This window comes from Streptomyces sp. NPDC054883 (assembly GCF_053610645.1).
This window is the reverse complement of the sequence record NZ_JBSGYT010000010.1, coordinates 111,408-161,600: the sequence shown is the minus strand read 5'-3', so window position 1 is coordinate 161,600 and position 50,193 is coordinate 111,408. Positions and strand designations below refer to the sequence as shown.

45 protein-coding genes (1 of these 45 cut by a window edge) are annotated in these 50,193 nt (G+C 73.0%); 16 read left to right on the top strand and 29 right to left on the bottom strand.

Annotated elements, in window-relative coordinates; genetic code table 11:
• The first annotated feature begins 219 nt into the window (after positions 1–219).
• Positions 220–1,002, top strand: coding sequence for a 6-phosphogluconolactonase (pgl, locus tag ACWGH1_RS10855; RefSeq protein ID WP_453408625.1), 783 nt, complete (start codon positions 220–222; stop codon positions 1,000–1,002).
• Positions 1,003–1,058: 56 nt separating this feature from the next.
• Here pgl and pgi read toward each other — a convergent pair whose 3' ends face one another.
• The 13 genes from pgi to ACWGH1_RS10790 form a co-directional block, all read right to left on the bottom strand.
• Complete coding sequence (pgi, locus tag ACWGH1_RS10850; RefSeq protein WP_453408628.1) at positions 1,059–2,717, bottom strand: glucose-6-phosphate isomerase; 1,659 nt, start codon at positions 2,715–2,717, stop codon at positions 1,059–1,061.
• Between the two features lie 164 nt (positions 2,718–2,881).
• Positions 2,882–3,217 carry an RNA polymerase-binding protein RbpA gene (locus tag ACWGH1_RS10845; protein ID WP_007263454.1) on the bottom strand — a complete coding sequence of 112 codons (336 nt, stop codon included), beginning with the start codon at positions 3,215–3,217 and terminating at the stop codon, positions 2,882–2,884.
• Positions 3,218–3,398: 181 nt separating this feature from the next.
• Complete coding sequence (gene secG / locus ACWGH1_RS10840; RefSeq protein WP_453355027.1) at positions 3,399–3,620, bottom strand: preprotein translocase subunit SecG; 222 nt, start codon at positions 3,618–3,620, stop codon at positions 3,399–3,401.
• 152 nt (positions 3,621–3,772) lie between these two features.
• A complete protein-coding gene (gene tpiA / locus ACWGH1_RS10835; RefSeq protein WP_453408624.1) occupies positions 3,773–4,549 on the bottom strand; it encodes a triose-phosphate isomerase in 777 nt (258 codons plus the stop codon).
• 6 nt (positions 4,550–4,555) lie between these two features.
• On the bottom strand, positions 4,556–5,767 hold the full coding sequence (locus ACWGH1_RS10830; protein ID WP_453355024.1) for a phosphoglycerate kinase: 1,212 nt from the start codon (positions 5,765–5,767) through the stop codon (positions 4,556–4,558).
• A gap of 139 nt (positions 5,768–5,906) precedes the next feature.
• Complete coding sequence (gene gap / locus ACWGH1_RS10825; protein WP_453355025.1) at positions 5,907–6,914, bottom strand: type I glyceraldehyde-3-phosphate dehydrogenase; 1,008 nt, start codon at positions 6,912–6,914, stop codon at positions 5,907–5,909.
• A 232-nt stretch (positions 6,915–7,146) separates the two neighbouring features.
• Entirely contained in the window at positions 7,147–10,107 is a 2,961-nt protein-coding gene (locus tag ACWGH1_RS10820) for a M14 family zinc carboxypeptidase (protein WP_453408623.1), read from the bottom strand.
• Between the two features lie 178 nt (positions 10,108–10,285).
• On the bottom strand, positions 10,286–11,281 hold the full coding sequence (gene whiA, locus ACWGH1_RS10815) for a DNA-binding protein WhiA (protein WP_030237199.1): 996 nt from the start codon (positions 11,279–11,281) through the stop codon (positions 10,286–10,288).
• Positions 11,272–12,336, bottom strand: coding sequence for a gluconeogenesis factor YvcK family protein (locus ACWGH1_RS10810; protein WP_453355673.1), 1,065 nt, complete (start codon positions 12,334–12,336; stop codon positions 11,272–11,274). The genes whiA and ACWGH1_RS10810 overlap by 10 nt, the downstream gene beginning before the upstream one ends.
• Positions 12,333–13,322, bottom strand: a complete 990-nt coding sequence (gene rapZ / locus ACWGH1_RS10805) for an RNase adapter RapZ (protein ID WP_453355672.1) — start codon at positions 13,320–13,322, stop codon at positions 12,333–12,335. Before rapZ ends, ACWGH1_RS10810 begins: the two co-directional genes overlap by 4 nt.
• Complete coding sequence (uvrC, locus tag ACWGH1_RS10800; RefSeq protein ID WP_453355671.1) at positions 13,319–15,328, bottom strand: excinuclease ABC subunit UvrC; 2,010 nt, start codon at positions 15,326–15,328, stop codon at positions 13,319–13,321. Before uvrC ends, rapZ begins: the two co-directional genes overlap by 4 nt.
• An 830-nt stretch (positions 15,329–16,158) precedes the next feature.
• Complete coding sequence (locus ACWGH1_RS10795; protein WP_453356025.1) at positions 16,159–16,932, bottom strand: hypothetical protein; 774 nt, start codon at positions 16,930–16,932, stop codon at positions 16,159–16,161.
• A gap of 4 nt (positions 16,933–16,936) precedes the next feature.
• Positions 16,937–17,527 carry a papain-like cysteine protease family protein gene (locus tag ACWGH1_RS10790; protein ID WP_453356026.1) on the bottom strand — a complete coding sequence of 197 codons (591 nt, stop codon included), beginning with the start codon at positions 17,525–17,527 and terminating at the stop codon, positions 16,937–16,939.
• 228 nt (positions 17,528–17,755) lie between these two features.
• Between ACWGH1_RS10790 and ACWGH1_RS10785 the strand changes: the two genes are divergently transcribed.
• Positions 17,756–18,694 carry a hypothetical protein gene (locus ACWGH1_RS10785; RefSeq protein WP_453356027.1) on the top strand — a complete coding sequence of 313 codons (939 nt, stop codon included), beginning with the start codon at positions 17,756–17,758 and terminating at the stop codon, positions 18,692–18,694.
• A 22-nt stretch (positions 18,695–18,716) separates the two neighbouring features.
• Here ACWGH1_RS10785 and ACWGH1_RS10780 read toward each other — a convergent pair whose 3' ends face one another.
• Positions 18,717–19,148 (bottom strand): Rieske (2Fe-2S) protein, encoded by a 432-nt coding sequence (locus ACWGH1_RS10780; protein ID WP_453356028.1) that lies wholly within the window; start codon positions 19,146–19,148, stop codon positions 18,717–18,719.
• Between the two features lie 81 nt (positions 19,149–19,229).
• On the opposite strand from ACWGH1_RS10780, the gene ACWGH1_RS10775 reads away from it, so the two are divergent.
• Positions 19,230–20,105 (top strand): carbohydrate kinase family protein, encoded by an 876-nt coding sequence (locus ACWGH1_RS10775; protein WP_453356031.1) that lies wholly within the window; start codon positions 19,230–19,232, stop codon positions 20,103–20,105.
• Here the strand turns inward: ACWGH1_RS10775 and ACWGH1_RS10770 are convergent.
• A complete protein-coding gene (locus tag ACWGH1_RS10770) occupies positions 20,095–20,700 on the bottom strand; it encodes a TetR/AcrR family transcriptional regulator (RefSeq protein WP_453356029.1) in 606 nt (201 codons plus the stop codon). The two genes, ACWGH1_RS10775 and ACWGH1_RS10770, sit on opposite strands and share 11 nt — an antisense overlap.
• A 69-nt stretch (positions 20,701–20,769) precedes the next feature.
• On the opposite strand from ACWGH1_RS10770, the gene ACWGH1_RS10765 reads away from it, so the two are divergent.
• Positions 20,770–21,420 (top strand): NAD(P)-dependent oxidoreductase, encoded by a 651-nt coding sequence (locus tag ACWGH1_RS10765; RefSeq protein ID WP_453408622.1) that lies wholly within the window; start codon positions 20,770–20,772, stop codon positions 21,418–21,420.
• Between the two features lie 88 nt (positions 21,421–21,508).
• Here the strand turns inward: ACWGH1_RS10765 and uvrA are convergent, their stop codons facing one another.
• Complete coding sequence (gene uvrA, locus ACWGH1_RS10760; protein WP_453356149.1) at positions 21,509–24,484, bottom strand: excinuclease ABC subunit UvrA; 2,976 nt, start codon at positions 24,482–24,484, stop codon at positions 21,509–21,511.
• Positions 24,485–24,671: 187 nt separating this feature from the next.
• Between uvrA and ACWGH1_RS10755 the strand changes: the two genes are divergently transcribed.
• The 3 genes from ACWGH1_RS10755 (at position 24,672) to ACWGH1_RS10745 (ending at position 27,472) form a co-directional block, all read left to right on the top strand.
• A complete protein-coding gene (locus tag ACWGH1_RS10755) occupies positions 24,672–25,364 on the top strand; it encodes a maleylpyruvate isomerase family mycothiol-dependent enzyme (RefSeq protein ID WP_453408621.1) in 693 nt (230 codons plus the stop codon).
• A gap of 9 nt (positions 25,365–25,373) precedes the next feature.
• Positions 25,374–26,030: an MBL fold metallo-hydrolase gene (locus ACWGH1_RS10750; protein WP_453356151.1), complete on the top strand. Its 657-nt coding sequence runs from the start codon at positions 25,374–25,376 to the stop codon at positions 26,028–26,030.
• A gap of 137 nt (positions 26,031–26,167) precedes the next feature.
• Entirely contained in the window at positions 26,168–27,472 is a 1,305-nt protein-coding gene (locus ACWGH1_RS10745; RefSeq protein WP_453408627.1) for an MFS transporter, read from the top strand.
• A gap of 9 nt (positions 27,473–27,481) precedes the next feature.
• On the opposite strand, the gene ACWGH1_RS10740 is transcribed toward ACWGH1_RS10745, so the two are convergent.
• The 4 genes from ACWGH1_RS10740 to uvrB all read right to left on the bottom strand — a co-directional run bounded on the left by ACWGH1_RS10740 (position 27,482) and on the right by uvrB (position 33,527).
• On the bottom strand, positions 27,482–28,465 hold the full coding sequence (locus ACWGH1_RS10740; RefSeq protein WP_453353529.1) for a TerC/Alx family metal homeostasis membrane protein: 984 nt from the start codon (positions 28,463–28,465) through the stop codon (positions 27,482–27,484).
• A gap of 292 nt (positions 28,466–28,757) precedes the next feature.
• A complete protein-coding gene (locus ACWGH1_RS10735) occupies positions 28,758–30,644 on the bottom strand; it encodes a TerD family protein (protein WP_453353530.1) in 1,887 nt (628 codons plus the stop codon).
• Positions 30,645–30,704: 60 nt separating this feature from the next.
• A complete protein-coding gene (locus ACWGH1_RS10730) occupies positions 30,705–31,283 on the bottom strand; it encodes a TerD family protein (RefSeq protein WP_453353531.1) in 579 nt (192 codons plus the stop codon).
• A gap of 90 nt (positions 31,284–31,373) precedes the next feature.
• Positions 31,374–33,527, bottom strand: coding sequence for an excinuclease ABC subunit UvrB (gene uvrB, locus ACWGH1_RS10725; RefSeq protein WP_453353532.1), 2,154 nt, complete (start codon positions 33,525–33,527; stop codon positions 31,374–31,376).
• 302 nt (positions 33,528–33,829) lie between these two features.
• Between uvrB and ACWGH1_RS10720 the strand changes: the two genes are divergently transcribed.
• The 3 genes from ACWGH1_RS10720 (at position 33,830) to ACWGH1_RS10710 (ending at position 36,843) form a co-directional block, all read left to right on the top strand.
• Positions 33,830–34,747, top strand: coding sequence for a glycerophosphodiester phosphodiesterase (locus tag ACWGH1_RS10720; RefSeq protein ID WP_453353533.1), 918 nt, complete (start codon positions 33,830–33,832; stop codon positions 34,745–34,747).
• A 60-nt stretch (positions 34,748–34,807) separates the two neighbouring features.
• Positions 34,808–35,371, top strand: a complete 564-nt coding sequence (locus tag ACWGH1_RS10715; protein WP_453353534.1) for a methylated-DNA--[protein]-cysteine S-methyltransferase — start codon at positions 34,808–34,810, stop codon at positions 35,369–35,371.
• 158 nt (positions 35,372–35,529) lie between these two features.
• On the top strand, positions 35,530–36,843 hold the full coding sequence (locus tag ACWGH1_RS10710; protein WP_453353535.1) for an MFS transporter: 1,314 nt from the start codon (positions 35,530–35,532) through the stop codon (positions 36,841–36,843).
• A 9-nt stretch (positions 36,844–36,852) separates the two neighbouring features.
• Here ACWGH1_RS10710 and ACWGH1_RS10705 read toward each other — a convergent pair whose 3' ends face one another.
• Positions 36,853–37,230, bottom strand: coding sequence for a cupin domain-containing protein (locus ACWGH1_RS10705; protein ID WP_453353536.1), 378 nt, complete (start codon positions 37,228–37,230; stop codon positions 36,853–36,855).
• Between the two features lie 149 nt (positions 37,231–37,379).
• On the opposite strand from ACWGH1_RS10705, the gene ACWGH1_RS10700 reads away from it, so the two are divergent.
• Both ACWGH1_RS10700 and ACWGH1_RS10695 read left to right on the top strand, forming a co-directional pair.
• Entirely contained in the window at positions 37,380–38,324 is a 945-nt protein-coding gene (locus ACWGH1_RS10700; protein ID WP_453353537.1) for a pseudouridine-5'-phosphate glycosidase, read from the top strand.
• A complete protein-coding gene (locus tag ACWGH1_RS10695) occupies positions 38,321–39,241 on the top strand; it encodes a carbohydrate kinase family protein (RefSeq protein ID WP_453408620.1) in 921 nt (306 codons plus the stop codon). Before ACWGH1_RS10700 ends, ACWGH1_RS10695 begins: the two co-directional genes overlap by 4 nt.
• Before the next feature lie 3 nt (positions 39,242–39,244).
• Here the strand turns inward: ACWGH1_RS10695 and ACWGH1_RS10690 are convergent, their stop codons facing one another.
• Positions 39,245–39,850, bottom strand: a complete 606-nt coding sequence (locus ACWGH1_RS10690; RefSeq protein ID WP_453354182.1) for a hypothetical protein — start codon at positions 39,848–39,850, stop codon at positions 39,245–39,247.
• Between the two features lie 181 nt (positions 39,851–40,031).
• Positions 40,032–40,685, bottom strand: a complete 654-nt coding sequence (locus tag ACWGH1_RS10685; protein WP_453354183.1) for a uridine kinase — start codon at positions 40,683–40,685, stop codon at positions 40,032–40,034.
• 93 nt (positions 40,686–40,778) lie between these two features.
• Between ACWGH1_RS10685 and ACWGH1_RS10680 the strand changes: the two genes are divergently transcribed.
• Complete coding sequence (locus ACWGH1_RS10680) at positions 40,779–42,224, top strand: WGR domain-containing protein (RefSeq protein ID WP_453354184.1); 1,446 nt, start codon at positions 40,779–40,781, stop codon at positions 42,222–42,224.
• Between the two features lie 30 nt (positions 42,225–42,254).
• Here ACWGH1_RS10680 and ACWGH1_RS10675 read toward each other — a convergent pair whose 3' ends face one another.
• Entirely contained in the window at positions 42,255–42,623 is a 369-nt protein-coding gene (locus tag ACWGH1_RS10675; RefSeq protein ID WP_453354185.1) for a cupin domain-containing protein, read from the bottom strand.
• A gap of 140 nt (positions 42,624–42,763) precedes the next feature.
• Between ACWGH1_RS10675 and ACWGH1_RS10670 the strand changes: the two genes are divergently transcribed.
• The gene (locus ACWGH1_RS10670; protein ID WP_453354186.1) at positions 42,764–43,456 is read left to right on the top strand and encodes a DUF2293 domain-containing protein; all 693 of its coding nucleotides are present in this window, start codon (positions 42,764–42,766) and stop codon (positions 43,454–43,456) included.
• Positions 43,457–43,498: 42 nt separating this feature from the next.
• Here ACWGH1_RS10670 and ACWGH1_RS10665 read toward each other — a convergent pair whose 3' ends face one another.
• The 3 genes from ACWGH1_RS10665 to ACWGH1_RS10655 form a co-directional block, all read right to left on the bottom strand.
• Complete coding sequence (locus ACWGH1_RS10665) at positions 43,499–44,194, bottom strand: chaplin family protein (protein ID WP_453354187.1); 696 nt, start codon at positions 44,192–44,194, stop codon at positions 43,499–43,501.
• 167 nt (positions 44,195–44,361) lie between these two features.
• A complete protein-coding gene (locus tag ACWGH1_RS10660; protein WP_453354188.1) occupies positions 44,362–45,567 on the bottom strand; it encodes an SWIM zinc finger family protein in 1,206 nt (401 codons plus the stop codon).
• Positions 45,564–48,431, bottom strand: coding sequence for an SNF2-related protein (locus ACWGH1_RS10655; RefSeq protein WP_453354190.1), 2,868 nt, complete (start codon positions 48,429–48,431; stop codon positions 45,564–45,566). Before ACWGH1_RS10655 ends, ACWGH1_RS10660 begins: the two co-directional genes overlap by 4 nt.
• A 449-nt stretch (positions 48,432–48,880) precedes the next feature.
• Between ACWGH1_RS10655 and ACWGH1_RS10650 the strand changes: the two genes are divergently transcribed.
• Positions 48,881–49,330 (top strand): hypothetical protein, encoded by a 450-nt coding sequence (locus ACWGH1_RS10650; protein WP_453357848.1) that lies wholly within the window; start codon positions 48,881–48,883, stop codon positions 49,328–49,330.
• Between the two features lie 76 nt (positions 49,331–49,406).
• A complete protein-coding gene (locus ACWGH1_RS10645) occupies positions 49,407–49,667 on the top strand; it encodes a DUF6343 family protein (RefSeq protein ID WP_453408619.1) in 261 nt (86 codons plus the stop codon).
• 17 nt (positions 49,668–49,684) lie between these two features.
• Here ACWGH1_RS10645 and ACWGH1_RS10640 read toward each other — a convergent pair whose 3' ends face one another.
• Both ACWGH1_RS10640 and coaE read right to left on the bottom strand, forming a co-directional pair.
• Complete coding sequence (locus ACWGH1_RS10640; RefSeq protein ID WP_453408618.1) at positions 49,685–50,113, bottom strand: tetratricopeptide repeat protein; 429 nt, start codon at positions 50,111–50,113, stop codon at positions 49,685–49,687.
• A 29-nt stretch (positions 50,114–50,142) separates the two neighbouring features.
• Positions 50,143–50,193: the 3' end of a dephospho-CoA kinase gene (gene coaE / locus ACWGH1_RS10635; protein ID WP_453355487.1), read on the bottom strand. Its footprint extends 591 nt past the window's final position; the window shows 51 of its 642 coding nt (coding positions 592–642); its start codon lies off the right edge, out of view; its stop codon occupies positions 50,143–50,145.

Sequence of the window (50,193 nt, the reverse complement as noted above, 5' to 3'; positions counted from 1 at the left end):
GGTGCGCAGCCAGTCGACGCCGGACCCGATCGCGTAGAGCGGGCTGCCGTTCGTGGGCAGGTGCCCGCCGGCCGGGTGGGGGGCGGGGGGCTCGGGGCCGGCGGCGGCGGGGGGCGCGTGGGGGGGGGGGCCCGCCGGCGGCCGCTCCCTTTCCGTCCGGCGCCGGGTACGTCCGGCACGTACGCCAGGCACGAGCAAGAAGGCGGCACACACATGGGTATGACGACTCCCCAGGTCGTCGTCCACCGGGACAAGGAGCTGATGGCGCAGGCCACCGCGGCCCGGCTCATCACGAAGGTCGTGGACGCGCAGGCGGCCCGCGGCAGCGCCTCGGTGGTGCTGACCGGAGGCCGCAACGGCAACGGGCTGCTCGCGGCGCTCGCCGCGGCCCCGGCCCGGGACGCGATCGACTGGTCCCGGCTGGACCTGTGGTGGGGCGACGAGCGCTACGTCCCCGCCGACGACCCCGAGCGCAATCACGTCCAGGCCCGCGAGGCGCTCCTGGACTCCGTCCCCGTCGACCCGGCGCGCGTCCACGTGATGCCGGCCTCGGACGGCCCGTACGGGGCGGACGTGGACGCGGCGGCGGCGGCCTACGCCGAGGAGCTCCGAAAGGCCGCGGGGCCCGAGGACCACGGGCCGGTCCCCCGCTTCGACGTGCTGATGCTGGGCGTGGGCCCGGACACGCACGTGGCGTCCCTCTTCCCCGAGCACCCGGCGGCGCGCGAGGCCGACCGTACGGTGGTCGGGGTGCACGGGGCGCCCAAGCCGCCGCCGACCCGGGTCTCGCTGACCCTCCCGGCGATCCGCGCGGCGCGCGAGGTCTGGCTGCTGGCGGCGGGCGAGGACAAGGCGGGCGCGGTGGCCCTCGCGCTCGGCGGCGCCGGCGAGGCGCAGGCCCCGGCCGCGGCGGCGTACGGGCGCAGCCGCACCCTGTGGCTGCTGGACCGCGCGGCGGCGGCGAAGCTGCCTCCGGCGCTCTACCCGCCGGCCTCGGCCTGACAAACGGCCCCGGACGCGGGGTGCGGGGGCCCGGCGCCCCCGCACCCGCTTCCGGATCAGGCCCGGCCGCGCAGCTCGCGGTAGGTGGACACCAGCGCCCGGGTGGACGGGTCGAGGCCCTCCATGTGGGAGCCGTCGACCAGGGCCGGCTCGACCTGCTTGGCCAGCACCTTCCCCAGTTCCACACCCCACTGGTCGAAGGAGTCGATGTTCCACACCGCGCCCTGTACGAACACCTTGTGCTCGTACAGGGCGATCAGCTGGCCGAGTACCGCCGGCGTCAGCTCGTTCGCCAGGATCGTCGTCGTCGGGTGGTTGCCCCGGAACGTCCTGTGCGGGACCAGCGCTTCGGCAACGCCCTCCGCCCGCACCTCCTCCGCCGTCTTGCCGAAGGCCAGCGCCTGGGTCTGCGCGAAGAAGTTCGCCATCAGCAGGTCGTGCTGGGCCGCCGGCTCCGGCTCCAGTTCCGCCACCGGGCGGGCGAAGCCGATGAAGTCGGCCGGGATCATCCGGGTGCCCTGGTGGATCAACTGGTAGTACGCGTGCTGTCCGTTGGTGCCCGGCGTGCCCCAGACCACCGGACCGGTGTCCCAGTCCACCGGCTCGCCGTCCCGGTCCACGGACTTGCCGTTGGACTCCATGTCCAACTGCTGCAAGTACGCCGTGAACCGCGAGAGGTAGTGGCTGTAGGGCAGCACCGCGTGCGACTGCGCGTCGAAGAAGCCCACGTACCAGACGCCCAGCAGGCCCATCAGCAGGGGCGCGTTCCGCTCCGGCGGGGCCGTACGGAAGTGCTGGTCCATGGCGTGGAAACCGCCCAGCATCTCCCGGAAGGCGTCCGGGCCGATCGCGATCATCAGCGAGAGGCCGATGGCCGAGTCGAAGGAGTAGCGGCCGCCGACCCAGTCCCAGAACTCGAACATGTTGTCCGGGTCGATGCCGAACTCCTGGACCTTCTCGGCGTTGGTCGACAGCGCCACGAAGTGCCGTGCCACCGCGGCGTCTTCGGCGCCCAGTCCGGCCAGCAGCCAGCTGCGCGCAGAGGTGGCGTTGGTGATGGTCTCGATCGTCGTGAACGTCTTGGAGGCGATGATGAACAGCGTCTCGGCGGGATCCAGTTCCCGTACCGCCTCGTGCAGGTCGGCGCCGTCCACGTTGGACACGAACCGCAGGGTCAGCCCGCGGTCGCTGAAGGCGCGCAGCGCCTCGTAGGCCATGGCCGGACCGAGGTCGGAGCCGCCGATGCCGATGTTGACGACGTTCTTGATGCGCTTGCCGGTGAACCCGGTCCACTCCCCCGACCTGACCTGCTCCGAGAAGGCGGCCATCTTGTCGAGGACGGCGTGCACGGCGGGCACGACGTTCTCGCCGTCCACCTCGACCACCGCGTCCCGGGGCGCGCGCAGGGCGGTGTGCAGGACCGCCCGGTCCTCCGTCGTGTTGATCTTCTCGCCGCGGAACATCGCGTCGCGCAGCTCGGCCACGCCGGTCGCCGACGCCAGTTCGCGCAGCAGCGTGAGCGTCTCGTCGGTGACGAGGTGCTTCGAATAGTCGATGTACAGGTCCCCGACCCGCAGCGTGTAGCCGGTGCCCCGGCCCGGATTCGTCTCGAACAGCTCCCGCAGATGCGTCTGCCCCAGCGCTTCCCGGTGCTTTCCGAGTGCCAGCCACTCGGGCGTCCGGTTGAGCCTCGTCCTACGGCTGTCTGCGTTCATCTCGGACATCAACCCACTTCTTCCGTCCTGTTGTGCCCCGCCACGCCCCAACCTAAGGGATCCGAAGGGGGACAACGCGCACAAAGGGGCCCGGCCCGCGGGATTGTCTCTCCCACGGGCCGGGCCCCAAGTCGCTTTCGAGTGCGACCGGCGAGGGCCGACTCTCAGATCTCGCCCCGGAGTTTGGCGAGCGCCTCGGCGAGGATCGCCTCGCCGTCGGCGTCGGTGCGCCGTTCCCGCACGTACGCCAGGTGCGTCTTGTACGGTTCGGTGCGCGGCGGCGCCGGCGGGTTGTCCCGGTCCTGGCCTGCCGGGAACCCGCAGCGCGGGCAGTCCCAGGTGTCCGGCACCTGCGCGTCGCTGGCGAAGCTCGGCTGCGTCTCGTGCCCGTTCGAGCACCAGAAGGAGATGCGCAGGCGGGGCGCGGATTCGCCGCGCTCGGCCTCGCCCATCGGCCCCGCTCCGACCCGACTTCCACGGATCGCGTTGCCACTTGCCACGGTCGTAACTCCCTGCCTGATGGTGCCGCGGAGCGTGAGGGGTATTCCGCTGCGGGCGCCCAAGTCTACGTAAGGCCGGGCGGCCGTCCAGCAACTGGAGGGGGCGCCCCCGCAGAAGCCCATGATAGGCCGGAGGGGGCGGGCCGGACCGGCACAATGGCCGGAACGGTCGGCTTCCGGATTACTTCCGCAGCAGGCCCAGCGCGACGATGCAGGCGAACCAGAGCAGACCGACCACGACGGTGATGCGGTCCAGGTTGCGCTCGGCGACCGAGGAGCCGCCGACCGACGACTGCATGCCGCCGCCGAACATGTCGGAAAGGCCACCGCCCTTGCCCTTGTGCATCAGCACGAGCAGCATCAGCAGGGCGCTGAAGACGATCAGGGCGATCGAGAACCCCAAAATCACGGCTGATTCCTACTTTCTGGCTTTTCTGGCTTTCCGGCTCTGCTGGGACGTGCGCGGGGGCCAGTGGCTGGTGGTGCAGCCCCCTGGCCCCCGCAAGGGTACGACGGATCCGTCCCGCCGCATACTCGCGGCGGGACGGCCGGGCTCTACTGGTCCCGGAACCTGACGATCTTGACGAACTCGTCCACGTCCAGCGCCGCGCCGCCGATCAGGGCGCCGTCGACGTCGGGCTGGGCCATGATCGCGGCGATGTTGCCGGCCTTGACGGATCCGCCGTACTGGATGCGGACCTTGTCGGCCAGCTCCTGCGAGTACAGCTCGGCCAGGCGGCCGCGGATCGCCCCGCAGACCTCCTGGGCGTCCTCGGGGGTGGCGACCTCGCCGGTCCCGATGGCCCAGACGGGCTCGTACGCGATCACGATGGACTCGACCTGCTCGGCCGGTACGTCCTTGAGGCCGCCGTCGACCTGGGCGAGCGTGTGCTCGACCTGGCGGCCGGCCTTGCGGACGTCCAGACCCTCGCCGACGCACAGGATCGGGGTGATCCCGTGCCGGTAGGCGGCCTTGACCTTGGCGTTGCAGAGCTCGTCGCTCTCGCCGTGGTACTGGCGGCGCTCGCTGTGGCCCACGGCCACGAAGGTGCAGGACAGCTTGGCCAGCATCGGGCCGGAGACCTCACCGGTGTAGGCACCGGAGTCGTGCGCCGAGATGTCCTGGGCGCCGTACTTGATCTTCAGCTTGTCGCTGTCGACCAGGGTCTGGACGGACCGCAGGTCGACGAAGGGCGGCAGGACCGCCACCTCGACGGCGTCGAAGTCCTTGTCGGCGAGCGCGAAGGCGAGCTTCTGGACATGCGCGATGGCCTCGAGGTGGTTGAGGTTCATCTTCCAGTTGCCCGCCATGAGCGGGGTGCGCGTGGTCATTGAGGGTCAGACCTCCAGTGCGGCGAGGCCGGGGAGCGCCTTGCCCTCGAGGTATTCGAGGGAGGCGCCGCCACCGGTCGAGATGTGGCCGAAAGCGTTCTCGTCGAAGCCGAGCGTGCGCACGGCGGCGGCGGAGTCGCCACCGCCGACGACGGTGAACGCGTCGCTGTCGACGAGGGCCTGCGCGATCGCGCGGGTGCCTCCGGCGTAGTCGGGGTGCTCGAAGACGCCCACGGGACCGTTCCAGAAGACGGTCTCCGCGTCGGCGATCTTCGACGCGTACAGCTCACGGGTCTTGGGACCGATGTCCAGACCCTCCTTGTCGGCGGGGATCTTGTCCGCGTCGACGGTGATGTAGTCGGCCGGGGTCTTGCCCTTGAGGTCGGGGAAGTCCGTCGAGGCGAGGATGTCGACCGGCAGGACCAGCTCGACGCCGTTCTTCTCGGCGCGGGCCATGTACTCCTTGACGACGTCCACCTGGTCCTTCTGGAGCAGGGAGATGCCGACCTCGTAGCCCTTGGCGTGGAGGAAGGTGTACGCCATGCCGCCGCCGATGAGGATGCGGTCGGCCTTGCCGAGCAGCTGGTCGATGACGGCGAGCTTGTCGGACACCTTGGCGCCGCCCAGTACGACCACGTACGGGCGCTTGACCTCGGCGGTCAGCTTCTTGAGGACGCCGACCTCGGTGGCGATGAGGTAGCCGGCCGCGTGGGGCAGGCGCGCCGGGAGGTCGAAGACCGAGGCGTGCTTGCGGTGGACGGCGCCGAAGCCGTCGCCGACGTAGAGGTCGGCGAGCTCGGCGAGCCGGTCCGCGAAGGCGCCGCGCTCGGCGTCGTCCGCCGAGGTCTCGCCCGCGTTGAAGCGCAGGTTCTCGATGACGGCGACCTGGCCGTCGGCGAGGGCCGCGACGGTCTCCTTCGCGGAGGATCCGACGGTGTCGGTGGCGAACGCGACGTCGGTGCCGAGCAGCTCACCGAGCCGCTTGGCCGCGGGGGCCAGCGAGAAGGCCGGGTCCGGGGCGCCCTTGGGGCGGCCCAGGTGCGAGGCGACGATCACGCGGGCGCCGGCTTCGGCGAGCTTCGCGATGGTCGGCTGGACGGCACGGATGCGTCCGTCGTCGGTGATCTCGGTGCCGGCGAGCGGCACGTTGAGGTCCGCGCGGACGAACACCCGCTTGCCGGAGACGCCCTCGGCGAGAAGTTCGTCGATCGTCTTCATGTGTTTCTACTCCTTATCCCCACGTGGGGTTTCCGTCCCGACCTGGGTGAGAGGGTACGAGACAAGCCACAGGGCCCGTGCGGCGCCTCGTTGCGCCACCCGGACCCTGTGCCTCACATCGTGCTGCCTGCCGTGACGATCAGAGCTGACCGCCGACGAAGACGGTCAGGTCGACGAGGCGGTTGGAGTAGCCCCACTCGTTGTCGTACCAGCCGATGACCTTGACCTGCGTACCTTCCTGAACCATCGTCAGGGACGCGTCGAAGGTGCAGGACGCGGGCCAGTTCACGATGTCGGACGAGACGATCGCGTCCTCGGTGTAGTCGAGGATGCCCTTGAGCTGACCCTCGGCGGCCTTCTGGAACGCCGCGTTGATCTCTTCCTTGGTGGTCTCGCGGGAGAGCTCCAGGACGAGGTCGGTGACCGAGCCGGTCGGGACCGGGACGCGCATGGCCATGCCGTCCAGCTTGCCCTTGAGCTGCGGGAGGACCAGCGCGGTGGCCTTGGCGGCACCGGTCGACGTCGGGATGATGTTCTCGGCGGCGGCGCGGGCGCGGCGCAGGTCCGAGTGCGGGAAGTCGAGGATGCGCTGGTCGTTGGTGTAAGCGTGGACCGTCGTCATCATGCCCTTGACGATGCCGAAGTTCTCGTCGAGGACCTTGGCCATCGGCGCCACGCAGTTGGTGGTGCAGGAGGCGTTGGAGATGACGTGGTGGTTGGCCGCGTCGTACTTGTCCTGGTTGACGCCCATCACGATCGTGATGTCCTCGTCCTTGGCCGGAGCCGAGATGAGGACCTTCTTCGCGCCGGCCGCGATGTGCTTGGCGGCGTCGGCCTTCTTTGTGAAGATGCCGGTCGACTCGATGACGATGTCGGCGCCCAGCTCGCCCCAGGGCAGGTTGGCGGGGTCGCGCTCGGCGAACGTCTTGAAGGTGTTGCCGTTGACGGTGATGGTGTCGTCGGTGTGCGAGACCTCGGCCTTGAGGCGGCCGAGGATCGTGTCGTACTTGAGCAGGTGCACCAGAGTGGCGTTGTCAGTCAGGTCGTTGACACCGACGATCTCGATGTCCGCTCCCTGCTCAAGGAGCGCCCGGAAGTAGTTGCGGCCAATGCGGCCAAAACCATTGATGCCTACGCGGATCGTCACGAACCGATCTCCTCGTTGGTGCGCCGGTAAAAGTCCCCCGGCGAGCTGTATGGGATGTCCCCGACCGCTTACGACCCTACCTCTCCGTGAGCTTCCGAGTGACATCGGCCGACGGCTGACACTCCCCTGCTTCCCAGGAATGACACCGTGAGGCCCCGTACCGGACGTACCGGTACGGGACCTCTGGGACCTTGTCCCCGTTACCCGGAGTGAGGGCCGGTTAAGCCTCGGATCAGTGATTCAGCGAACGGATCGCCTTACCGACGAGTACGGCTCGGTCCGCCGCAGCCGGTACGTGCTCCAGGCCGAAGCCGAGGAGGACGGTGTTACGCGTAGTGACCGCCGCATAGGACTTGAAGAGCTCTCCGGACCTGTACCAGTCCCCCGGGATGACGGGGCTTCCGGCAGGTGCGCCCTGGGCGGCCCAGGCCCCCAGCGAGGTCTCGAAGCCCTCGACGGCCTGGTCCGCCCCGCCGACCGCGAGCCGGGCCTCGTCCGCGAAGACGCCCCGGCCGCCCGCCCCGCCGTCGGTGATGTACGACAGCGAGAGCTCGACGGACTTGCCGGCGTAGCCGCTCAGGTCGAAGGAGACCTGCTTCCAGCCGTCCGAGGAGCCGGTGAAACTGTTCCAGGCCCCGCTGCTGCCGTGCGGCGTGCAGCCGCCGGCGGTCAGGTCGAGGTAGTGGCGCAGGAAGGGGTGCCCGTTGACGAAGAACCCTGCCTCGCACTCGGCGGGGACGGCCGTGCTGCTTTGGCCGCCGGCCTCGGACAGCGTGGTCCAGTCTTCCGCCCCGGTGGTGTGCGCCTCCAGGACGGCGTGGTCGTACCCCGGCTCGGTGTTCCAGTTGAGGGCCATCTTGAGCTGCGGCTTGTCCGCGGCCGAGACCTTGGTGAGGTCGATGGTGCGGGTCAGCCGCTTCCACTCGTTGTCCTCGTGGGTGGCCGAGGCCATCCCGCTGCCCGCGTAGGGGGCGTACGGGTTCACGACCCCGGCGTACTCGCCCGCCTGCGCGCTCTTGAACTGCGGGAACTGCGCCGGTGGCAGGGTCTCCGAGGTCACCGAGTAGGAACCGGGGGCGTCCAGGGGGTTGTCCGCCGCGTTCCCGAGGCCGCCCCTGGCGCCGGCGAGGGCCCCGGCTCCGGTGAAGGCGGTGGGCCCGCTGACCCCGGCCCGGCCGTAGGCGCCGAGGTAGTACTGGCTGAAGTCGTCGGTGGCGGCGCGGCCGACCTGGGCGTCGCCGCCCGCCAGCTCACCGGCCTCGATCAGCTTGCCGCCCTCGTTGAGGAAGTCGCGCAGCGCGAGCTGGGTGTCGCCGCCGGGAGCCTTGGCGCCGGTGTAGTGGACGGCGGTGCGGAAGTGGGACAGCACCCCGAGGTGGTGCGGCACGCCCTGGGCGGCGACGTCCCAGACGGCGGCCTTCTTGCCGTTGGCGCGCAGGGCGTCGACGTACTCCTGGGCGTGGGTGGCCTTGGCGCCTTCCTCGGCGATCACGAGGACGTCGGCGTCGCGGGGCCGCTCGGCCACCGTGTAGGTGAAGTGCTCGCTGGCGAGTTCCCTGCCGCGGTCGCGGCCGGTGAACCAGACCTCGACCCGGTCGCCCGGCTCGGCGCCGTCCACCTTGGCCCGGTACTCGTCGAACCAGTTGTTGTCGTCGCCGCCGTAGACCTCGCCGCCCTTCCAGGCCTTCAGCCCGTCGTCGTGCGTACGGCCGCCGTTGATGCGGAACTTGAGCTGCTTGTCCCGGAGCGCCTTGCGGGCGGTGACGGCGACGGTCTGGTCCTCGCCGCGCTGGACGTAGGAGGTGGTGAAGGGGTCCGAGGTGAAGTCGGCGGCGCTCAGGCCGACGGAGGACACCGGCCGGTCCGGGTGCGCGGCGCTCTCGGCGACCGACAGCGCGAAGGGGACGTTCTTGGCGAACTCGGCCTGGATGAGCTTCTCGTCGTCCGGGAAGTTGAAGACGGACGGGCAGTCCTCGGGCTTCCAGCGGTCACCGGGGTCGACGGCGGAGGCCGTCTGGCAGGTGCTCATCTCGGGTGTGAACATCATGACGCCGTTGACGTTGGCCGCGTGGCCGTCGGCCTCGCCGTTGGTGGTGTAGAGCTCGGAGGACACCTGCGGGTAGTAGCCGGGGACGGCCGAGTGGCCGGGGGTGCCGGCGAGCGCCTTGTAGGCCACGTCGTCGGGGGTGGGGGTGGCGACCTGCCAGCCCACTCCGTAGAGCAGCAGCTCGGCGGCCGAGTGGTAGTTGATCGCGTACCTGAAGCCGACGCGCTTCTCGAACGCGTCGAGGGCGACCGTCTCGGGTTCGGAGTTCGCCTTCGGGCCGCGGTAGGTCTCGCTCGACGGGCTCTCGGAGGAGCCCTCGTCGTCGTAGCCCCACCGGTAGGCGAAGTTCCGGTTGGGGTCGACCCCGTCGACGGCGGTGATCTTGCCGTCGCCGTCGTTGTCGCGCAGGTTCTTGCGCCACAGCCGCCGACCGTCCGGGGCGTGCGTGTAGTCGTAGCCGTCCGGGTTGGCGGAGAGCAGGAACCACAGCTCGGTGGAGTCCACCAGCTTGGTGACGCGCTGGTCCTTGCCGTAGGTGTCCAGCGTCTGGTGCATCAGCCGCCGGGTCATCTCGGGGGTGATCCACTCGCGGGCGTGCTGGTTGGACATGTAGAGCACCGACGGCTTGGCGCCGTCCTTGGTCTTCTTGGCGTCCTTGGTGACCTTCAGGGCGAGGATGTCCTTGCCCCGGCCGGTCTTGCCGATGGAGACGACCTTGGTGAGCGACGGGTTGTCCCGGGCGGTCTTGAGGATCTCCTCCTGGAGGCCGCCCTTGCCGCTGTAGGGACGGAAGACGCCGCCACCGGGGGTTTGCGCCCGGGCGGACGGGGCGGTCTTCCGTTCGGCGAGCCGGACGCCTTGCGCGGCCAGTTTCCCGGCCTGGCCCTCGGTGAGGAACAGTTCGACCTTCGCCGTCCCGGTCTCCGGCGGGTGCTCGGCCAGCTCGTGGGCGTCCTGGCCGGCGGCGAGGACGAGCGGGACCTGCTCCTTGGTGATGTCGGCGTCGTAGACCCGGACCTCGTCGGAGGCCGGTCCGGGCCCGCTGTCCGCCGCGGGCCGGGCGTGTGCCGCTACGGGTGCTGCGGCGAGTGTGGTTCCGATGACGAGTGCGCTTGCGGCGAGGATCGATCTCGCGCGGTGCCTCATGTGCCCCCCTGGGCGTCGTCTGCCACGAAAGCGTTGGCAGCCAGGCTCACGACACCCCATGCCCATGTCAATGGGGCATACGGCGAAGGACCCGCACGATCACTCGTACGGGTCCCTGTCGCCTGCTCCGTGAGGAGGCCGGCGCTGCTCCGCGGCGCGTCCGGCCGGCGGAGGGAAATCAGCCGGCCATGTTGTCGGCCAGTTCCTCGCTGAGGTCGAGGTTCGACTCGGTGCCCGGGATGCCCAGGTCCTGCGCCCGCTTGTCGGCCATCGCCAGCAGCCGGCGGATCCGGCCCGCGACCGCGTCCTTGGTCAGCGGCGGGTCGGCGAGCGCGCCCAGCTCCTCCAGGGAGGCCTGCTTGTGCTCCATGCGCAGCCGGCCGGCCGCGGCGAGGTGCTCGGGGACCTCCTCGCCCAGGATCTCCAGGGCGCGCTGCACCCGGGCGCCGGCGGCCACCGCGGCCCGCGCCGACCGGCGCAGGTTGGCGTCGTCGAAGTTGGCGAGGCGGTTGGCCGTGGCCCGTACCTCGCGCCGCATCCGGCGCTCCTCCCAGGCCAGCACCGACTCGTGCGCACCCAGCCGGGTCAGCAGCGCGCCGATCGCGTCTCCGTCGCGGACCACGACCCGGTCCACCCCGCGCACCTCGCGCGCCTTGGCGGCGATCGAGAGCCTGCGGGCGGCGCCCACCAGGGCCAGGGCGGCCTCCGGACCCGGGCAGGTGACCTCCAGGGAGGAGGACCGGCCCGGCTCGGTGAGCGAGCCGTGGGCCAGGAAGGCGCCGCGCCAGGCCGCCTCGGCGTCACAGGTGGCCCCGGACACGACCTGCGGGGGCAGCCCTCGGATGGGCCGGCCGCGGCCGTCCACGAGGCCGGTCTGGCGGGCCAGCTGGTCCCCGCCGGCCACGACGCGGACGACGAACCGGCTGCCGCGGCGCAGCCCGCCCGGGGCCATCACCACGAGGTCCGAGGAGTGCCCGAAGATCTCCAGGATGTCCTTGCGCAGGCGCCGGGCGGCGATGCCGGTGTCCAGCTCCGCCTCGATGACGATGCGGCCGCTCACCAGGTGCAGCCCGCCCGCGAACCGAAGGATCGCCGAGACCTCCGCCTTCCTGCAGCAGGTCCGGGTGACCGGGAGGCGGGAGATCTCATCCTTCACCGCGGGCGTCATCGCCATGGGCCGATCCTTCCATGCATCCGAAAAATACGGTCGTACGCGGCGGCCAGCAGCTCCGGATCGTGCTTCGGAGCCCCGTCCGGCCTGGCCACGGGCGCCAGCTCGACCGCGGCGCCGAACCGTTTTGCGGCATCGGCCAGGGACTCGCGATCGGGCACGGCGGCCTCGTCGGCCAGCACCACGTCCAGGGCGAGTTTAGGGGCGTGTCGGGCCAAAACCTCCAAATGACGCTGCGGAGAGAAGCCCTCTGTTTCACCGGGCTGCGGCGCGAGGTTCAGCGAGAGCACCCTGCGGGCCTTCGTCGCGATGAGCGCGTCGAGCAGTTCCGGCACCAGCAGGTGCGGGATCACCGAGGAGAACCAGGATCCGGGGCCGAGCACCACCCAGTCGGCGTCGAGCACCGCCGCGACGGCCTCCGGCACGGCCGGCGGATCGCGGGGGACGACTTGCACGGACAGCACCTCGCCGGGCGTCAGGGCAACCGTGGCCTGCCCCCGTACGGTGTCCACGTCCTCCGGGCGCGCCGGGTCGTGGCCCTTGACCAGCGCCTGGAGCTCGAGCGGGACCGCCGACATCGGCAGCACCCGGCCCTGCGCGCCGAGCAGCTTGCCGACCAGGTCGAGCGCCTGCACGGGGTCGCCGAGTTGCTCCCACAGGGCGACGATCAGCAGGTTGCCGACCGCGTGCTCGTGCAGGGCGCCCGCGGACTGGAAGCGGTGCTGGATGACGCGGGACCAGGTCTGGCCCCACTCGTCGTCGCCGCACAGCGCGGCGAGCGCCTTGCGCAGGTCCCCGGGGGGCAGTACGCCGAGCTCCTCGCGGAGCCGGCCGCTGGAGCCGCCGTCGTCGGCGACGGTGACGACGGCGGTGAGCTCGCCGGTGATCCGGCGCAGCGCGGCGAGGGAGGCCGACAGGCCCATGCCCCCGCCGAGGGCGACGACCTTGGGCGCGACCACCTTGGCGGCTGCGCGGCGTCCGGTGCGGCCCGCGCCGTCCTCGCCCCGGCCGGGGGCGAGCCGGCGCAGACGGCGCAGGCGCAGGGAGCGTCCGGTCACTCGCGCCCCATGTCCCGGTGGACGACGACGGTCTCTACTCCCTCTGAGGCGAGGCGGGCCGCGAGCTTCTCGGACATGGCCACGCTGCGGTGCTTGCCGCCCGTACAGCCGACCGCGATGGTCACGTACCGCTTGCCCTCACGGCGGTAGCCGGTGGCGATGAGCTGGAGCAGCTCGGTGTACCGGTCGAGGAACTCCTTGGCGCCCGGCTGGCTGAAGACGTACCCCGACACCTCCGCGTTGAGCCCGGTGAAGGGGCGCAGCTCCGGGACCCAGTGCGGGTTGGGGATGAAACGGCAGTCGACGACGAGGTCGGCGTCGACGGGGAGGCCGTACTTGTAGCCGAAGGACATGACGGTGGCCCGCAGCTCGGGCTCCTCGTCGCCCGCGAACTGGGCGTCCATCTTGGCGCGCAGCTCGTGCACGTTCAGGCTGGAGGTGTCGATGACCAGGTCGGCGTCACCGCGCAGCTCGCGGAGCAGGTCGCGCTCGGCGGCGATGCCGTCGACGATGCGCCCGTCGCCCTGGAGCGGGTGCGGGCGGCGGACCGACTCGAAGCGGCGGACCAGCGCGTCGTCGGAGGACTCCAGGAAGACGATGCGGCGGGTGACCCCGCGGGCCTCCAGGTCGGCGAGGGACTCGCGCAGGGCGTCGAAGAACTGGCGGCCGCGGACGTCGACGACGACGGCGATGCGCGCCACGTTGCCCTGCGAGCGGGCGCCGAGCTCCACCATGGTGGGGATCAGCGCCGGCGGGAGGTTGTCCACGACGAACCAGCCGAGGTCCTCCAGACACTTGGCCGCGGTGCTGCGGCCGGCCCCGGACATCCCGGAGATGATCACCAGCTCGGGGATGACCGCCTCGGCGTTGTCGCCGGGCTCCACTGTCGTGCCCGTACTCACCTGTGCTCCGTCTCGGTCGTGCTCGGTCTCGGTCTCGGTCTCGGTCTGGTCCACTGCGTGCTCGTTCGCTGGGCGCTCGGTCATGGCGTTGTCCCCCGTTCGGACGCTCCCGCCGGTGCGGGAGTCTCATCCTCAATGATCTCTCCTGTCGCCATGTTGACGGCAGGACGGGCGGGGACGGCCCGGGCGAGCGCGGCGGCCACGGTCTCGGCCGTCTTGCGGCCTATGCCCGGAACCTCGCAGATCTGGTCGATTGTCGCCGCTCTCAGCTTCTTCACCGAACCGAAGTGCTTGATCAGGGCCTGCTTGCGGCTCTCGCCGAGGCCCGGCACCTCGTCCAGCGGGCCCGCCTTGAACCGCTTGCCGCGCTTGTTGCGCTGGTACTGGATGGCGAAGCGGTGGGCTTCGTCACGTACCCGCTGGAGCAGGTAGAGGCCCTCGCTGGTGCGGGGCAGCACCACCGGGTCGTCCTCGCCCGGCAGCCACACCTCCTCCAGCCGCTTCGCGAGGCCGCACACGGCCACGTCGTCGATGCCCAGCTCCTCCAAGGCCCGCTTGGCGGCCGTGACCTGCGGACGGCCGCCGTCGACCACGACGAGCTGCGGCGGGTACGCGAAACGCTTGGGCCGCCCGTCGTCCTCGGGCACCCCGTCCGCCTCCGCGTCCTCGGGGGACCACTCGCCGGTCTTCAGCTTCTCCTGGAGGTAGCGCCGGAAGCGCCGGGAGACCACCTCGTGCATGGACCGGACGTCGTCCTGCCCCTCGAACGTCTTGATCTGGAAGCGCCGGTACTCGCTCTTGCGGGCCAGCCCGTCCTCGAAGACGACCATCGAGGCCACCACGTCGTCGCCCTGGAGGTGCGAGATGTCGAAGCACTCGATGCGCAGCGGCGCGCCGTCCAGCTCCAGTGCCTCGGCGATCTCCTCCAGGGCCCGGGAGCGGGTGGTGAGGTCGGCGGCCCGCTTGGTCTTGTGCAGGGCGAGGGACTGCTGCGCGTTGCGGTGGACGGTCTCCATGAGGGCCTTTTTGTCACCGCGCTGCGGGATGCGCAGGCTGACCTGGGCGCCGCGCCGCTCGGCGAGCCACTGGCTCAGTACGGGGGTGTCCTCGGGCAGGGCGGGGACCAGCACCTCCTTGGGGACGGCCTCGCCCTTCTCCTCCCCGTACAGCTGCTGGAGCGCGTGCTCGACGAGCCCGGCGGTGTCGACGGCCTCCACCTTGTCGGTGACCCATCCGCGCTGGCCGCGGACCCGGCCGCCGCGTACGTGGAAGATCTGCACGGCGGCTTCGAGCTCGTCCTCGGCGACGGCGATGAGGTCGGCGTCGGTGGCGTCGGCGAGCACGACGGCGTTCTTCTCCATGGCCCGGCGCAGTGCGCCTATGTCGTCGCGCAGCCGGGCGGCCTTCTCGTACTCCATGTCCTCGGCGGCCTCGTGCATCTGCGCTTCGAGCCGGGAGAGGTACGTGCCGGTGCGGCCGGCCATGAAGTCGCAGAAGTCCTCGGCGAGTTCGCGGTGCTCCTGCGGGGTGACGCGGCCGACGCAGGGCGCGGAGCACTTGCCGATGTAGCCGAGCAGGCAGGGGCGGCCGATCTGCGCGGAGCGCTTGAACACGCCCGCGGAGCAGGTCCGTACCGGGAACACCCGGAGCATCAGGTCGACGGTCTCGCGGATCGCCCAGGCGTGGCCGTAGGGGCCGAAGTAGCGCACGCCCTTCTTCTTGGGGCCGCGCATGACCTGGACCCGGGGGTACTCCTCGTTCATGGTGACGGCGAGGGAGGGGTAGCTCTTGTCGTCCCGGTACTTGACGTTGAACCGGGGGTCGAACTCCTTGATCCACGAATATTCGAGCTGGAGCGCCTCGACCTCGGTGGAGACGACGGTCCATTCGACGGCGGCGGCGGTCGTCACCATGGTGGCGGTACGGGGGTGCAGGTTCGCGACGTCCTGGAAGTAGCTGGCCAGGCGCTGGCGCAGGCTCTTGGCCTTCCCGACGTAGATCACCCGGCGGTGCTCGTCGCGGAACTTGTAGACGCCCGGGGAGTCGGGGATCTGCCCCGGCTGGGGGCGGTAGCTGGAAGGGTCGGCCATGCCAACCACCCTACTGTCGCCCACGGACAACCCACCCACACGCCCCGGCCCGCCGGCCGCCTTCCGGTCGCGGTGGCGGCCCCGCTTGCCCGCCCTTGGCAGGGGTGCGACGGACACCGCACGTCCCCCGCCCGCGGCGCCCCGGTCAGCCGACCACCGTGCCGGGACGCGGGCGTCGCCCGGATAGCGCCGCCTGCCTGTGCGGACGGGCGGCCGCCGCGGGGCCTCGGGGCACCGGGACACGGACCGGCCCCGGACCGCCGCAACCGCCGACGGGCGGGTCGGCCCCTAGCCGCGGCCGACCCGGCCGCGCGGCGGGTGGCGACCCCGTAGGCCCCCACCGCCCCGGGGCCTACAGGCCTGGGGGCGTCCGCCGGGCGACCGGGTGGGGTCTGCCGTCCGGGCGGTACGGCAGCCCGGCCGTCGGCCGTGCCCGCAGAGTCCGGCGGCGCAGCGGCACCCCCGCCCAGCGGTGCAAACCGCACGGCCCGACGGCGGCGGGCCGTGACCCGCCGCCGTACAGCGGCGGCCGGGCGCCCCGACGGGGACCTGCCGTCGCGGGAAGGCCGGCCGCTCCGGCAGGGCGGGGGCTGCCGGCGACGACACCGGGCGGGGTCCGCCGCCCTGGCTCGGCGGCAGGCCCCCGCCGGTTACGCCCCGCAGCATCCGGCGGCGGCGCAGCGGCACCCCCGCCCAACGGGACAAACCGGACGGCCCGACGGCGGCGGCCGGGCGCCCCGACGGGGGGAAGGCCGGCTGCCCCGGCGGGGTGGGGCCCGCCAGGGCAGGTGGGGGGCTGCCGGCCTGGCGGGGCGGCAGGCCCACCGTGGTTACGCCCGCAGGGTGCGGCGGCGGCGCAGCAGCAGTGCCCCCGCTCCGCCGAGCGCCAGCGCCCAGGCGGCGCCGGCCGAGGCACCGGTGGAACCACCGGCGGAGCCGTCCGCGTACCCCCCGGCCCGGCCGGCCTTCGCGTACGCCGATCCCGGCAGCTTGTCCCCGTACGCCCGCGCGACCCGCGTCCGGTACGCGGCCAGGGTCGTGCCCCCGGCGCCCACCGCCCGCTCCGCGTCCTCGTCCAGCGGCAGCACCCGCGCGCCCTGGGCCACGTACCACGCGTCGATCTGCGGCTCCCGGAACACCGTCCCGCCCGGCAGTTTCTCCGCGCCGAGCCGCGCGTAGCGGAACTCGTCGTCACCGGTGGCGATGTTCACCACCTGCCACCCGGCCTCCGTCCGCGCCGTCCACAGCGCGGCCCGCTGTCCGTCCGAGGAGACCGCCTGGCTGGCGAGGAACTCCAGCCGGGCGACCGGCGCCCCGGTCTTGCCCGCAACGAAGTCCGGCGAGAGGTAGTTCACCGGGATCGCCTCGCCCTCCACCCGCGGCTGCGCGGCGCTGACGGCGACCTTGCCCTCCCGCGCGAAGAACCGGGACAGGGTGGCCAGTGTTCCGGGTGCGGCCGCCGCCTGCCCCGCGGCCGCCTTGACCTCGGCGGTCGCGGACTGCGGCTGGGGTACGGGGGCCGCCTGCGCCGGCGGGGCCGCCGCCAGGCAGGCGGCGGTGGCGAGGACCGCGACGGCGGCGGTACGGAGCTGGTGGGCGTTCACGCGGTCACGCTCCGATCCGGTAGAGCGAGTGGGTCCAGGAGAAGGTGCTGTTGTCGACGTACCAGGCGTGGGAGGCCCAGTTGTAACGGTCGTTGGAGGGCCACGGGTCGCCCCAGTACACCCAGCTGTCGGCCGTGTCGTACCCGTACAGGACGTGCATGTGCCCGCCCCCGTTGGACCACTGGATACGGGTCTCCACCGGCCGGTTGGCGTTGATCTCGTTCTGGACGGTCGAGTACTGGAGCCAGCCGGTCACGTAGGAGCCGGAGTTGATGCCCGCCCAGCGCAGGGCGGTCTGGACGTTGCCCAAGGTGGCCTGGTTGTTGGGGCACTCGGTGCCCTGCTGGCGGTTGAAGGCGGCGTTGCAGAACTGGTTCTGGCTGTAGTTGCGGCCGAACCAGGTGGCGATGGTGTTGCCGGAGGCGGCCCAGCACCAGTTCGTCTTCTGCTGCGCCTGCATCGTGATGTTCAGCCGGTTGTAGGAGAGGGCGGACTGCGGGCCGGCATCGGCGGCGGTGGCGGTGCCGGCGGGCAGGGCGAACAGCAGGGCGGTGAGGAAGGCGGCCAGGGAAAGCCGCCGGTGGGGGTTGCGCATCGCGTTCCTCCCGTGGGGGGAGTGGGGATGGAGGAGCGCGTCCGGACGCTGAGGAGGAGCATCAGGGTGTTGTCGCGACCAGGTCAACAGGCTTCAATGCACGGTGAGATCGCGGTGTGAACGGCGGGGCGCCGGTGTGAACGGCGACCGTCCCGTCACCTGGACCCCAGAGGTCACCGCCGCGGCCCCCGCCCCGCCACACGTGAACGTTCACAGGAAGGAGCGCGCGTGCGACCGCCCGCCGACAGCGACCCCGACCTGCCGCGACTGCTGCGCGCCGGCCCCTTCCACCTCGCGCTGCGCGCCGCGCTCACCGCCCGCGGCCTGCCCCTGCACCGGGTGCAGCACCGGCTGGCGGCCCAGGGCATCAAGGTCGGCGTGACCAGCCTCAGCTACTGGCAGCAGGGAGCCCGGCGCCCACAGCGCCCCGAATCGCTGAAAGCCGTACGGGCCCTGGAGCCGATCCTGGAGCTGCCCGAGGGAACGTTGCTCCGGCTGCTGTCCGGCCCCGCGGCCGCCCGGCCGGCCACGAACCGCCCACCGGCCCGCCCGTACCGGGCGCTGGTCAGCGCCGGCGCGGCGGTGGACGAGCTACTGGCAGGCCTGGAACTGCCCGCGGACGGCGGCCTCCACACGGTCGGCCACCACGAGCGGGTGCGCGTCGGCGCGGGCGGTGAGCTGCTGGACCGCGCCTCGCAGCACGTCGTACGGGCCCACCGCGACGGCATCGACCGCTACCTCGCCGTCCACCACGGCGACCCGGGCTGCGACCCGGAGCGGATCCGCGTCCGCGCGGGCGAGAACTGCCGGACCGGGCGCGTGCGGTGGCACCGCGAGGCCGGGGTGACGGTTGCCGAGCTGCTCTTCGACGCCCGCCTGCGGGCCGGCGACACGTACCTCTTCGGCTACGGCTTCGAGGACGGCACGGGCGGCCGCTGCACCGAGTACGTACGCGGGTTCAGCTACACCGGCGGCCAGTACGTGCTCCAGGTCCGCTTCGACGAGGCGGCCCTGCCGGTGCGCTGCCGGCGCTTCACCCGCAGCGGTCCGGCCGCGCCGCGCACCGCGCTGGCGGACCTGACCCCGAGCGGGCGGCACCGGGCCGTGCACCTGGTGGAGGAGTCGGTGCGGCGCGGCATCCTGGGCATCGCCTGGGACTGGGACTGAGCCGCCCTCCGCTCTTCCGGGCTCAGCCCGCGACGATCTTGCCGCCCTCCGCCTTGACCGGGACCGGCGTCAGCGGGTCGGCGGCCGGGCCGCGCAGCACCTTGCCGGTGGTCACGTCGAAGCGGCTGCCGTGGCAGGGGCAGCTGCCCTGCCCGTCGACGATCTTGTCCAGGATGCAGCCCGCGTGCGTGCACTGGGCGGTGAACGCCTTGTACTGGCCCGCCGCCGGGCAGCTGACGACGAGCTTCTGCTCCCGGTACAGCTTCGCGCCCCCGACCGGGACGTCCGCCACCGCGCCGAGCTCGACCGGCCCGCCCGGGGCCCCCGGGCTGCCCGCCGCACCGCCCGCCCCGGGTGAGCAGGCCGCGGCGGTCAGTCCGGCTCCGGCGGCCCCGGCGAGGGCGGCCGCGCCCTTGAGCACGGTACGGCGGGCGGCGGGCTGGGACGCGGACATGCGCTGCTCCTGGTGTCGTGGGGCCGGTGGCCGGCCGGGCCCACCCGACGATACCGCCGCCCGATGGGGTACTTTCCCCGCGTGATCGTCGTCGGTGGAGAAGCCCTGATCGACCTGGTGCCCCTCGCGGAGCCGGCCGGCGCCCTCGCGCCCCGGCCGGGCGGCGGGCCGTACAACACCGCGCTGGCGCTGGGGCGGCTCGGGGAGCGGGTCGCCTTCTGCTCCAGGGTTTCCACCGACGGTTTCGGCGAGAGCCTGCTGGCCGCCCTGCGGGCCGCCGGAGTGGACCTCTCGCTGGTCCAGCGCGGCCCCGAGCCGACCACGCTGGCCGTGCCCTCGCTGGCTCCGGACGGCTCGGCGGCGTACCGCTTCTACGTCGAGGGCACGGCCGACCGGCTGTTCGGCCTGCCGCCCGCGCTCCCTCCCGGCGTACGGGCGCTCGCGCTCGGGACCTGCTCCCTGGTGCTGGAGCCGGGCGCGAGCGCGTACGAGGCCCTGCTGCGCCGGGAGTCCGGGCGCGGGCTGCTGACCCTGCTGGATCCGAACATCCGCCCGGCGCTCATCGCGGACCCCGACGCGTACCGCAAGCGCTTCCTGCGCTGGCTCCCGTACGTCTCCGTGCTGAAGCTTTCGGAGGAGGACGCGGCCTGGCTCGGCGGCCGGATCCCCGACTGGCTGGCGGCCGGCCCCTCGGCGGTGGTGCTGACGCGCGGCGCCGCGGGGCTGACGGTACGGACGCGGGAGGGCTCGGAGCACACGGCGGCGGCCCGGCCGGTGACCGTCGCCGACACGATCGGCGCGGGCGACACCGTCAACGCGGCGCTGCTGCACCGGCTGGCGGGGCCCTCCGGGCCGGTGGACTGGCCCGACGTACTGGCGTACGCGGCCCGCGCGGCGGCGCTGACCTGCACCCGGGCCGGCGCGGAGCCCCCGTACGCGGCCGAGCTCAGCGGATAGCCGCCCAGAGCGTGCCGGCCACGGCGGAGGCGAACTCCTCGACCGGGCGCACCACTTCCTCGCCCGAGAAGTGCAGGAAGAAGGCCCGTTGGAAGCAGGCGCCGAGCAGCAGCGCGGCGGCGGCCTCCGGATCGGCGTCCGGGCGCAGCCGCCCGCGCTCGCGCTCCCGGCGCAGGTGCCCGGCCAGGGCGTCCCGGATGACGTGCGGGCCGGTGCCGATCTGCTGGACGCCCTCGCGGTGCCGGGTCAGCAGTGCGGGCTCGGCGAAGAGCGAGGCGGCCATGGGCATGGCGTCGGCGTAGAAGAGGGCCGCATGGCGGGCGATGGAGACGAGGCCCTCCTCGACCGGGCGCGCGTCGTGCTCCGCGCCGAGCTCGGCCATGAGCGGTCCGGCGTTGGGGGTGCGCTCCATGAGGACGCGGACGAAAAGCTCTTCTTTGTTGGCGTAGTGCTTGTAGAGCGCGGCCTCCGAGCAGCCCGCCTCGCGGGCTATGGCCTTGGTGGTGGTGTTGGCCAGGCCGACGGTGCGCATGAGCGTCTCCGCCGCGTCGAGCAGCCGCTCGGGGGTGGGACGGCTTGACTTCGAGGTGAGCATTCACTCACTCTAAGGGTGATCAGGGGTGAGTGAATACTCACCCACCTACGGGGAGGCGGGAGCTCAGACATGAAACTCACGGTGTTCGGAGCCACGGGCGGCGTCGGGACCGAGGTCGTCCGCCAAGCGCTCGATGCCGGTCACGAGGTGACGGCGGTGGTCCGCGACCCGGCCCGGCTGCCGGTGCCCGCCCACGAACGGCTCCGGGTGGCGGTGGTGCCCGATCTGACGGACGAGGAGGCACTGGTCCCCGTGCTCACGGGGCAGTCGGCGGTGATCTCGGCGCTGGGCTCTCCGAGCAACAAGCAGGCGCGGCTGGCGCCGGTCACCGGGCCCGCGCTGCGGGCCGTCGTGTCGGCCATGGACCGGGCCGGGGTGAGCCGCCTGGCGGCGGTCAGTGCGGCGCCCGTCGGACCGGACGTGCCGGAGGACGGGGTACTGGCCCGGAAGGTCTTCCTCCCCCTGCTGCGGCGGGCGCTGCGTGATCTGTACGCGGACCTCGCGGTGATGGAGGCGACGATCCGTTCGAGCGGCACGCAGTGGACGGTGATCCGCCCGCCGCGGCTGCTGAACCGGCCGGGTACGGGACGCTACCGCCGGGTGATCGGGGCCAATGTGCCGGGCGGCCGGGTCATCGCCCGCGCGGACGTCGCGGACGCCCTGCTGGCCTCCCTGACGGACCCGGCCACCGTCCGGCAACCGGTGGGCGTGGCGGCCTGAGCCCGGCGGGAGGCTCACGGCGGCCTCCGCGGAGCCCGGCGGAACCGGGGCTGGGCGGGGGGAACCGTCCCCCCGCCCAGTCCCGGCATCAGGCCTTGCGGACCCGGGCCGCCTTCTTCGGCGCGGCGGCGGTCTTGGCCGTGGCCGTGGCCTTGACCGCCGTCTTCTTCGCCGCGGCCCGCTTCCGGGCCGGCGCCGCGACCGGCGCCGCGTCCGAGATGCGGTCCGCTCCCAGGATGTCCCGCAGGAACTTGCCCGTGTGGCTGGCCCCGACCGAGGCGACCTGCTCCGGCGTCCCCTCGGCGACGACGAGGCCGCCCCCGTAACCACCCTCCGGCCCCATGTCCACGACCCAGTCCGCGGTCTTGATGACATCGAGGTTGTGCTCGATGACGATCACCGAGTTCCCCTTGTCGACCAGACCCGACAGCACCTTGATCAGCTTCGAGATGTCCTCGAAGTGGAGTCCGGTCGTCGGCTCGTCCAGCACGTACACCGTCCGCCCCGTCGACCGCTTCTGCAGCTCCGACGCCAGCTTCACGCGCTGCGCCTCGCCACCCGACAGCGTCGGCGCCGACTGGCCGAGCCGGACGTAGCCGAGGCCCACCTCGTTCAGCGTCCGCAGGTGCCGGGCGATCGTCGGCACCGCCTCGAAGAAGTCCAGCGCCTCCTCGATCGGCATGTTCAGGACCTCGGCGATGGACTTGCCCTTGTAGTGGACCTCCAGCGTCTCCCGGTTGTACCGGTCGCCGTGGCACACCTCGCACGGGACGTACACGTCCGGCAGGAAGTTCATCTCGATCTTGATCGTGCCGTCACCGGAGCAGTTCTCGCACCGGCCGCCCTTGACGTTGAAGGAGAAGCGGCCCGGCAGGTAGCCGCGCACCTTCGCCTCCATCGTCTCCGCGAACAGCTTGCGCACGTGGTCGAAGACACCGGTGTACGTCGCCGGGTTGGACCGCGGCGTCCGGCCGATCGGCGACTGGTCGACATGCACGACCTTGTCGACCAGGTCGTCGCCCTCCACCCGGGTGTGCCGGCCCGGCACCGACCGGGCGCCGTTCAGCTCGCGCGCCAGGTGCGTGTACAGGATGTCGTTGACCAGCGTCGACTTGCCGGAGCCGGACACCCCGGTCACGGCCGTGAGCACGCCCAGCGGGAAGGACACGTCGATGTCCCGCAGGTTGTTCTCCTTGGCGCCGTGGACGGTCAGCTTCCGCTCCCCGTTCACGGGACGGCGCACCTCCGGCAGCGGGATCGACCGCTTGCCCGACAGGTACTGCCCCGTCATCGACTCGCTGTTCTTCAAAAGGTCCTTGAGCGAGCCGCTGTGCACCACCTTGCCGCCGTGCTCGCCCGCGCCCGGACCGATGTCCACGACCCAGTCGGCCACCTTGATGGTGTCCTCGTCGTGCTCGACCACGATCAGGGTGTTGCCCATGTCGCGCAGCCGTACGAGGGTCTCGATCAGCCGGTGGTTGTCCCGCTGGTGCAGGCCGATGGAGGGCTCGTCCAGTACGTACAGCACGCCGACCAGACCGGAGCCGATCTGCGTGGCCAGCCGGATGCGCTGTGCCTCGCCGCCGGAGAGGGTACCGGCGGCGCGGTTGAGCGAGAGGTAGTCCAGGCCCACGTCCACGAGGAAGCGGAGCCGCTCGTTCACCTCCTTGAGGACCCGCTCGGCGATCTTCTTGTCGCGGGCGTCGAGCCGCAGCTGACCCAGGAAGTCGGCGCACTCGCTGATCGACATCGCGGCGACGTCGGCGATGGACTTCTCCATCACCGTCACCGCGAGCACGATCGGCTTGAGCCGGGTGCCCTCGCAGGTCGGGCAGGGCACCTCGCGCATGTAGCCCTCGAAGCGCTCGCGGCTCGCGTCGCTCTCGGACTCCGCGTGCCGCCGCTTGACGAACGGCACGGCGCCCTCGAAGGCGGTCGTGTACGCCCGCTCGCGCCCGTACCGGTTGCGGTAGCGGACCTCGATCTGGGTGCGGTGGCCGTACAGCAGCGCCTTCTTGGCGCGCTGCGGCAGCCCCGCCCACGGGATGTCCGTACGGAAGCCCAGCTCGCCCGCGAGCGCGCCGATCAGCCGCTGGAAGTAGTCCTTGGTGTGGCCGAGCGACCACGGGGAGACGGCCCCCTCGTCCAGCGACTTGTCCTCGTCCGGAACGATCAGGTCCGGGTCCACTTCCATGCGCGTGCCGATGCCCGTGCACTCGGGGCAGGCACCGAACGGCGAGTTGAAGGAGAAGGAGCGCGGCTCAAGCTCCTCGAAGGACAGGTCGTCGTACGGGCAGTAGAGGTGCTCGGAGAACATCCGCTCACGCTCGGGGTCGTCCTCGGCGAGGTCGACGAAGTCCAGGATCACCATGCCGCCGGACAGGCCGAGGGCCGTCTCCACGGAGTCCGTGAGGCGGCGCTTGGCCGAGTCCTTGACGGTGAGGCGGTCGATGACCACCTCGATGGTGTGCTTCTCCTGCTTCTTGAGCGCCGGCGGCTCGGAGAGCTGGATCGTCTGCCCGTCCACCCGGGCGCGGCTGTACCCCTTGGTCTGGAGGTCGGCGAAGAGGTCGACGAACTCCCCCTTGCGCTCGCGCACCAGCGGCGAGAGCACCTGGAAGCGACTGCCCTCGGGCAGCGCGAGCACCTTGTCGACGATCGCCTGCGGCGACTGGCGCGAGATCGGGCGGCGGCACTCGGGACAGTGCGGCTTGCCGATGCGGGCGAACAGCAGGCGCAGGTAGTCGTAGACCTCGGTGATCGTGCCCACGGTGGAGCGCGGGTTGCGCGAGGTGGACTTCTGGTCGATCGAGACGGCCGGGGAGAGGCCCTCGATGAAGTCGACGTCGGGCTTGTCCATCTGCCCGAGGAACTGGCGGGCGTACGACGAGAGCGACTCGACGTAGCGGCGCTGGCCCTCGGCGAAGATCGTGTCGAAGGCCAGGGAGGACTTGCCCGAACCGGAGAGTCCGGTGAAGACGATGAGGGAGTCGCGGGGCAGGTCGAGCGAGACGTTCTTCAGGTTGTGCTCGCGAGCGCCACGAACGATGAGACGGTCGGTCACGCCGGTCCGCACCTTTCTTGAGAGAGCGGGGGGCCACGGGCCCCCGTCCCAGGGTATGGGGGGCGCGTTTGCGGTGGAGTGGTGCTTGACTTCCGAGCGTATAGCACGTGCATTCGATTTACGGCACGCGCAAGATGGCTTCACCCGATCGTGTGGCCGACGCCCCGCGGCCACTAGGCTCGGGCCCATGACTGATCATGTGCACGACCTGCGATCTGTACGTGAAGCCACGGACCGGCTGCTGACCGCAGTCGCGAAACTGGACAACGCCGCCCTTGCCGAGGAGTCACACCTGCCCGGCTGGACCCGCGGCCACGTCCTCGCCCACCTCGCCCGCAACGCCGACGCCCTCGCGAACGTCTTCGAGGGCCGGCCGATGTACGCGAGCGGCGAGGCACGGGACGCGGACATCGAGCGCGATTCCGGCCGGCCTCTGATGGAACAGCTGGAGGACGTGCGTAATTCCGCGGACCGCTTCCGGGCCGTCGCGGACACCGCCCAGGACTGGTCGCGGACCGTCGAGCTGCGCAACGGCGTGACCGACCTCGCCTCCAACGTGCCGTTCCGCCGGCTCGTGGAGGTGGAGCTGCACCACGTGGACCTGAACATCGGCTACGGCCTGGCCGACCTGCCCGAGGAGTTCGCCCGCCGCGAGATCGCCTTCCTCGCCGACCGCTGGGCCGGGCACCCGCAGGTACCGCCGGTCACCCTCCGCACGGACCACGACGACAGCGTCTGGCACACCGGCGCGGCCGCGGGTGACTCCGTGACCCTGACCGGGCCGCTGAGCGAGCTCCTGGGCTGGCTGGCGGGCCGCGAGTCCAAGGGCGCCCGCCTGGCCGTCGACGGCGGGTCCCTGCCCGCCCTTCCCCCGCTCTAGGATCGGGACATGACGTACAGCGGAGCGGTCAAGGTCGGCGGTCCTGCCGACGTGCACGAACTCGCGGACCTGATGATTTCCAAGGTCGCGGTGGGCGGCATGAACAACAACGCCTACTTGCTGCGCTGCCGGGCCACCGGCGAGCAGCTGCTGATCGACGCGGCCGCCGAGGCGGACACGCTGCTGAACCTGATCGGTGACGACGGCATCGCCTCGGTCGTCACCACCCACCGGCACGGCGACCACTGGGGCGCCCTCGCGGCCGTCGTGGAGGCCACCGGGGCGCGCACGTACGCGGGCGCCCTGGACGCGGAGGGCATCCCCGTCGCCACGGACGTCCCGGTCGGGGACGGGGACACGATCACGGTCGGACGGGTCTCGCTGACCGCCCGCCACCTGGTCGGCCACACGCCCGGCTCGATCGCGCTCGTCTACGACGACCCGCACGGTCACCCGCACGTGTTCACCGGCGACTGCCTCTTCCCGGGCGGCGTGGGCAACACCCACGACGACCCGAAGGCCTTCGCGAACCTGCTCGACGACGTGGAGCACAAGATCTTCGAGCAACTGCCGGACGAGACGTGGGTCTACCCGGGACACGGCAACGACACCACCCTCGGCGCCGAGCGGCCGCACCTGGCCGAGTGGCGCGAGCGCGGCTGGTAGTACCGGCGGCGCCGGTCAACACGGGGCGTGCGCGCACTCCTTCCGGTCGATCATCGCCGAACGCACGTCCTGCGGCCCGTGGGCGGGGTAGTTGCTGCACCATGCGACAAGACCCCGCCCCGGGCCGCTCTCCCTCGATGCCGCGGCTCGCCCTGGCCTCGCTCGCCGGGACCGCCATCGAGTTCTACGACTTCTTCGTCTACGGCACGGCCGCCGCCCTGGTGCTCGGCCCGCTCTTCTTCCCGTCCTTCTCGCCCCTCGCCGGAACCCTCGCCGCCTTCGGCACCTTCGGCATCGGCTTCCTCGCCCGTCCGCTCGGTTCGGCCGTCTTCGGCCACATCGGCGACCGCTACGGGCGCCGCCCGGTGCTGCTCGGCTCGCTCCTGCTCACCGGCCTGGCCACGGTGGCGGTCGGCTGCGTTCCCTCCTACGCCGCCATCGGCACCGCCGCCCCCGTCCTGCTCCTCCTGCTGCGCTTCCTCCAGGGGCTCGGGCTGGGCGGCGAATGGGGCGGCGCGGTCCTGCTGACCGCCGAGCACGCCCCCGAGGCCCGGCGCGGGCTGTGGTCGAGCTTCCCGCAGATGGGGCCGCCGGTGGGCTTCGTACTGGCCAACGGGACGATCCTGGTGCTGTCGGCCGCCCTGACCGAGGGACAGTTCACCGCCTGGGGCTGGCGCGTGCCGTTCTGGGCCGCCGGCCTGCTGGCGCTGGCCGGGCTGTGGCTGCGCCGCTCGGTGGCGGAGACCCCGGAGTTCCGGGCGCTCGCGCGGACGGGGCGGCGCTCGGAGGCGCCGCTCGCCGACGTGGTCCGCGGCCACTGGCGGCTGCTCCTGCTGACCGGCGGGGCCCTCGCGTCGGGTTACGCCGTCTTCTACGCCACCACCACCTGGTCCCTGGCGTACGCGACGAAGCACCTGGGGGTGGACCGCACGGTGATGCTGGCCTGCATCATGGCGGCCGTCGTGCTCAAGGGCTCGCTGACCCCGCTGCTGGCGGTGCTCGGCGACCGCTACGGCCGCAAGCCGCTGTGCCTGGCCGGCTGCGCGATCTGCGCGGTGTGGATGCCGCCCTTCGTCGCGCTGCTGTGCACCACCGATCCGCTGCTGATGACGCTGGGCTTCCTGGGCGCCCTGCTGGGCATGGTGACCACCTTCGCAGTGGTGGGGGCCTACCTGCCCGAGCTGTACGCCCCGCGCATCCGGTGCACCGGGGCGGCCGTCGGCTACAACCTGGGCGGCGTGCTCGGCGGTGCCCTGACCCCGATCGTGGCGACGGCGCTCGCGGACGGCGCCGGTCCGCCGTGGGGCGTGGCCGGGTACCTGAGCGGTATGGCCCTGCTCAGCCTGGCCTGCTTCGCGCTGCTGCCGGAGACGAACCCCACCGTCGCGGGGTCCGGCGCGGGTACGGAGAAGGGGGCGGCCGAAGCGGCCGCCCCCGTATAGGCGTCGGGATCAGGCGTCGACGCTCTCCGGGCGGCCGGCCTCCTCGGCGGCCGCCTGCTTCCCGGAGGCGATCAGGCTGGTGACGGTCGTGACGACCAGGACACCGCAGATGACGCCGAGGGAGACCGGGATGGAGATCTGCGGGACGTGCACCCCCGCCTCGTGCAGCGCGTGCAGTACGAGCTTGACGCCGATGAAGCCGAGGATGACGGACAGGCCGTAGCTGAGGTGGACCAGCTTCTTGAGCAGGCCGCCGATGAGGAAGTACAGCTGGCGCAGCCCCATCAGGGCGAAGGCGTTGGCGGTGAAGACGATGTACGGGTCCTGGGTGAGGCCGAAGATGGCGGGGATCGAGTCCAGGGCGAACAGCACGTCGGTGGTGCCGATGGCGAGCATGACGACCATCAGGGGGGTCAGGACGCGCTTGCCGTTGCTGCGGATGAAGAGCTTGGTGCCGTGGTACCTGTCGGCGACGCCGAACTTCTTCTCGACCGACTTGAGGAGCCGGTTCTCCTCGAACTCTTCCTCGTCCTCGTCCTTGCGGGCCTCCTGGATCAGCTTCCAGGCGGTGTAGATCAGGAAGGCGCCGAAGATGAAGAAGACCCACGAGAAGCTCGCGATGATCGCGGCGCCGGCCGCGATGAAGACCGCGCGGAGCACCAGGGCGATCAGTACGCCGACCAGCAGGACGCGCTGCTGCAGGTGGGACGGTACGGCGAACTTCGCCATGATCAGGACGAAGACGAAGAGGTTGTCCACGCTCAGGGACTTCTCGGTGACGAAGCCGGCGAAGAACTCCTGGGAGGCCTGGGCGTTGCCGAAGATCAGCAGGCCGAGGCCGAAGAGCGCGGCGAGGACGATCCAGACGACCGTCCAGACGCCGGCTTCCTTGACCGATACGTCATGGGGTTTGCGGCCGATGAGGAAATCGGCGCCGATGAGGATGCCCAGACCCACGATGGTCAGCACCCAGAGGGTCAACGAAACGTCCATGTCTACACGCCTCCGGCGGATGGCTCAGCACTGCGTCAGCGTCATCGCTGCCGGAGGTCTCTTCCGCCCGGGCGGCCTGGAGGCCGGGGGCCGGCGCCCCGGGACCGACTGCGGTTCGTATGACCGAGTGGGGTCCGTATTGACGGGCACGCCGTAGCAGGAAAGCAGGAATACTCCCCTCCGCGCTTCCGAGAGTAGCCGCCGAAGGGGGTGAAGGTAAAGGGGAACCCAAGAAAAGGTCAGTGGAGGGTCACCAGGAGGCCATGGAAGGGCCGGGTCGGGCAGCCGGCCCTCATGGCCGGGCCTCGCGGCGTGCCTGCCCGATCCGCTCCAGTGCCCGGTCGAGGACTCCGCTGGACTGCGGCGGCAGGTCGGGTTCGAAGGTCCAGGCGTGCTGGACCCACGGGTCGGCGAGGTGGTGGTCCGGTACGGGCGACAGGCGCATCAGGGCCCGCCACAGGGGGTCCAGCAGCGGCCCGTACGCCGAGGCCTCGTCCCGGTCGGCCACCATCAGCAGCTGCACGCCGACCGCCGGTCCCTCGTCGGCCAGGTACCGCAGCCGGGTGACGGCGCGGTCGTCGAAGCCGTGCGGGAAGTCGTGCACGATCAGCAGCTGGTCGGCCGGGTCCACGTCCGGGGGCAGCTCCTCGGGCGCACCGGCGCGCAACGCCATCTGTACGAGGTCCACCCGGCGGGTCAGCCGCTCCAGGGTCGCGGTGACGCCCTCGGCGCCCGCTGCGGGCGGCGCGGCCAGCACGCCCGACCGGACGAGGGGGGCGAGCGCGGGGGAACCGGCCCCGGCCGCGTCGATGACGTGGACGGAGATCCGGCCGCCGGGGTGGACGGCGAGCAGCCGCACCGCGTGCGCCACGGCCATGTCCATGGCGAGGCGGCGCAGCCGGTCGGTGTCCATGGCCATGGCGGCCTCGGAGCCGGTGCGGCCGTTGTCGATCCACAGGCTGCGTTCCAGCGGGAGCCGCATCAGCATCGGCACGCGCAGACCGGGTGCCTCTGGCAGGCTCAGGTCGCCGAGGCGCAGTGCGAGCGGGCTTTCGCGGGGCAGACCGGCGCCGTGCCAGACGGGGTTGTCCCAGCGGGCGTACGCGGCCGGCAGCGCGGGTTCGACCACCTCCGCTTCGGCGCGCAGCTGGGCGAGGTCCCGGTCGAGCACGGCCTGGGCCCGGGCGACGAGTTCGTCACGGCGGGCGCGGGCGGCGTCCCGCGCCGCGTTGCCGGGACCGGCGAGGCGGGCGCGCGGGTCGGACAGGGCCTCGTCGAGTTCCCGGTCGAGCCGGGAGTCGGCGAAGTCGACGGCGCTGCGGTAAGCGGCCACCGTGCGGGCCAGGTCCTCGAACATGCCCCAGACCTGGTTGTAGAGCCGCTCCTCCATGGACCAGCCGCTCGCGTCCCCGGCGACGGGGCGCGGCGGTGTCCCGGACGCGGCCGGCACCTCGGGGGCGGGCGCCGGCTCCGGCGGCTCGGTGGTCCGGCGGCGCCGCGGGTGGGCGTAGTCGACGGCCGCGGGCCCGGCGGCGTTCCCCCGGCTCCCACCGGGCAGGCCGTCGCTCGGCAGGCCCTCGCCGGGCAGGCCGCGCGGGACGGCTGGTGCGGCCGTCGGCGGGGCCGCGGCGAGGCCGACGTCCTCCCCCAGCGCCGCCGTGGCCAGCGCGGCGGCGGCCGGGCCGGTCAGTCCGGCGTCGGCGAGCAGGGCGCCGAGCCCGTCGGCGTAGCCCTGGCCGACGGCGCGGACCTTCCAGGCGTCCTGCCGGCGGTACAGCTCCAGGGCCACCACGGCGGTCTCGGAGTCCAGCCCGGTCATCGTGTAGGCGGCGACCTCGGCCCCGCCCGGGCCGGCCACCGCCAGGTGCGGCGCCGGGACCGCGCCGAAGCGCGCCGGCCCGCCGCGCGGCAGCGCGAGCACGACGCGCACCCGGTGGACTCCCGCCCCGACGGCGTCGAGGTCCAGGGAGAACCGGTGCCGGCCGGCGGCCGCCGCCGGCGCCTCCAGCCCGGGCAGGGACCGGGCACCGGGGTGCGCCAGCGCTTCGGGACCGGGCAGCCGGCCCCCGTCGTCACCGGCCGAGACCAGGGCCAGTACGGGCGTACCCGCCTCGACCCTGATCTCCACCTGACGCTGGGACAGGGGGTGGTTCTGCCCCCGGACCAACTCGGCCGTCATCGTGCAGCCCTCCCCCGTGCCCTCTGTGCTGTTGGCCGTCCGCGCCGTCGGCGCCGTTCCTTACAGGTGCGGCAGGATCGCCGGCATCAGGTCCTGGAAGGTCCGGCCGTTCGCCGGGGTCCCCAGGGCCGTCATCTGCCAGCCCGCGCCGACGCGCGACACCTTGGCCATGATCTGCGCGGTGTACGCGCCGCCGCCGTCGAGGGTGTAGCGGGCCAGTTCCTGGCCGTTGGTCTCGTCGACGATGCGGCAGAAGGCGTTCTGGACCTCCTGGAAGGTCTGCCCGGTGAAGGAGTTCACCGTGAAGACGATCTGGTCGATGTGCACCGGCACGCGCTGGAGGTCGACCAGGATCGCCTCGTCGTCCCCGCCCTGCCCGACCCCGCCGACGAGGTTGTCACCGGTGTGCCGGACGGAGCCGTCGTCGCTCTGCAGGTGCCGGAAGAACACCACGTCCACCGGCTGCTTGTCGGCGAAGAGCACCGCCGACGCGTCCAGGTCGATCTCGCGGGTCCGCGAGCCGAACAGCCCGCGGCGCTTCGCCGCCTGCCAGCCGAGGCCCATCCGGACCGCGGTCAGGGTGCCCCCGTCCCGCTTCTGCAGACTGATGGCCTGACCCTTGGTCATGTTGACCGTCACGCGCTGTCCCCTCTCCTCTACCCGCCCCGATGTGGGCCCGCGGCACGTACCCGCGGCCGCCCGTGGCCCACCCTACTGACCTGCCCCGGGTCAGGCGAGGCCCGCTTCCCTCATCTGGCGAAGCTCCTTCTTGAGCTCGCCGACCTCGTCCCGGATCCGGGCCGCGACCTCGAACTGGAGCTCGGCCGCCGCGGCCCGCATCCGCTGCGTCATCTCCTCGATGATCCCGGCCAGTTCCGCGGCCGGACGGTCGGTCAGCACCTCCGCCCCCTTGGCCCCCTTGGCGCCCTTGGCCGCCTTGGTCCCCTTGCCGCCGGCCGCGGCCGCTCCCAGGGCCGGGACCGGCGTCTTCGCGCCCTTGCCGTCCCGCGCCTGGCGGTAGCCGGTCCCGAGCAGTTGCTCGGTGTCGAGCTCCTCGCGGGCGATGGTGGCCACGATGTCGTTGATCTTCTTGCGCAGCGGCTGGGGGTCGATGCCGTTGGCCGTGTTGTAGGCGATCTGCTTCTCGCGGCGCCGGTTCGTCTCGTCGATGGCCTTCTCCATCGCGGGGGTCATCTTGTCCGCGTACATGTGCACCTGGCCGGAGACGTTGCGCGCCGCGCGGCCGATGGTCTGGATCAGGGACGTCCCGGAGCGCAGGAAGCCCTCCTTGTCGGCGTCGAGGATCGCCACCAGGGACACCTCGGGCAGGTCGAGGCCCTCGCGCAGCAGGTTGATGCCGACCAGCACGTCGTACTCGCCGGCGCGCAGCTCGCGCAGCAGCTCGATGCGGCGCAGCGTGTCGACGTCACTGTGCAGGTAGCGGACCTGGATGCCGAGCTCCAGGAAGTAGTCGGTCAGGTCCTCGGCCATCTTCTTGGTGAGGGTGGTGACCAGGACGCGTTCGTCCTTCTCCGTGCGCTGGCGGATCTCGTGCACCAGGTCGTCGATCTGGCCCTCGGTCGGCTTGACCACCACTTCGGGGTCGATGAGGCCGGTGGGGCGGATGATCTGTTCGACGAAACCGTCGCCGCGGGAGAGCTCGTACTTGCCGGGCGTGGCCGACAGGTACACCGTCTGGCCGATCCGCTCCTGGAACTCCTCCCACTTGAGCGGCCGGTTGTCCAGCGCCGACGGCAGCCGGAAGCCGTGGTCGACCAGGGTCCGCTTGCGCGAGGCGTCCCCCTCGTACATCGCGCCGATCTGCGGCACGGTGACGTGGGACTCGTCGATGACGAGGAGGAAGTCCTCGGGGAAGTAGTCGATGAGGGTGTTGGGGGCGGAACCGGGCGCGCGGTCGTCCATGTGGAGCGAGTAGTTCTCGATCCCCGAGCAGGACCCGATCTGACGCATCATCTCCAGGTCGTAGGTGGTGCGCATGCGCAGCCGCTGCGCCTCCAGCAGCTTGCCCTGCTTCTCCAGCTCGGCGAGGCGGCCGGTCAGCTCCGCCTCGATGCCCACGATCGCCTTCTCCATGCGCTCGGGGCCGGCGACGTAGTGGCTGGCGGGGAAGACGTACAGCTCGCGGTCCTCGCTGATGACCTCCCCGGTCAACGGGTGCAGCGTGGAGAGCGCCTCGATCTCGTCGCCGAACATTTCGATGCGGACGGCCAGTTCCTCGTAGACCGGGAAGATCTCGATGGTGTCGCCGCGCACCCGGAAGGTGCCGCGGGTGAAGGCCAGGTCGTTGCGCGTGTACTGGATGTCCACGAAGCGGCGCAGCAGCTGGTCCCGGTCGATCTCCTCGCCGACCTTGAGGGCGACCATCCGGTCGACGTACTCCTGCGGGGTGCCGAGGCCGTAGATGCAGGACACGGACGCGACGACGATGACGTCGCGCCGGGTCAGCAGCGAGTTGGTCGCGGAGTGGCGCAGCCGCTCCACCTCCTCGTTGATCGAGGAGTCCTTCTCGATGTAGGTGTCCGACTGCGGTACGTACGCCTCGGGCTGGTAGTAGTCGTAGTACGAGACGAAGTACTCGACGGCGTTGTTCGGCAGCAGCTCGCGGAACTCGTTCGCCAGCTGGGCGGCGAGGGTCTTGTTCGGGGCCATCACCAGGGTGGGGCGCTGGAGCCGCTCGATCATCCAGGCGGTGGTCGCCGACTTGCCGGTGCCGGTCGCACCCAGGAGTACGACGTCCTTCTCACCCGCACGGATGCGCTTCTCCAGCTCGGCGATGGCCGCCGGCTGGTCGCCGCTGGGCTGGTAGGGGCTGACGACCTCGAAAGGCGCCACCGTGCGTTCGATCTTCGATACGGGCCGCATGACTCCACCGTACGACCCTCCACTGACACTCACGCACTCGCGCCGGTGCGTGCGGCCGGCCCGGGGTGCCCCGGCCGTTCGCGGTACCCGTCCGGTCCGCGGCGGCCTGGTCCGTTTGTCGTAGTTCGGTGGCGGCCCGGTGATCTTCACGCCCATGATCGCCATACAGCGGATCTCCATGGGGCAGATCTCCGTGAAGTGCATCGCCGTCAACCGCACCGCCGTGAAGTGCACCGCCGCAACGTCTGCCGCTTCGCGCCTGTTTGAGGCAGGGGCAGGGGCTCACGACCCGAGGAGAACGCATGTACGTCGTCCGACCCGCCGCCGCAGCCGCAGCCGCCTTCCTGGGCCTGACCCTCACCGTGCTCGGCACGACGGTCTCGTCCGCCGCTGCCGGCCCCGCGGGCCGCCCCGCCGCGGGCAACGGCCCGCTCGGCCCGTCCGCCCCCGTGGTGTACGCCCACCGGGGGGCTTCGGCGTACGCCCCGGAGAACACCCTGGCGTCGATCGACCTCGCCATGCGGCTGGGCATCACGTGGGTCGAGAACGACGTCCAGCGCACGAAGGACGGCGAGCTCGTGGTGATCCACGACGACAGCCTGGCCCGCACCACCAATGTCGAGCAGGTCTTCCCCGATCGCAAGCCGTGGCTCGTCAAGGACTTCACGGCGGCGGAGATCGCCCGGCTGGACGCGGGCAGCTGGTTCAGCGAGGAGTACGCGGGCGTCCGGGTGCCGACCCTGCGGGACTACATGAACCGGGTCCAGCGCAACCGGCAGCGGCTGCTGCTGGAGATCAAGAAGCCGGAGCTCTACCCGGGGATCGAGCGGCAGACGCTCGACCTGCTGGAGCGGCTCGGCTGGCTCGACGAGGCGCACGTCGGCCGCCGGCTGGTGGTGCAGAGCTTCGGCGCGGACTCCATCCGGACCGTGCACGGCCTGCGGCCGGACATCGTGACGGCCTTCCTGGGCACTCCGAAGGTCGCCGACCTGCCGCGTTACGCCGCCTTCACCGACCGGATCAACCCGTGGCACACGACGATCTCGGCCGACTGGGTCGAGGCGGTGCACCGCCTCCGGGGCGCCCACGGCAGGACGATGGAGGTGGACACCTGGATCGTGGACGACGCGGCGACGGCCCGCAAGGTCCACGGCATGGGGGTGGACGGGATCATCACCAACGCGCCCGACGTGGTGCGGGACGCGGTGGGCTGGTTCTGATCCCGGCGCCCTTGTCCCGAGCGGCCCCGGGCTGTCGGTGGGGCGCCGTACGGTGGACGGGTGGACAGCTCCGAGCGGCCCCGCGGGCCGCACCTCGAATGGACCGTCGTCCCCGGCAGCGTCGGCCCCCTGCTCCTTGCCGCGACGCCGCAGGGCCTGGTCCGGGTCGGGTTCCATGCCGGGCCGGACCGGATCGACCGGATGATCGGCTCGCTGGTCTCCCGGCTCGGTGCGGACGCCTGGCGCCCGGATCCGGGGCGGGAGGTGCTGCTCGCCGAGCCGGTTCGCCAGGTGAGGGCGTACTTCGCCGGTTCGCTGCGGCGCTTCGAGCTCCCGCTGGACTGGCGGCTCAGCTCCGGGTTCAACCGCCAGGTGCTGCTGGAGCTCGACCGCTCGGTGCCCTACGGCCAGGTCGTCGGGTACGGGGAACTGGCCGCCCGGGTCGGGCAGCCGGGCGCGGCCCAGGCCGTGGGCAACGCCATGGGTGCCAATCCGCTGCCGGTGGTGGTCGCCTGCCACCGGGTGGTGGAGAACGACGGCGGTATCGGGGGGTTCGGGGGCGGGGTGGAGGCCAAGCGGATCCTGCTCGCGCTGGAGGGCGTGCTGCCCGAGCCGCTGTTCTGAGGGGTTGCTCCCGGAGGCGCCCCGCCCCCCTCCGCCACTTGGGGGTGCTTGCCGGTTCCGTCAGCCGGTAAGGGGTGGGAAACTGCGGCGGTGACTACTTCTGCCGCCGCATCCGGTGCCCTCACCCCCTGCGCACCCGCCCCGCTGCCCGGAAGGGGGTGCCGGGCGTGACCGCGTCCGTCGGCACGGAGCGCACCGGCGCGCCGGTCACGGCCGCGGAGCTGCCCAGGCTGCGGCGGCGGATCACCGGGGTGCTGATCGCCAGTCAGATGCTGGGCGGTCTGGGCGTGCCCATCAGCATCGCCCTGGCCCCGGTCCTGGCCACCGAGGTCAGCGGCACGGAGTCGCTGTCCGGCTTCGCCTCCACCGCCTCCGTGATCGGCACCGCCCTGGTCTCGCTGCCGCTCGCCGCCTTCATGACGGCGCGGGGACGGCGGCCGGGGCTGGTCCTGGCCTACGGGATCGGTGCCTGCGGCGCGCTCCTCGTGGTGCTGGCCGCATCGGTCAAGAGCTTCCCGCTGCTGATGCTGGGCATGGCCTGCTTCGGCGCCGCCTCCTCGGCGAACCTCCAGGCCCGCTTCGCCGCCGCGGACCTCGCGCCCCCCGACCGCCGCGCGCGGGCGATCTCCGTGGTCGTCTGGGCCTCCACGATCGGAGCGGTCGCCGGGCCGAACCTCTCCGCCCCGGCCAGCGCGGCCTTCGCCGGCACCGCCATACCCCGGACGGCGGGCCCCTTCTTGTGGGCCGCCGTCGTCTTCGTCCTCACCGGCACCCTGCTCGCCGTCTTCCTGCGTCCCGACCCGCTGCTGACGGCGCGTGCGCTGTCGGCGCCCGCGGCGCTGCCCGCGGCCGGCCGCTCGCTGCGCGCCGGGTTCGCCGCCGTCAAGGCCGCACCGCGGGCCCGGCTCGCGCTGCTCACCGTCGCGGTGTCCCACACCACCATGGTGTCGATCATGGTGATGACCCCGATGGACCTCGGCCACCACGGCGCCGGCCTGAAACTGGTCGGCCTGGTCATCAGCGGCCACATCGCCGGCATGTTCGCCTTCTCCCCGCTCATGGGGTGGCTCGCGGACCGGCTCGGCCGGCTGTCCGTCATCGGGCTCGGGGCCGGGCTGCTGTCGCTCGCCGCGCTGCTCGCGGGTACGGCGGGCGACCGTCACGGCCAGAGCGCGCTCGGTCTGTTCCTGCTCGGGCTGGGCTGGTCCGCCGGGATGGTGTCCGGCTCGGCGCTGCTGACCGACTCGGTACCGCAGGGCGCCCGGGCCGCCGTACAGGGCCTGAGCGACCTGACGATGAACACCGCCGCGGGCGTGGGCGGCGCCGCGGCCGGTCTGGTCATGTCCCAGGCGGGCTACGGCTGGCTCAACGCGGTCGGCGCCGCGCTGCTGCTGCCGATGGCGGCGCTCGCCCTGTTCACCGCCCGCCGTCACCCCGGGCCGGGGCCGGCGGGAGCGCGGGCGGAGGCGTAACGGCGCTGCTCAGCAGTTGATGTGGTAGGCCTTGCGCAGCGTCTCGTGGACGGTCCAGGTCGTCTTGTCGCCCTCGCGGAGCACGCAGGCGGAGCCTGGTCCCACCTCCAGCGTCGCCCCGCCCTCGATCTCGATGGTGGCGCGGCCGCTGACGACCACGAACAGCTCGTCGGCCTCGGTGTCGGTGACCACACCGGGGGTGATCTGCCAGATCCCGCGGACCTGCGAGCCGTCCTCGGCCTCCCACAGCACCTTTCCGGTCACGACCGGTTCGCCGGAGACGATCTGGGCCGGATCCAGCTCCTCCGCCTCCAGTTCGGCATCCGGGACGTCGGGCAGGCAGACGGCGAAGGAGGCGGGGCGGGCGCTGTGATCACTGGTGCTCATGGGGCGCAAGCGTAAGGCCGGTGCCGCGGCCCGCGGGGTGGCCAGAGCGTCCAGCGCGGGCGCGGGGAACGCGTCAACCTGTCCAGGGTGCGAGTACGGGCGCGGTGCCCCGCGTTTGGCGGCGGCGCTCCCGTGCCATGGATGGGGACATGTCACAGCACAGAGCAGCTGCATGCCCGTCCGGGGTACCGGTCCTGTCCGATGAGGTGCGCGAGGCGCTCGCCGGGGGGCGGCCGGTCGTCGCGCTGGAGTCGACGATCATCGCCCACGGCCTGCCCCGCCCCCGCAACCTGGCGGTGGGCCTGGAGCTGGAATCGCTGGTCCGCGCGGAGGGCGCGGTCCCGGCCACCGTCGCGGTCCTGGACGGAGTGGCGTACGCGGGCCTCGACAAGGCCGCGCTGGAGCGGATCGCGAGCGGTGACGGCGTGCGCAAGCTCGGCCACCGGGACCTGGCGCCCGCCCTCGCGACGGGCGCGACCGGGGCGACGACGGTGTCCGCGACGGCCTTCCTGGCCGCGCGGGCAGGGCTGCGGGTCTTCGCCACGGGCGGGCTGGGCGGCGTACACCGGGACTGGACCCGGAGCCAGGACGAGTCGGCGGACCTGTCGCTGCTGGCGCGCACCCGGCTGACCGTGGTGTGCGCGGGAGTGAAGTCGATCCTGGACGTCCCGGCCACCCTGGAGCGGCTGGAGACCCTGGGGGTGGTGGTGGTCGGATACGGGACGGACCGTTTCCCCGGCTTCTATCTGGCCAGTTCCGGCGAGCCGGTGGACTGGACGGTGCACCGCCCGCAGGAGGTGGCCGAGGTGATGGCCGCCCAGGACGCCCTCGGCGGGCCGGAGTCCGCGCTGCTGGTGGCCAACCCGGTGGCGCGGACGGACCAGTTGGATCCGGGACTTCACGACCGGGTGCTGGCCGAGGCCCTCGCGGAGTGCCGGGAGCGGGGACTCACGGGGCAGGCAGTGACCCCGTTCCTGCTGGGCTTCCTGGTACGGGCGACGGGCGGGGCCGCGCTGGAGGCGAACCTGGCGGCGGTACGGGGCAACGTGCGGCTCGGCGCCCGGATCGCGCGCGCCTGGGCGGCGCGGGCATGACCGCGCCGCGGTGGGGACGGGGCCCGGCCGGGGCGTTGCTGGTCGTGGGGGACGTGGTGACGGACGTGGTCGCGGTGCATCCGGAACCGCTGGCCCCGGCCACCGACACGGCCGCCCGGATCCGGACCCTGCCCGGCGGCGCCGGGGCGAACGCGGCCTGCTGGGCGGCCCGCTCGGGCGCCGTCGAGGTACGCCTCCTCGCGCGGGTCGGCGCGGAATCGGCGCGCTGGCACGAGCGGGCCCTGGTCGACGCGGGGGTGCGGCCGAAGCTGGTGATCGACCGGGAGGAGCCCACGGGGACGGTGGTGGCGCTCGTCGGCAAGGACGCCGAGCGCACTTTCCTGACCGACAGCGGGGCTTCGCTGCGGCTGTCCCCCGCCGACTGGGCGCCCGCCCTGCTGGACGGCGCCGCGCACCTGCACCTGTCCGGTTACCTGTTCTTCGCCGACTCCAGCCGGGACCTGGCCCTGGTCGCGCTGCGGGCGGCCCGTACCCGGGGGGTGCCGGTGAGCGTGGACCCGGCCTCGGCGGGGTTCCTGGCCGCGCTGGGCCCGGAGCGCTTCCTGGCCGCCGTGGCGGGGGCGGGCGTACTGCTGCCCAACGAGGAGGAGGCCAGGCTGCTGGCCGGGCTGCCGGAGCCGGCCGGGGTGGCGCGCGCGGCGGCCCGGCTGAGCCGGCGGATACCGCTGGTGGTGGTCACCCGGGGGGCGGCGGGTGCGCTGGTCGCCGAGGCGGGCCGGATCACCGCCGAGGTCGCGGCGGAGGCCGCCGAGGCGGTGGACTCCACGGGTGCCGGGGACGCCTTCACCGGTGGTTTCCTCGCGGCCCGGCTCACGGGCGCCGGGCCGGCGGAAGCCGCCCGCGCGGGCTGCCGCGCCGCCGCCCGGGCGGTCTCCCGGCTGGGCGGCCGGCCGTAGCGCTCACACCGTGTGCTCCTCCTGCCCGAGGGTCTCGATGGCGCCCGACTTGCCCACGCTGTAGTGGAACACCAGGCCCTTGTCCGGGTGGGCGATGAGCCACTCGCTGAGCTCGTGCAGGGTGATCGGCTTGCTCACCGGGCTCGCGACGATCGGGGTCACGGCCGTGATCTTGGCGTCCTCGGCGATCGGGATGAAGGTCTCCGCGCCGACCGCCTCGAAGCGGGCGGCGCCGCCCGGGCCGGGGCAGCCCCAGTGGCCGTGCTTGACGATCAGGCTGTGGGAACCGCCTTCGGGGGTGTAGCGGTAGACGGCGATCTCGTCCGGCGAGACCGGCGCCTTCGAGGCGCAGCCGGGGGCGGGGGCCGACGGCCCGGGCTTGCCGGGGGCGGTGGCGGACGCGGCAGGGGTCGCCTTCGCGGTCGGCTTCGCGGGCGAGGGCAGCGCGCCCCCGGCCGGGGCCGAGGGCGGGGCGGGGGTCGCGCTCGGGGTGCTGCCGGGCGCCGAGCCGGCGGCTCCCGCGTCCGTGTCACCATTGCAGCCCGTCAGGGCCAGGGTCGCGCACAGGGCCAGTGCGGTCAGTGCCGCTGGTTTCGGGCCTCTGCTCATTACCGTCTCCCTCCGCCAAGGCGCCGTGGACCGGTCACCGTTGAAGCGTCATCGGCAACGTAGCCCGCGGGTATCGGCCGGCACGATGGCCTGATCCCGTTCGTCACCGTGCGGGGATCGGGCTGTTGCGGACCGGGGACGTCCGTGACGACGCGGGCCGGCTGACGACGCGGGCCGGCCGTCAGCCGGCCGCGCCGCGGATCCCGGTCCACGCCGGGTGGCGGGGGTCGTCGGCCCGCACCAGCGCGTCGGCGGCCGACTCCGGACCGGTCTCGGACTCGTAGCGCGCGAAGGCGGGCAGGGTCCAGCGCGCGGACTCCTCGGTGCGGCGGGCCAGGGCCCCCGGCGAGAGCCGGATGTGCACGCTGAGGTCGAAGGGGAACCAGTGGCCCAGCAGCAGCGGGCCGTGCACGATCAGCACCGCGCCCGGCGGCAGTTCGGTGTACGGGCTGCGGGTGGCCCGGTCGGTCACGGGGTCCCACAGGTCGGGCAGCACCCGCCCGGTGCCGCCCGGGTCGGTCGGGCCGAACACCTCGCGCCACAGGGCGGCCGTGTCGTACCAGCCGCCGAGGTAGGCGTCCACGTCCTCGCGGCCGTACTCGAAGCGGAGGGAGGCCGGGCGCAGGAAACCGTCGGCGGCCACCACGAGGACCGCCCGGCCGCGCGAGCGCAGCGCGTCGGCGAGGCGCTCCGCCACCGCCCCGGTGTCGGCGGCGGGCGCGCCGTCGATGCCCACCCGCTGCCAACCCGCCTCTTTCGAAGGGGGTTTGCGTTCGTCGAGATGACCGGCGAGCCGCTCGGCCAGCCGCTGCCAGGTGATCGGTTCCAGCTGCACCAGCCCATTGTCAGTGGTGGGCCGTAGCGTTTTTCACGAGGGATCACCGACGCGAACCGAAGCCGTCGGCCCGGCCTTGGGGAGGGGTCTGTCATGACGCGGGAGACGACGTACCTGGAGCTGTCGCAGGACGGCGCAGGGGCGCACAAGTTCTACGAGGTGACCGTGGAAGGCACGGCCGTCTCGGTGCGGTACGGGCGCATCGGCGCGGACGGCCAGCTGCAGAACTCCTCCTTCCCGACGGCGGAGAAGGCCCGGGCGGCAGCCGCGAAGAAGATCGGCGAGAAGGTCCGCAAGGGCTACGCCCCGGCCGTGCGCGGCGCCCGCGCGGCGCGGTCGGTGACCCGCCGGCAGGTGACCTCGGCGCCGTCGACGGCGCGTGCGGTGGCTCCGGTGCTGTGGCGCTTCCGTACGGGCTCCTCCGCCTTCGGGATCCACGTGGACGAGGACCGCTGCTGGGTGGGCAATCAGGCGGGGGACGTCTACACGCTCAGTCACGGCGGCGACGTACTGGCCCGGTACTCGCTGCCGGACGGGGTGAAGTGCCTGGTGGCGGACGAGTTCTGGATATACGCGGGCTGCGATGACGGCACGGTGTACGACCTGTCGTCGAAGGTGCCGTTCGGGGCGTACGACATAGCCGCGGATGTGGACATCTTCTGGCTGGACATCCACGAGGGCGTGCTGAACGTCTCCGACCGCAGCGGCGGGCTGACCGTCATCGACCACGAGGACGAGTTCCAGTGGTCGCGCCGCTCGGCCGGGTCCAACGCCTGGATGGTGCGGGCCGACGAGCGGGCGGTCTACCACGGCCACAGCGGCGGCGTCACGGCCTACGCCCAGGAGGGAGGGCGGGAGTTGTGGCACGCCCCGACCGACGGATCGGTACTGTTCGGCTGGCAGGAGGACACCGCGGTGTACGCGGGCACCGGCCGCAACACCGTGCAGCGGCTGTCGAAGGCGACGGGCGCGGTGGAGGCGTCCTACCGGTGTGACGCGGCGGTGTACTCGTGCGCGACGTCCCCGGACGGCCGGCATGTGTTCGCCGGCGACCTCGCCTCCTCCGTCTACTGCTTCGACGCGTCGGGGCGGCGGCTGTGGAAGCTGGGCACGGGCAGCGGGGCCGCGCTGTCCATGCAGTACCTGGACGGGCGGCTGTACCTGGTGACCACCGACGGGTCGCTGGTGTGCGTGGACGCGAGCGAGGCCGCGATCAGCGCGGCCCAGCAGGGCTCGGTCCCGGCGGCGGTGGACGTGAAGTCCGCGGCGGCGCTGCCCGTGTTCACCCCGCCCGCGTCGCCCGCGGCGGTGGCGACGGTCTCGGTGGCCGCGGCTCCGGCGGGCGGCGTGGTGGTGGAGTGCGTACGGCAGGGGGGCCGGGTGCGCGTCCAGGTGGTCTCCGGTGGCTTCGATCCCTCGTGGAACGTGCAGTTCCCGCGCGGGATACGGGAAGCCGGGGCCCGGTACGTGGTGGACGGACTGCATGCCGCGTCGGGGGGCTTCTACCGGGTGCGCGGGGAGATACGCCGGCTGGTCTGACGCTGGGGCGGGGGGACGCGGCGGGTCCCGTCAGGCGGCGTGGTCCGGGCAGCCGCAGGGCGTGGCCGCGGGCGGGGTGCGGGTCGGTACCGACCAGGGCGCGTCCTCGGCGAGGGAGCAGGTCACCTGGAGCACGACCGGTTCGGTGCCGAGGTTGCGGCCCAGGTGGATGTGGTCGATCCCCGGGGGCTCCACGAAGGTGGTTCCGGTCGGGTGCACCTCGACCGTGTCGTCGTGCAGGATCCGGGTCAGCGTCCCCGACTTGACCACCGCCATCAGCGGCACGTCGTGGTAATGCCACCCCGTGCACTCGCCGGGCGCTATGACGATTTCCCGGCCCACGAGGTCCGAGGCCTCGGTCGCTCTCGGTCGCCGTACCGTCGCCTGCCATCCACCCATGTGTCCTCCTCCATGGGCCGAAAAATCACCCATCCGAGTGACGCTAAGCGGACATGATGACGTCCGAAGCGGATTGATGAAAAGCCAACAACGCACATTCGCAAGGTGATATAGGGATCGGACGGCGGTATCACTCCCTCATGAGTCTCGTCGTCTTCGAGTCGCTGAAGCACATCCACTGCGCCGACTGCCGGCGGGGACCGCTGCGGCACCTCGTCCGCGAGGCGGGCGTGCCCCGCTGCCTCGACTGCGCCGACCTCGGTCACCTGGTGTACCTGCCGCGTGGTGACGCGGCGCTCACCCGGCGGGCCCGGGCGGCCAGTTCGCTGTCCGCCGTCGTAGTCCGCCGCCACAAGCGGCGCCACCGTTACGAACGGCAGGGGCTGCTCGTGGAGGAGGAGGCACTGGCGCGCGCGGAGCGGGCCTGTCTCGCCGACGCCGATGCGCGGGCCCGCCGCCGGGAACGGGACCGCCTGCGCCGCGCGGCCGAGGACACCCGGTTCACGGCGGCTTTCGCCGCCGAGATCCTGCGCCTGTTCCCCGGCTGCCCCGCCGACCGCGCCCGGGCGATAGCCGCGCACGCCTCGCTGCGGGGCAGTGGCCGGGTGGGCCGCACGGCGGCCGGCCGGGCCCTCGACGAGCAGGCGGTCTCGGTGGCGGTACGGGCGGCGGTGCGCCACACCGACACCGAGTACGACGCACTGCTGATGGCGGGCGTCCACCGCTTCGCGGCGCGGGCCCGGCTCGCGCCGCAGATCGACGCGATCCTGGACGGCTGGCGCGCCCGCCCGGAACCCACGGCCGGGCCACTCCGCTCGGACCGGGCCGGCTGAGCGCCGTGCCCTGGCCGGGCGAGCGGCTGGAGCCGCGGGTCCCTAGCCCAGCCGGAAGCGGCGGTAGAGCAGTACGCCGCCGAGCAGGAGCGCCCCGCCGCCGGGCAGCAGGTAGCCGACGGCGTCGGCGCCGGTGTGGGCCAGCGCGCCGGTGGGTTCCTGCTGCTCCGGCGCGGTGATCGGCCGGGGGGTGACGGGCGGCTGGGCCGTGGGCGGCTGGACGGGCTTGGCCGGGCCCGGACCCCCGTTGACGGAGGTGTTGCCGACGGCTCCGTTGCCGACCCCGACCACGTTCACGGAGTTGCCGCTGATGTTCAGCGGCAGGTCGACGGGAAGCTGGATGCCGTTGCCGGACAGCACCCCCGGTGAATCCTTTCCGCTCCCGTGGGCCACGGCTCCCGCGGCGTTGCCGGCCCCGGGTTCCGACGGATGCGAGGCCGGTCCGGGGTGGGCCGGCGCCGGCCCCGGATGGCTCCCGCCGCCCCCGGGCCCGTCGTTGACGCAGCGGTTCCCGGCCGCGGGGTTGAGCAGCCCGACCACGCTGACGGTGTTGCCGCACACGTTCACCGGCGTGTGCACGGGCAGCTGCACCAGATTCCCGGAGAGCAGCCCCGGCGACTGCTGCGCGGCGCCGCCCGCGTCCGCATCGGCGTAAGCGAAGCCGCCCATCCCCGCGACCGCCACTCCACCTCCCGCGACCACCGCCGCGATCAAGCCGTTCCGACGACTGTGACGCATCAGTTTTCCTGCCTTCCGGAGAAGTTCACGGGCAACCGCCCGCACCGGAGACAACGCCGTAGACCCATACGGGTTATAGAGCCAGTACGTATTTCACTCCATCGTGTACTGGGTAACCCGTACTGAATGACCGCAGCCGTTCATGACCCGGGACCCGGACGTGAAGCTCATTTCCGCAGCGCGACGAGCGGGTCCGGGGAGGGCCTGCCGGTGGGCCACCAGTCCCCCTCGTCCAGCCTGGACTCGTACGCGTACCAGAGGCCCTGGCGGCCCAGCCGCAGCTGACGCGAGCGGTCGCTGAGGCGGTTGCGGTCGGGCCGGAAGGAGCCGAAGCCCGCGGCGACGAGAACCGGCCGGGCCCGGTCGAAGGGGCCGGCCGGCGGGTCCCAGGGCTCTTCGAGGACGGTCAGGGCGGCCAGGCCCCCCTGCCGCCAGGCCGCCGCGCCCCGCGCCAGGTCGGTGGTGGTGCGGCCGGTGGCCCCGGCCAGGTCGCGGTAGAGGGCCCGGGCCGGGCCGGTGAGCCCCGCCGTCGGGTGCGCGGAAGCCAGCCGGACGGCGTCCTGCCACAGCGAGAGCCCGGCAAGGGGGTCCTCGCCGGTCCGGAGCAGCGCCAGCGCCCGGGCCGCTGCGTCCGACGCGAGCTGGTCCAGCGCCAGCGGATCCGGCGCGGCGGGATCGGACGGATACGCGGGCGCCAGGCCCACGGCGCCGGGCGGCTCCCAGGGAGCCGGCAGCGGAGGCAGGCCGGTGCGGGCCAGCGCCGCGCGGGCCGGGACCCCGGGAAAGGCGGGCTCGGCATCGGGCCGCTCGCGCGCGGCGTGGGCGGCGTTGCGCTTGGCCAGCTCCGCCAGCAGCTCCCGCTCGCCCCGCCCGCGCAGGAGCAGCAGTACGAACGGGTCCTCGTCCAGCAGCCGGGCCGCCCGGTAGCAGAGCGCCGCGGCGTGCTTGCAGGGCGGGCGGCCGACGTCCGGGCAGGAGCACCGCGGGAGCAGCTCCCCAGCGCCCGGCAGGACCGTATCCGCGAGGGACCGCGGGACCTCCCCCTCCAGCAGCCCGGCCAGAGCCGCCGGATCCGCCGCCACGGCCTCCAGCACCTCACCCCACTCGGTGTCCGCGAAGGCCGGCAGCGCCAGCTCGGTGCGGTACGGCCGGGCCCGGCTGCCCCGCACGTAGGCCACGATCCGGCCCGGGGTGATCGTCACCGCGTCGACGTGGCCCTCCGCCGCGTACGCCCGCCCGCGCGCCAGCCGGGCGGGGTCGTGCGAGCGCTCCTCCAGGGCGGCCACCCAGGCCCGCCCCCACCAGGTCTCGGCTTCGACGCCGGGCGGCACGGTCTCGAAGGTACGGCGGCGGTCGTCCCGGGCGGTGATCACGCGGGCCTCCGCAGCGAGACCAGATCGGCCAGCTCGCGGTCGGTCAGCTCCGTCAGCGCCGACTCCCCCGAGCCGAGGACGGCGTCGGCCAGGGCCCGCTTCGCCTCCAGCATCTCGGCGATCCGGTCCTCGACGGTGCCCTCCGCGATGATCCGGTGCACCTGCACGGGCTGGGTCTGCCCGATCCGGTAGGCGCGGTCGGTGGCCTGCTCTTCGACGGCCGGGTTCCACCAGCGGTCGAAGTGGATGACATGCCCGGCCCGGGTCAGGTTCAGGCCGGTGCCCGCCGCCTTCAAGGACAGCAGGAAGACCGGCACTTCGCCCGCCTGGAAGCGGTCGACCAACTGCTCCCGGGTCGCGACGGGAGTGCCTCCGTGCAGGAGCTGGTGGGGGACCCCCCGGGCGGCGAGGTGCCGCTCGATGATGCGGGCCATCGTCACGTACTGGGTGAACACCAGCGCCGAGCCGCCCTCGGCGAGGATCGTGTCGAGCAGCTCGTCGAGCAGGGCCAGCTTGCCGGAGCGGTGCGCGATGCGGGGCCGCTCCTCCCCCGGAGCACGCCCGGCCGAGCCGTCCTGGTCCGAGCCGTGCTGACGTGAGCTGTGCCCGTTCAAGCTGTGCTCGTTCAGGAACTGCGCGGGGTGGTTGCAGATCTGCTTGAGCGAGGTCAGCAGTTTCATGATCATGCCGCGTCGTTCGATGCCCTCGCTCGATTCGATCACGGCCATCGTCTCGTCCACCGCGGCCTGGTACAGCGAGGCCTGCTCGCGCGTGAGGGAGACCGGGTGGTCGGTCTCCGTCTTCGGCGGCAGCTCGGGGGCGATCCCCGGGTCGGACTTCTTGCGGCGCAGCAGGAACGGGCGGACCAGGGCCGCCAGCCGGGCGACGGCCTCCTCGTTGCCGCCGTCCTCCTCCGTCTGGTGCTCCACGGGACGGGCGTGCCGGGCCCGGAACGTGGTCAGCGGGCCCAGCAGGCCCGGCGTGGTCCAGTCGAGCAGCGCCCACAGCTCGGACAGGTTGTTCTCCACCGGGGTGCCGGTCAGGGCCACCCGCGCGGGGGCCGGGAGGGTGCGCAGCGCCCTCGCCGTCGCCGAGTGCGGGTTCTTGACGTGCTGCGCCTCGTCCGCGACGACCATGCCCCAGCTCTGCTCCGCCAGCTTGGCGGCGCTGGCGCGCATCGTCCCGTACGTGGTGAGGACGAACCCGCCGGCCAGGCCCTCCAGGCTGCGGCTGCCGCCGTGGTAGCGGCGCACCGGGGTTCCCGGCGCGAACTTCTCGATCTCCCGCTGCCAGTTGCCCAGCAGCGACGCCGGGCAGACCACCAGCGTCGGCTCGGGCCGGTCCCGGTGCAGGTGCAGCGCGATCAGCGTGACGGTCTTGCCCAGGCCCATGTCGTCGGCGAGACAGGCGCCGAGGCCGAGCGAGGTCATCAGGTCCAGCCACGCCAGACCGCGGGCCTGGTAGTCGCGCAAGGTCGCCTTCAGCCCGGCGGGGGGCGGCAGGGGTACCGGCTCGCCGGTCAGCCGCTCGCGCAGTGCGGCCAGCGCCCCGACCGGGACCGCCTCCACCTGCTCTCCGCCGACCTCGGCCGTCCCGGTCAGTACGGTGGCCAGCGCGTCCACCGGGTCCAGCAGCCCCAGCTGGCGTTTGCGGGCCTTGCGCACCAGTTCCGGATCGACCCGCACCCACTGGTCGCGCAACCGCACCACGGGCCGGTGCGCCTGCGCCAGCGCGTCCATCTCGCCCGGGGTGAGCCGGTCGCCGCCCAGCGCCAGCTCCCAGGAGAAGGCGAAGAGGTTCTGCGCGTCGAAGAAGGCGGTGCCCTCGGTCGCGGAGCCGGGCGCCGCCGACCGTACGACGGCGGTCGCCGACAGCGTACGGGCCAGCTCGCGCGGCCAGTGGACCACGACCCCGGCCTCCGCCAGCCGGGTCGCGGCCACCCCCAGCAGGTCGTCCAGCTCCGGATCGGAGAGGGCCAGCACGTCGGGGACCGGCTGGTCCAGCAGGCGCAGCAGGGGCGGCCACACCCGCGCGGCCCGGCGCAGCGCGAGGACGGCGTCGATGCGGGCGCGCGGTCCGAACCCGGCGGCGGCCGCGCCCGCCCAGAGCTGCTCCGCGTCCGTGACCAGCGTCGGGTCGGCGAGGCTGTGCACCTGGACCACGGCGGCCCCGGCGCGGCGGGTGTCCTCGGGCTCGGCCTCGTCGAAGAGGCGGAAGGAGGACAGGTCGAGCCGTAGGGAGATGCCCACCCCGGCATCCGCCCCGGCCGCGACCTCGGCGGCCCACTCCCGTATCCCCGGCACCCGCTGGGGCTCCCGGGCCGCGAAGGGCCGCCCGGCGGCCACCGGCGCGGCGGGGGTGCGGGGCAGGCTGTCCGCGGCGGCGTCGAGGAAGGCCCGGACCAGGGCCTCCGGTTCGGGCAGCTGGAGCGGGCGGCGGCCGCTGAGCGGGGTGGCGTATCCCTCGGGGGGCAGCGCGGCGGCGATCGCGCGCAGGTGGGCCACGTCCGCGGCGTCGAGCGGTCCGGCCCGCCAGGCGTCGATGCCGTCGGGGGTGAGGCCCGGGAGCAGCCGCCCTCGCGCGACCAGGGCGAGCGCCTGCGCCGCCGCGGTACCCCAGGCCCGGGTGGCGGGGTGGGCGGCGCGGCTGCGGGCCGCCCGGAGCAGCAGCGGCAGCGCCGCGCTGACCGAGAGGCTGACGGACGGGACGGTACGGGTACGGACCCCTTCGCCGTGCGGCCGGACCACGGCGAGCGGGGCCGCCTTCCCGGTCTCGGGGAGCGGCTCGCCCTCCGGGCACCAGAAGGCCACCCGGCCCTGGCGCGGGACGGACGCGGGAAGGAACACGGCGGCGTGCCGCAGCAGTGCCTGCGGCGCCGCCGGCGCCGCTTCCCGGGTCTGCGCGTACGCCTGGGATGCCGGTGTCGCGGTGCCCACGGTGCTCCTCCCCTCCCGCCGGTCGGATGGTTCGCCTCTGCCGCCGAGTCTAGGCGGGCCCACTGACAAGGCCGCCGGCCCGCGTCTTCGCCGGCCAGGCCGGCGGGCGGCAGCGCCCCGTCACGTCCGTGTCCCGATTCCGTCCCGGTCCGCGCCCGGCGCGCAGGCCGGGGTAGGAACTCCGGGACCACCCACCGACCGGGAACGGGGACCAGCCGACCATGCTCCGACGCCTCACCACCGCCCTCGCGGCCGCCACCGCGGCAGCCTTCCTGTTCTCCGGCCCGGCCACCGCCTGGGCCGCCACCGCGTAGCCCGGCTTCCTCGACGGCGCCGACCTGCCCGCGCACCCCTCCTCGCCCTGGTACGCCGGGAAGGTGACCAAGGGCCTGCCCGAGGACGCGCCGTTCTGCCTGGAGCGGGCGCTCCCGGCCACCGGCAGCCTGCACCGCGTGTTCACCACCGACTACGACACCGGCGCCACCCAGCTCTCCGTCCGCGCCGCCTCCGCCCCGGCGGCGGCGGCCCTCGCCGCGTCCGTGGAGCGCGAGGTCGCCGCCTGCGCCGCCGACTGGCTGCGTACGACGCCCGGTGGCACGGCCTCCTGGGAGGACTACGGCAAGCTCCCCGTCGGGGAGGGCGCCCACGTCTACGGGGTGCACACCTCGGTCCCGGATTCCGAACCCGGTGTCCACCTGTTCGGCGTCGGCCGGGACGGCGCGACCGTGACCGTCGTGAAGTGGGGGCAGATGGGCACGCTCGCCGACGCGCCCGTGGCCGCCTTCAAGCAGACCACCACCACGGCCGTGCGCAAGCTGAACCCGTAACCCGGCCCCCTGCCACCGGGCCGGCGGTGGGACCATGGAGCTGAGGGCCACGGTGATCCGAGGCGAGGCGATGGTCATGCGTAGCGGCAACGAACCGGTGACCGCCCGCAGTCCGCTGCGGCTGCGGTTGTGGCTCAGCATGTGGGGCCTGCTGTGGGCCGCGGGCGGTGCGGCCCTCTTCTCGCTGGCCGGCCGCCCGGGGTGGGCGGCCGCCTGCGCGGTGGTCGCGGTGCTCGCGGCGGTGGACCTGGTCGTGGTCGTCCGCCACATCCGTCAGGGCCCGCACTACCAGCCCGGCCGCGACGTCCCCCCGTACGAGCCGCCGCGCTCCCGCTGAGCCCGGCGCGCCCCCGCCTACTCTTCGAAGCGCGCCGCGGCCAGGTACTCGGGCTGCGGGTCGAGCGCGGCGGCCAGCCGGAAGTGCTTGCGGGCCTGCGCGCGGCGCCCGGACCGCTCATGGGTCCGGGCGAGCGCGAAGTGCGCGTACGCGTTGTCCGGTTCGCGCTCCAGCACCAGCTCGAACTCCAGCGCTGCCGGGCGCAGTTGCGCGGCCGCGAAGAAAGCCCGGGCGCGCAGCAGCCGGGCCGCCGTGTTCTCGGGATGGGCGGCTATCACCGAGTCGAGCAGCCTGACGGCGCCCCGCGGGTCACGGGCGGCCAGCAGTCGCTCGGCGGCCCGGAAGTCGATGACGTGCGTCTCCGGACTGCCGGCGCCGGGGGAGCCCGGCGAGCCGGAGGACCCGGAGGACGACGGCGGCTGCGGCGGGGGCGTGGTGTCGGACACGTTGTCTTTCCTTCCCTCTGCGGGCGCCTTCACGCCCCTTCCCGGCCCGGCCCGCTCCCGCCTCGGGCGCCGGCCGCCGC

Excerpts from the sequence above, each read along its gene's own strand:
- ACWGH1_RS10695 (WP_453408620.1), top strand. The coding sequence starts at position 38,321 with ATGACCGCGCCGCGGTGGGGACGGGGCCCGGCCGGGGCGTTGCTGGTC.
- uvrB (WP_453353532.1), bottom strand. The coding sequence starts at position 33,527 with ATGCGGCCCGTATCGAAGATCGAACGCACGGTGGCGCCTTTCGAGGTC.
- ACWGH1_RS10790 (WP_453356026.1), bottom strand. The coding sequence starts at position 17,527 with ATGCGCAACCCCCACCGGCGGCTTTCCCTGGCCGCCTTCCTCACCGCC.
- ACWGH1_RS10750 (WP_453356151.1), top strand. The coding sequence starts at position 25,374 with ATGACGTACAGCGGAGCGGTCAAGGTCGGCGGTCCTGCCGACGTGCAC.
- ACWGH1_RS10690 (WP_453354182.1), bottom strand. The coding sequence starts at position 39,850 with ATGAGCAGAGGCCCGAAACCAGCGGCACTGACCGCACTGGCCCTGTGC.
- ACWGH1_RS10720 (WP_453353533.1), top strand. The coding sequence starts at position 33,830 with ATGTACGTCGTCCGACCCGCCGCCGCAGCCGCAGCCGCCTTCCTGGGC.
- rapZ (WP_453355672.1), bottom strand. The coding sequence starts at position 13,322 with ATGACCGAGCGCCCAGCGAACGAGCACGCAGTGGACCAGACCGAGACC.
- ACWGH1_RS10705 (WP_453353536.1), bottom strand. The coding sequence starts at position 37,230 with ATGAGCACCAGTGATCACAGCGCCCGCCCCGCCTCCTTCGCCGTCTGC.
- ACWGH1_RS10780 (WP_453356028.1), bottom strand. The coding sequence starts at position 19,148 with ATGTCCGCGTCCCAGCCCGCCGCCCGCCGTACCGTGCTCAAGGGCGCG.
- ACWGH1_RS10670 (WP_453354186.1), top strand. The coding sequence starts at position 42,764 with ATGAGTCTCGTCGTCTTCGAGTCGCTGAAGCACATCCACTGCGCCGAC.
- ACWGH1_RS10820 (WP_453408623.1), bottom strand. The coding sequence starts at position 10,107 with ATGAGGCACCGCGCGAGATCGATCCTCGCCGCAAGCGCACTCGTCATC.
- pgi (WP_453408628.1), bottom strand. The coding sequence starts at position 2,717 with ATGAACGCAGACAGCCGTAGGACGAGGCTCAACCGGACGCCCGAGTGG.
- ACWGH1_RS10645 (WP_453408619.1), top strand. The coding sequence starts at position 49,407 with ATGCGTAGCGGCAACGAACCGGTGACCGCCCGCAGTCCGCTGCGGCTG.
- ACWGH1_RS10700 (WP_453353537.1), top strand. The coding sequence starts at position 37,380 with ATGTCACAGCACAGAGCAGCTGCATGCCCGTCCGGGGTACCGGTCCTG.
- uvrC (WP_453355671.1), bottom strand. The coding sequence starts at position 15,328 with ATGGCCGACCCTTCCAGCTACCGCCCCCAGCCGGGGCAGATCCCCGAC.
- ACWGH1_RS10765 (WP_453408622.1), top strand. The coding sequence starts at position 20,770 with ATGAAACTCACGGTGTTCGGAGCCACGGGCGGCGTCGGGACCGAGGTC.
- ACWGH1_RS10740 (WP_453353529.1), bottom strand. The coding sequence starts at position 28,465 with ATGGACGTTTCGTTGACCCTCTGGGTGCTGACCATCGTGGGTCTGGGC.
- ACWGH1_RS10830 (WP_453355024.1), bottom strand. The coding sequence starts at position 5,767 with ATGAAGACGATCGACGAACTTCTCGCCGAGGGCGTCTCCGGCAAGCGG.
- ACWGH1_RS10735 (WP_453353530.1), bottom strand. The coding sequence starts at position 30,644 with ATGACGGCCGAGTTGGTCCGGGGGCAGAACCACCCCCTGTCCCAGCGT.
- pgl (WP_453408625.1), top strand. The coding sequence starts at position 220 with ATGACGACTCCCCAGGTCGTCGTCCACCGGGACAAGGAGCTGATGGCG.
- ACWGH1_RS10770 (WP_453356029.1), bottom strand. The coding sequence starts at position 20,700 with ATGCTCACCTCGAAGTCAAGCCGTCCCACCCCCGAGCGGCTGCTCGAC.
- ACWGH1_RS10745 (WP_453408627.1), top strand. The coding sequence starts at position 26,168 with ATGCCGCGGCTCGCCCTGGCCTCGCTCGCCGGGACCGCCATCGAGTTC.
- ACWGH1_RS10675 (WP_453354185.1), bottom strand. The coding sequence starts at position 42,623 with ATGGGTGGATGGCAGGCGACGGTACGGCGACCGAGAGCGACCGAGGCC.
- ACWGH1_RS10680 (WP_453354184.1), top strand. The coding sequence starts at position 40,779 with ATGACGCGGGAGACGACGTACCTGGAGCTGTCGCAGGACGGCGCAGGG.
- ACWGH1_RS10665 (WP_453354187.1), bottom strand. The coding sequence starts at position 44,194 with ATGCGTCACAGTCGTCGGAACGGCTTGATCGCGGCGGTGGTCGCGGGA.
- ACWGH1_RS10755 (WP_453408621.1), top strand. The coding sequence starts at position 24,672 with ATGACTGATCATGTGCACGACCTGCGATCTGTACGTGAAGCCACGGAC.
- tpiA (WP_453408624.1), bottom strand. The coding sequence starts at position 4,549 with ATGACCACGCGCACCCCGCTCATGGCGGGCAACTGGAAGATGAACCTC.
- whiA (WP_030237199.1), bottom strand. The coding sequence starts at position 11,281 with ATGGCGATGACGCCCGCGGTGAAGGATGAGATCTCCCGCCTCCCGGTC.